Origin of the sequence: Actinomyces sp. oral taxon 448 str. F0400, assembly GCF_000220835.1 — a bacterium.
GTDB lineage: Bacteria > Actinomycetota > Actinomycetes > Actinomycetales > Actinomycetaceae > Actinomyces.
In genome coordinates this window covers 2010001-2066908 of sequence record NZ_GL985606.1, presented here as the reverse complement: position 1 = coordinate 2066908, position 56908 = coordinate 2010001, and the positions used below count along the sequence as shown (strand labels likewise).

Sequence of the window (56908 nt, the reverse complement as noted above, 5' to 3'; positions counted from 1 at the left end):
GCTCGATCACCATTCCCGCCGAGTACGGTCGCGGCCCGTACGGCCTGATTGTCGACGGCGTGCCTCAGGACGACTACACCCCTTACCATGACCTGGGCCCGCGCACCGCCCGTCGGCTTCTGGAGATCCTTCCGCCTGCTCAGCTGGGGGATCGGCAGAACCTCGCGCCGACTACGGGGGCGCTTTTGCGGGCTTGCGTCCGCGCTCAGGGGCGCGTGCGCCTGTCCGGCTACGCCATCGGCCCCCAGCGCCATGACGAGCGGGTGAGTGTCGAAGCCCTGTGGATCGCGGATCCCGACCTGCTCGGGCTCGAAGTCTGCGAGATCCACGACGAGCACTGCCGATGCCTCGCCCTGTGGGAGACGGTCCGCACCCGCTACAGTCTGGACGCCGAGTCCGTGCCCGATGAGATGCGGCCCCTGCGCCGGAATTGGACGCGCGGGCCGCTGGGGACCTGGATGTGGTGGGATTGAGAATCGCCAGACGCACGGCTCCGTAAGATACGCAGCGATCCGCCCGGGACTGCGCAGATGAGTGATCGAGTGATCGGCGGCGCGACCAGCGCTGACCGTACGGCGACTGGCATATGACCGTCACTGTGACCGATGACCGGGTGCTTCCCGCCGTCGCCGCGTCGGGGAGCGTCCCGCACCGATCGTACGATGGCGCGCGTGATCAACGTCCAGGACCTCATCATGCGCATCGGCGCCCGCCAGCTCGTCGCCGGTGCGACCTTCAGGGTGGATAAGGGCATGCGCATCGGGCTGGTCGGACGCAATGGCGCCGGTAAGACCACCATGACCAAGCTTCTGGCCGCCGCTTCCGTCGAGCAGGGCACCGGCCACGCGGTCGCCGATGCCGACGACCGCCATGGCCTGGAGGCCGTCGAGCACGAGGGCACCATCTCCTGCAACGGATCGGTCGGGTACCTCCCTCAGGACACCAGGGTCGGGGACCTCACCGAGGCCGCCCGGGACCGTATTCTCTCCGCCCGCGGCATTGACACCCTTCTGGTCCGCATTCGCGAAGCGGAGGAGCGGATTGCCACCACCGAGGGCGACGCCATGGCCAAGGCCCTGGACCGCTACACGCGTGTGGACCACGAGTTCACCATGGCCGGCGGCTACGCGGCCGCGAGTGAGGCGGCGCGCATCGCCGCCGCTCTCGGGCTGCCCGATCGGGTCCTGGACCAGGAGATCGGCACGCTGTCGGGCGGCCAGCGGCGCCGCGTCGAACTCGCCCGAGTTCTCTTCCAGCGGCCCGACACGCTGCTGCTGGATGAGCCCACCAACCATCTCGACCACGACTCCGTGCTGTGGCTGCGCGACCATCTGCGCGCCTACTCCGGCGGCTTCATCGTCATCAGCCACGACGTCGAGCTCCTGCGCAACACCGTCAACCAGATCATGCACCTGGATGCGGATCGAGGCGTCCTCGACGTCTATCACCTGGGCTGGGACGCCTATCTCAAGCAGCGGGCGGACGATGAGCATCGCCGTCGTCGCGAGCGCGCCAACGCGGAGAAGAAGGCCGCCGCTCTGCGCGCTCAGGGGGAGAAGATGCGCGCCAAGGCGACCAAGGCCGTCGCGGCTCAGCAGATGCTCAAGCGCGCCGACCGCCTCATGGAGGGTCTGGAGGATGAGCGGATCGCCGAGAGGGTCGCCCGTCTGCGCTTCCCCGATCCCGCCCCCTGCGGCAAGACCCCGCTGCGCGCGAGCGGCCTGTCCAAGGCCTACGGCTCCCTGGAGGTCTTCGCAGGCGTGGACCTGGCCATCGATCGCGGTAGCCGCGTCGTCGTCCTGGGCCTCAACGGCGCCGGCAAGACGACCCTGCTGCGCCTGCTCGGCGGGGTGGAGGAGCCCGATTCGGGCGAGGTCATCGTGGGCCACGGCCTCAAGATCGGCTACTACGCCCAGGAGCACGAGACGATCGACACCTCCCGGACCGTCGTGGAGAATCTGCGCAGCGCCGCCCCGGGCCTGGACGACACGCAGGTGCGCAGCGTGCTCGGCTCCTTCCTGTTCTCCGGCGCCGACGCCGACAAGCCCGCCCGAGTCCTGTCCGGCGGCGAGAAAACCCGCTTGGCGCTGGCCCTGCTGGTCGTCTCCAGCGCCAACGTCCTGCTGCTGGACGAACCCACCAACAACCTCGACCCGGCCAGTCGCGAGGAGATTCTCCGGGCGCTGGGGACCTTCGCCGGCGCCGTCGTGCTCGTCACCCACGACGAGGGGGCGGTCGAGGCCCTGGGTCCCGACCGGGTGCTCCTCCTGCCCGACGGCGACGAGGATCTGTGGAGCGAGGACTATCTCGAGTTGGTGGCGCTGGCCTGATCGCGTTCGCGAGCGGAGCGTGCCCCGCTCCCAGTGAGCGTCGTCACGCGGGTAGCAGCGGGTTGACGACGTAGGGTGGTGTCGAACAAGGTGCCCCATCGGGGCGTTGGGACCGTGAGTCCGCGAGTACCCGACCGTTCACGAGGAGAATGACATGGCAGAGACCACCCTGACCGCAGATACGACCGCCGAGGCCCCCGAGCACGAGGTTCTGCTCACCGAGGCCGCCGCCGCCAAGGTCGCCAGTCTCCTGGTGCAGGAGGGGCGCGACGACCTGCGCCTGCGCGTGGCCGTTCAGCCCGGCGGCTGTTCCGGCCTGGTCTACCAGCTCTACTTCGACGAGCGCCTGCTCGACGGCGACGCCGTCCGCTCCTTCTCGACCGGTGGTGCTGAGCTCGAGAGCATCGAGGTCGTCGTGGACCGGATGAGTGTGCCTTACCTGGCCGGCGCCACCATCGATTTCGCCGACTCCATCGAGAAGCAGGGGTTCACGATCGACAATCCGAACGCGGCGGGGACCTGCGCCTGCGGGGAGTCCTTCAACTGATCCCGCCCCCGACTCGAGGAGACTCGGTGGCGCGTCGTCGGCCTCTCGCACTGTCGGCTTCCGCCCTCGCCGTCGCGCTGGCCCTCACCGGCTGCTCGGGCGGCGGCACCGATTCCGAGTCGGTATCGACCGACGCCGCCGGGGCGACACCCACGCCGACGACGTCTCAACCCGTCGACTGCTCGACCCTCACCATCGATTCCGACTCCTCGGCCCTGCCGGGGGTCTCCGCAGACCCAGGCTCCGCACCGAGCCTGACCTGGAGCGGTGAGCTGGCGCCTGACAATCTCACCGTCAAGACCCTGAGCCAGGGGGACGGTCCCGAGGTGGAGGCGTATTCGTTCGTGACGGTGAACTACGCGGGATGGCAGTGGGACTCCGACGCCACCTTCGACTCCTCGTTCGACCGCGGAGAGCCGTCGAGCTTCTCCCTGCGGGGAGTCGTCGACGGCTGGCGTTGCGGCCTGGTGGGGCACCGGGTGGGTGATCGGCTCCTGGTGGGCGTCCCCTCTGATCTCGCTTACGGCGACGATCAGAGTCAGGGCCGACCGACCGGCCCGCTCGTCTTCGTCGTCGACGTCGTGGCCGCACCCTCCACCGCCGGAGCCACCATGGAGGGTGAGGCGGATGCGGCGTCCTGGGGTGTGTCGGTCTCTGGTGACCTCGGTGCCCCCGCAACGGTCTCGGTGGCCGAGGGGGCGACGGAGCCCACCGAGACCAAGGTCATCGTCCTGGCACGCGGTACGGGCGATCCGATCACCGATCAGGACGTCATAGGCGTCAACACGGCCATGACCACGTGGGACGATTCCGCCTCCGAGTCCACCTGGGACACAGGCCTGCCTCAGACGATCACCATGGCCCAGGCTCCGGGGCTGGCGGATCTCATCGGAGTTCCGGTGGGTTCGCGCGTGGTTCTGCTTCAGGCGGCCGGGACCGCCACGAGGAGGGGATCCACCGCACCCGCACCCGCTGCGGCCTACGTCATGGATATCGAGACCAAGCTCTGACCAAGCTCTGGGTCCGCGAGCTCTCAGCGGGCACGGCGGACCCGTTAAGGGTCCTCACGCCGGCCGGAGCCCAGGAGTCGTTGACCTGGGTCCGGCCGGCCCTCTGCGTGTCCGACCCTCAGCGCACGATGAGTGACTCGGTACGAGCGACCGCTGCGGCCAGACGCTCGGACACGTCCTGCCAATTGACGATGTTCCAGATGGCCTTGACGTAGTCGGCCTTGACATTGAGGTAGTCGAGGTAGAAGGCGTGCTCCCACATGTCGACCTGGAAGAGCGGGATAGTGCCGACCGGAACGTTGCCCTGCTGGTCGAAGAGCTGGAAGATGACGAGCCCGCCGGCCACGGAGTCGTAGGCGAGCACCGCCCAGCCCGAGCCCTGGATGCCCAGCGCTGTGGCGGTGAAATGCTTCTTGAACGCCTCGAAGGAGCCGAAGGAGTCCCTGATCGCCTCCGCCAGCTCGCCCTCGGGTTCGCCGCCGCCGTTCGGGGAGAGGTTCTTCCAGAAGATCGAGTGGTTGATGTGACCGCCGAGGTTGAAGGCGAGGTTCTTCTCCCACAGGTTCACCGCGGCGAAGTCATCGGCGGCGCGGGCGGCCCGGAGCTTGTCCAGGGCGGTGTTGGCGCCGGCGACGTAGGCGGCGTGGTGCTTGTCGTGGTGGAGCTCCATGATCCGCCCGGAGATGTGGGGCTCGAGGGCTGCGTAGTCGTAGGGAAGCTCGGGAAGTGTGTACAGGGCCATGGTGCGTGCCTTTCATCGGTGGGTTCGCGGGTCGGATGCGATCGGTTCCATAAGCGGTTCCATAGTTAGGACCCGCCGTATCGGACAGCATTCATGGTATACGCTGATTGGTGAGTCGGACGGGACCGCGTGGGCGATTACACTGACTGCGGAAGAGCCCCGCCCCGTCTTGGAGGACAGCATGACCGACCAGGCCGCGACCGACCGTCTCGAGCTCCTCGTCTTCTCCGACGACGCCTCGGTGCGTCAGGAGGTGATCGAGGGCGTCGGCCGGCGCCCCGCCAGGGGACTGCCGCTGGTGTCCTGGACCAGAGCCGCCACGGCCGAAGGCGTGAGGCTGGCCATCAGGGATCGGGCCAAAGAGGGGAAGGCGCCTTTTGACGTCCTTGTGCTGGACGCCGAGACCAAGAAGTTCGGCGGCATGGGTCTGGCCCACGAGCTGTTCACCGAGCTCGACAGTCGTCCCCCGGTGGTGCTGCTCACTGCCCGTCCGCAGGACGACTGGCTCGCCGCCTGGTCCAAGGCCGAGGCCGTTGTGCCCCGTCCTCTCGACCCGATGGCTCTCCAGGAAGGCGTGACCAAGGCCTTTCGGGCTCGGCGCGGCGCGGTCGTCCCGGCCGGCTGACCGATTCGTTTTCGTCCGGGGCGAGGCCCGGCGCCCCCTCTGGATCGGGGTCGGTTCCGGCCGATCCGGGTGAAGGCGGGGTTCTCGGCGGAATTCCCGCATCCCCGGCGTTTCGTCCCCGCCCGCGCAATTCGACTTTCGTGGGGGACTCGGATTCCGACCGGCTAGGGTCCCGAGTCGAGGACCCGGCGATGGCGCGCAGCGGCTCCGATCGGCCAGCTCAGGACGGCGCAGCCGCTCCCGTCCTCATTCCCGCAGTCCGCGACCTCCACCAGGCGCGCTCCGGCGTCGAGCACCCAGTCCGCCAGCAGCAGGGTCTCGTCAACACCGGCGCCCATTCCCACGCGCTGCGGGCGCTCGACCACCTGCGCCGTCGCCCGCAGGGCATCGACGGCGGGCCGCGGGTCCGCCCCCGCTGGTGTGGTCATGCTTCCTGCCAGCCGCCCCCAGCGTACAGCGACCAGCTCCCAGCCGCCGCCATCGCGTCGCCGCGCCGCGATCAGATGCGGGCACGTCAGGAGCGGCCTGACCCGCTCCGCCCGACTCGCCCCCAGCAGCAGGGAGCGCAGGCGGGCGGTCCACGCTCCGGCCTCCTCGTAACGCTCCCGAGCGGCCAGCTCCTCCACGCGTCTTAGGACGGGGACGGCCACCAGATCCACCTCGCCCGACAGTGCGCGCATCGCGGTGCCGGTATCCGCCGAGGTGCCGCCGGCGATCGGCGACTTCAGCGCCCGCCCGTCCCAGGCTCGCAGCCGCAGCACCGACTCGGCCGCGCGGATCGCCTCCCGGGCCGCCGAACGCGAGGGGAAGGGACCGACGGCGCTGAGCACGTCGTCGCTCGCCAGCGCCGTCGTCGTCACCAGGTGCGGCTCGGGGGCGTCCGCCAGGCGGACCCAGGGCCGGTGCTGCGGTGTCCGGGAGCGTCGGTTCGCCGGAGGGTTGAGCTCGGCGATGAGCCGCAGCTCGCGCACTCGCGCCTCGATCTCGGTGGCCGTCTCGATAACCCGCACCCCGACGGCCGTCTCCAGCATCCGGGCGATCGTCGGCCGCTTCTCCGCAGCGGTGAAGTACGAGCGCACTCGTCGGCGCAGGTTGACCGCCGAGCCGACGTACAGGACCTGCTCGGTTCGGGAGAGGAAACGGTAGACGCCCGGCCCGGTGGGCAGTCCGTCGGCCATGCGGCTCTTGATCCGGCGCCGCGCGGGTACCGGATCGGTAGCCGTGGCAAGATCCTCCAGATGGGTGACGCCCTGCGGAGCCAGGACCTGAAGGGCGGCGTGGAGGACGTCGACGGTGGCCCGCGCGTCGTCCAGGGCACGGTGAGTCGGCCTGGTAGGGGAGCCGACGAAGGAGGCCAGAGTTCCCAGACGGTGGTTGGGCACATCCGAGCGCCCCCAGGTCCGGCGGGCCAGGGCGAGGGTGTCCAGCACTGTCGGCTCCCGCCAGGGCAATGCCAGTTCTCGGGACGCCCGGCGCAGATGACCGACATCGAAGCGCGCGTTGTGCGCCACCAGAACCGTGTCCGCCTCGGACCAGCGAGCCCATTCCAGGAAGGAGACCAGCGCCTCGCCTACCGACGGGGCCCCGGCCACCATCGCATTGGTGATGCCGGTCAGCACCGTGATCTGCGCCGGGATGGCCCTGCCCGGGTCGACCAGTGTGGAGAACTCTTCCTCGACGGTGCCGCCGCGCACCCGCACCGCCCCGATCTCGGTGATGGCGTGGGCGCCCGCCGCTCCGCCCGTGGTCTCCAGGTCGACCACGACGAAGGCCACCTCTCGCAGAGGCGTGCCCATATCCTCGAAAGAGGCCTGCAGGCCGGCGGTGCGGCTGCTGCTCGGGCAGCGGTCCGGGAACTGCGCCCGAGCGTCGACAGGGGCATCGGGTCCCGCGAGTCCTCCGATCGAGGGTCCGACAGGCGCATGATCGACCACAGTGCGAGGCTAGACTTCACCAAGGCGCCGATCCAACCGCGCCCGCGCCCGTCCGTGCGGGCCCACGGACCCGGTGAAGAGCGCCAGTCAGCCGCCGAGCACAGGAGGTCCCGTGGGGTACCGAGGCATCAAGACCGCTGTCGGTCCCGCCCTGGAGATGCTCTATCAACCGTGGATCCGAGGGGAGGAGAGCATCCCGATCGAGGGGGCCGCGATCCTGGCCTCCAACCACCTGGCCGTCATCGACTCCTTCTTCCTGCCGCTGCTGGTGGACCGCGAGGTCGCCTTCATCGGCAAGTCCGACTACTTCACCGGCAGAGGGCTCAAAGGATGGGCCGTCAAGAACTTCATGACAGCCGTCGGCACCATTCCCGTGGACCGTTCGGGCGGCCGGGCCTCGCAGGCGGCCCTGCAGGCTGGCATCGACCGTGTGAGATCCGGTGAGCTCTTCGGCATCTACCCCGAGGGCACACGCAGTCCCGACGGCCGTCTCTACCGGGGGAAGACGGGGGTGGCGCGCATCGCCCTGGCCACGGGGGCCCCTGTGATCCCGGTGGCCATGATCGGCTCGGATCTTGCTCAGCCGATCGGCCAGGCGATCCCCTCGACCCGGCATCGGGTGGGGATCGTCGTCGGTGAGCCGTTGGATTTCTCCCGGTACAAGGGGCTGGAGAACGATCGTTTCGTGCTGCGCTCGATCACTGACGAGATCATGTACTCACTCATGGCGCTGTCCGGTCAGGAATACGTCGACCTGTACGCCGCCGATGTCAAGAAGGCGATGGACGCCGAGAAGATGTCCGCTGACGAGGTCGTCTCCGAGATGCTTCGGGCTCAAGCGCTCAAGCGGCCGGCCGCCGCGCCGGTGTCCGCGCCCGGCGGTCGTCCCGCCCCCGACGTCGAAGTGCCCGAGCCGCCCGATGAGACGGAGGGCGGGGCGTCGCATGCCTCTGACGACGAGCCCCGGGATCCGACCGAGGGCAGACAGTAGCCCGGGGACGGACAGTCGGCGCCTCAGCGACCCCGCGGCGGTTGGCGGCATCGCCGTCGGTCATGGGCGGGCGTGTATCGGGAGCGGGAGTCCCGTCGCTCAATCGCGCTGCTGCAGGATCTTCTTGTCCCTCGGCGCGTCCGCCCCGCTAGGATGGGCCCGTCAAAACCGGTCCCAACGAAAGGCCATCGATGTCGATCCGTCGCGTCGCTCTGCTCACCGCGGGCGGCTTCGCCCCCTGTCTGTCCGCCGCCGTCGGCGACCTCATCGAGCGCTACACCGAGGTTGCCCCCGGCGTCGAGATCATCGCCTACCAGTACGGTTACCACGGCCTGCTCACCGGCAACTACATCGTCGTCGACGCGCAGGGACGCAAGGACGCCGGCGTTCTGCGCGAGTACGGCGGTTCTCCGATCGGCAACTCCCGCGTCAAGCTCACCAACGCCAAGAACCTCGTCGAGCGCGGCCTGGTGGCCGAGGGCATCGACCCGCTGGAGTTCGCCGCGGAGCAGCTGCGCAAGGACGGCGTTGACGTCCTGCACACCATCGGCGGGGACGATACCAACACCACCGCTGCAGATCTGGCCGCCTACCTTCACGAGCACGACTACGAGCTCACTGTCGTCGGCCTGCCCAAGACCATTGATAACGACATCGTTCCGATCCGCCAGTCGCTGGGCGCCTGGTCGGCCGCCGAGGAGGGCGCCGGCTTCGCCTTCAACGTCATCGGGGAGCACCGCTCCAACCCGCGCATGCTCATCATTCACGAGTGCATGGGCCGCAACTGCGGCTACCTGACCGCCGAGACCGCCCGTCGCTACCATGAGCTGCTCAAATCCAGGAAGTGGGCGCCCTCGCTGGGGCTCACCCGCGAGCGCTGGGACGTTCACGCCGTCTTCCTGCCCGAGATGAAGCTCGACCTGGCAGCCGAGGCCAAGCGTCTCAAGGCCCTCATGGATGAGCAGGGCAACGTCAACATCTTCCTGTCCGAGGGCGCCGGCGTCCCTGAGATCATTGCGGAGAAGGAGGCTCGCGGCGAGGAGGTCGAGCGCGATCCCTTCGGCCACGTCAAGCTCGACACCATCAATCCGGGCCAGTGGTTCGCGGGGCAGTTCGCGGGCCTCATCGGTGCCGAGAAGGTCATGGTTCAGAAGTCCGGCTACTATTCGCGCGCCACCAACGCCAAGGCTGAGGATCTCAACCTCATCAAGTCCATGTGCGACGTGGCCGTCGATTGCGCCCAGCGCGGCGAGTCGGGTGTCATCGGCCAGGATGAGGAGAATGACGACGTCCTCGGCGCCATCGCTTTCCCACGCATCGCCGGGGGCAAGCCCTTCGATATCTCCCGGCCCTGGTTCACTTCCCTCATGGGGGATCTCGGCCAGATCGTCGAGCCCGCCGAAGCCGCTTCGGGGCACTGAGCGTTGACGGTGCGCCGTCGGCGGTGCGCCGGTCACCATCGGGCCCGGCATTCTGCTTCATGGAGGGCGCCGGGGCGCACGCAGACGGCCATATGATGCCCGTGTGATGAACGAGCTCAACGCCCCACGCACCGCGGCCGGCTGGCGCGATTGCCCCGCCTCCCAGCAGCCGGCCTACCCTGACGCGGATGCCCTGAAAGCGGTGAGCGACGACCTGCGAAGCCGCCCTCCACTCGTCTTCGCCGGCGAGGTCGACGCCCTGAGCACCCAGATGGCCGCTGCCGGCCGGGGGCGCGCCTTCGTGCTCATGGGGGGCGACTGCGCGGAATCCTTCGCCGACAACACGGCCGATAACATCCGTCTCAAGCTTCAGACCATCCTGCAAATGGCTGCGGTCCTCACCTATGGGGCTTCCACACCGGTGGTCAAGATAGGGCGGATAGCCGGGCAGTACGCCAAGCCCCGCAGTGCCGACACCGAGACGCGCGATGGCGTCACCCTGCCCTCCTACCGGGGCGACTCCGTCAACGATCACGCCTTCACGCTCGCCGCTCGCGTCCCTGATCCGGCTCGCATGCTCAACGCCTACCTGCGTGCCGGCACCACCCTCAACCTCATCCGCTCCTTCACCATGGGAGGGTACGCGGATCTGCGTGAAGTCCATTCCTGGAACCGTGGCTTCACGGCCAACCCCGCTTACGCGCGCTTCGAGTCCTTCGCCGAGGAGATCGACCGCGCCATGCGCTTCATGGAGGCCGCCGGGGTCGACTTCGACGCCCTGAGGCAGGTTGATTTCTACGCCGCTCACGAGGCCCTGCTTCTGGAGTACGAGGACGCCATGATCCGTGAGGACTCCCGATCGGGACGCCTCTACGACACCTCGGCTCATTTCCTGTGGGTCGGTGAGCGCACTCGCGGGGCCGAGCACGCCCACGTCGCCCTTCTGAGAGGAGTCCGCAATCCGGTGGGCGTCAAGGTCGGCCCGACGACCGCGCCCGCCGAGCTCGTCGCCCTCATCGATCGCCTCAACCCTCACGGCGACGCCGGCCGTCTCACGCTCATCACCCGTATGGGCGCCGACCGCATCCGCGAGGCCCTGCCCGCACTCATCGAGGCCGTGCGTGCCGACGGCCGCCCCGTCACCTGGGTCACCGACCCCATGCATGGCAACACCATCACCTCGGACAACGGCTACAAGACCCGTCGCTTCGACACGGTCATGGACGAGGTCCGCGGCTTCTTCGAGGTCCACCGGGCGTTGGGCACCGTGCCCGGCGGCATCCACGTCGAGCTGACCGGAGACGACGTCACCGAGGTCCTCGGCGGGGGCGAGCACATCGAGGAGGCCACCCTCGGCGAGCGCTATGAAACGCTCGTGGACCCGCGTCTGAACCACCAGCAGTCCCTGGAGATGGCTTTCGAGGTCGCCGAGATGCTGCGCGGCTGAGCGTTGGCCGGTCGGGTTCGTCAGTCCGCATCGCGCGCGAGGTGGATGACTCGGCGAGACGAGGACGTGAGACGGCTGGTTCGGGGGTCCCCGGTCTGAGCATTCGGACAGCGTCAGATGATGTGGAGGGTGACCGTCGAGCCCTTCGCGACGTTTGTCCCGGCGACGGGGTCGGTGGATCGGACCTTGCCCAGAAGCCCGCCCCACGACGTGGAAACCGTCGCCTCCAGCCCGACGTCCTTGAGCGCCCTGGTGGCTTCGTCCTCCTTCATGCCCTTGACGTCGGGGACCGTGACCGTCTCCGGCCCCTTCGAGACCTCCACGCCGATCGCGTCCCCGTGGTGGACGCTGGTATCGCCCGCCGCCGGGTCGGTGGAGACCACCAGGTCCGCAGTCACGGAGTCGGAGAAGACCCGGGTTTGCGCGCCCAGCCTGAGACCGGCCGCCTCCAGAGTCGTTGTGGCCTGCTCGATGTTCATTCCGGCCACGTCGGGCACGGTGGCGGGCTGGCGTCCCTTGGAGACGACGATCGCCACCGCCGAGGAATGGTTGACGCTCTGCCCCGCCGCCGGGTCGGTGGAGACCACCAGGCCGGAGGCCACGGAGGTGGAGTAGTCCTGGGTGATCGCGCCCGGGCTCAACCCGGCGTCCGTAATGGCCTTGACGGCCTCGTCCTGGGCCTCGCCCACGACATCGGGAACCTTCTTCTGCTCCACGCCGCGGGAGACGACGGCGGTGACCGCCTGGCCCGGGCGCGCGCCGTCGCCCGGTCCCGGCTCGCAGGAGACCACTGATCCGGCCGGGATCGTATCTGAGTACTCCCGGTTGGGAGCGGCCCAGGTCAGGCCCGCGGTCTCGACCGACTTCTGGGCGTCCTCGGCCGTCTGACCGACGATCTCGGGAACGGGGACGGAGCGTCCCGGACCTTTAAAGGCGTACCAGGCTCCGATGCCGGTGCCTGTTACTGTCAGGAGGGCGGTCGCCGCCGCTCCCAGGACGGCGCGGCGCCGGAGCGTCCGGCGCTGGTCGTTGTGCGGCACCGCGGCCGTATCCTGATCGTCGGCGCGCATAAACTCCTCACGCGCCAGCTGCCGCGTGCGCCCGTCGCCGCCGCCCTGTGCCTGCGGGCCTATCGAGCCGATCGGCAGCGAGACTGTGCGCAGGCCCGCCCCCGGTGTCGTTTGCGAATCCTCCTCATCGACGGTCTCGTCCGGCGACTGCGCGCCCATGGCCGTGCGGGCGATCTCGGCATTGGCTGCGAGGACCTCCTGCGTGCGCACCGAGCCGGGCCCGCCACCGCGCTTGACCGCAAGTTCCGACTCGCTCAGATCGGCGACTGCCTCGCGCAGTCGGGTCAGTGTCTCATCGGCGTCCTGCGGGCGCTGCTCGGGGTCGCGGCGCGTCATGGCGGACACGAGCCCGTCGACTCCGCCGGGTAGGTCCGGGACCGTGGTCGAGGGCAGGGGGATGTCCTCGTGGACGTTGCGGAAGGCGATCTGGATGGGGGAGTCGGCGGTGAAGGGCTGCTCACCGGTGAGCAGCTCGTAGGTGATGACTCCCACGGAGAATACGTCCGCACGGGGGCTGGAACTGCCCGAGGTGATGAGTTCGGGAGCTAAGTAGGCCACGGTGCCCAGCACATTACCGGTGGTTGTCTGCGTCACTTCGGTAACCGCTCGGGCCAGCCCGAAGTCGGCGACTTTGGCGACAGAGCCGTCCGCGGGCAGCAGGACGTTCTCAGGCTTGATGTCGCGGTGGACCAGGCCCGCACGGTGGGCGGCTCCCAGCGGGCGCAGGATCTGGGCCGTCAGGCCCAGGGCCTCTCGTATCGACAGGGGGCCGGCGGCGATGAGGTCGCGCAGGTTCGGGCCCTCGACGTACTCCATGACCAGGTAGGCGACGCCGTCGAGGCTGCCCTGGTCGTAGACCGCCACCACGCCCGGGTTCGACAGGCGCGCCGCAGCGCGCGCCTCCCTGCGGAAACGGGCTACGAAGTCGGGGGAGTCGGCTAAATGGGCGTGCATGAGTTTGAGGCCGACGACGCGGTCGAGCCTGCGGTCGTGCGCCCGGTAGACGGTCGCCATCCCGCCACGCGCCACACGGTCGACGATCTCGTAGCGAGAGTCGACCAGTCGACCGATGAGCGGATCCTTGACCACGGGCAGATTCTAAGGCGCTGACGGGGCCGGATTCGCCTGCGCCGCGCTGACCGGTCCGAGCGCAGGTCCAGGTCAGGAGCTGCGCGAGGTCAGCGCCCGGGCCAGGGACGACAGGTCGGCGCGACCGGCGTCGTCGAGCGCTCCCGAGGGGACATCATCCAGGGCGCGGACACCCGCCCGGGCATGGGCGGCGATCGTCTTCTCGTGCGCCTCCAGGGCGCCGCAGTCGCGAATGAGGTCGGCCGCGGCGGCGATCAGTTCGGAGGAGGCGTCGCGGTCGGTCAGGACTCGGGACAGCAGGAGGCGGCCGGGCCGGTCGGCGCGCTGCCACGCCATGGCCATCAGAGCGGTCCGTTTGCCCTCGCGCAGGTCGTCGCCTGCCGGCTTACCGGTCAGGTCGGGATCCCCGTAGACGCCCAGGACGTCATCGCGCAGCTGGAAAGCGATGCCGATCTCCTCTCCGAAGATCTCCAGCGCCTTGTGCAGAGGGTCGGCCGACGTCACCCCGCCCAGGAGGGCGCCGATGACCAGGGGATGCATGACCGAGTAGCGGGCGGACTTGCGCCTGACCACGGTCAGGGCCGAGGTGAGCATGACCCGCCCCGAGGCGATCGGGTCGTCGTCGGGGGAGGGCGGAAGGACCATTTCACCGCGCACGTCGAGGAACTGACCGACGGCGACCTCGGCTGTCATGACGTCGAAGGCGTCCCGGACCGCCCCGGCCCGCGCTCCGTCGGCGAGCGGTCGGACGGCCCGCCCGATCTCGATTCCGGCGAGCGACAGCAGCAGGTCGCCCAGCAGGATCGCGGCGCCTTCGCCGTAGGCGGCGGCATCCCCGCGCCAGCCCGACGAGACGTGCTGGGCGGCCCATCGGCGGTGGGCCGTGGGGCGGCCACGGCGAGTGGCGGACGCGTCGATGACATCGTCGTGGACCAGGGCACTGGCCTGGTACAGCTCGAGGGCCGACCCGAGACTCGCGGAGGCGGCACCCGTCATGAGACGGGATCGCTGCTCCGGTGCGGCCCCCGGCTCACCCAGGGCGAGGCCGACGGCGCCGAGCAGCGCGCGCATCCGCTTGCCCGAGGACATCAGGTCCGCGGCCGCGTCGAACAGCTCATCGGCGGCGGGCGCCTCGCCGGTGCATCGGGCACGATGAGCGTCCAGGGCCCGGGCGAGTCGGGCCTCGACGGCGGTGCGCACCGCCTGGAGCGTGGGGGAGAGGGCACTCATGCGCATCAGCGTAACGGGCGGCCCGATCGGGCGGTGGACCGGGGCCGCGATCGGAGGTGGTGGGAATAAACGCTGCATCCGGGCGGTTATCCGCTTCGTTGGTCGTGAACGTGTTCGTCCGCGGCGCCCCTCCCACCCCGATCACTCGCTCACGTGAAAGGAACTCCGTGGCTTCTTCCACAGCTACGCGGAAACGCACTCAGCGCGCTGATGACGTCGACAAGGCTCTCGAGGACGAGGTCGTCCTCGACGAATCCGGTGACTCCGGTGACTCCGCCCCCGCCGATCCGGACGGTGAGAACGCCGAAGCCGCCCAGAGCGAGCAGGAGGAGAGCGAGGAGCCCGTTCCCGAGCTACGGGACTACTACCTGGACGTGAGCCTGGAGGCCAACGGCGACGGCTCCAAGCGCAAGCCCTTCAACACGCCGGCCGCTCTCAAAGGGGTCAGGCTCGCCCCCGGGGCGACCCTGTACGTGCGCAGCCGCACCACCGTCGAAGGGCTCGAGCTCACGGGCGACGGCACGCTCGAAGAACCCATTACGCTGGCCCCCTACGGCCATGGACCAGTGCCCCGCTTCGTGATCCCCGAGGAGGAGGACCCCGTCGTCGCCCGCGAGTTCCTGACGAGCAATGGCTTCATCTTCCGCGGTTGGGTCATCAAGGGCATCAAGATGAGCCCGTCGATCGCCGCCCTGACCGGGGAGCTCGACCGCATCCGCCGCGAGCAGGCGGAGAAGGCCGCGGCCAAGAGATCGGGGCGCAAGTCGCGGGAGAGGAACAAGGACGGCTCTTTCACCGTTTCGGATTCCGATGAGGCCGATGAGCCGGCGCAGAAGGTCGTCACCGCCGGCGCCACCGCCGACCCCGTCAAGGACTATCTCAAGCAGATCGGGAAAGTCGCCCTCCTCAACGCCGCTCAGGAGGTCGAGCTCGCCAAACGCATCGAGGCGGGCCTGTACGCCGAGCACCTGCTCGCCACCGAGGGAAATAACCTGGAGGCGAAGTACCGTCGTGAGCTGCACTGGGTTGCTCAGGACGGCCAGCGCGCCAAGAACCACCTCCTGGAGGCGAATCTGCGTCTGGTGGTCTCCCTGGCCAAGCGCTACACCGGCCGCGGCATGCTCTTCCTGGATCTCATCCAGGAGGGCAACCTCGGGCTGATCCGCGCGGTCGAGAAGTTCGACTACACCAAGGGCTACAAGTTCTCCACCTACGCCACCTGGTGGATCCGCCAGGCCATCACCCGTGCCATGGCGGATCAGGCTCGCACCATCCGCATCCCCGTCCACATGGTCGAAGTCATCAACAAGCTGGCCCGCGTCCAGCGTCAGATGCTTCAGGATCTGGGCCGCGAGCCCACCCCCGAGGAACTGGCCGTCGAGTTGGACATGACCCCGGAGAAGGTTGTGGAGGTCCAGAAGTACGGCCGCGAGCCGATCTCCCTGCACACCCCGCTCGGCGAGGACGGTGACAGCGAGTTCGGCGACCTCATCGAGGACTCCGAGGCAGTGGTCCCTGCCGATGCCGTGAGCTTCACCCTTCTGCAGGAGCAGCTCCACGCCGTCCTGGACACCCTCTCGGAGCGCGAGGCCGGCGTGGTCTCCATGCGCTTCGGCCTGACCGACGGACAGCCCAAAACGCTGGACGAGATCGGTAAAGTCTACGGCGTCACGCGCGAGCGCATTCGCCAGATCGAGTCCAAGACCATGTCTAAGTTGCGTCATCCCTCGCGCAGCCAGGTGCTGCGCGATTACCTGGACTGATCGCTGCGCACCCGCTCATCGGCGGCCCGTAGGGCGATGCTCTGCGGGCCGCTGCCGTGCTACCGTCTGGTTCTACCGACACGGGGTGCCGCAAGGCTGAGAACACACCCGTCGAACCTGTTCGGACAATGCTGACGAAGGGATTGTCGCATGCGCAGATGCGCTCGCGCCCATTCCGTCCTTCTGGCCGTCCGCGAGACGACGCCGCTGATATCGTGCATCACCAACTCGGTGGCGGCGGGCTTCACCGCCGACGTGCTGCTCGCCAGCGGGGCCGCGCCCGCCATGGTCGACATCACCGGTGAGGCCGGGACCTTCGCCGCTGCGGCCTCCGGTCTGCTGATCAATCTCGGCACGCCCCAGCCCGAGCAGCGCGCGGCCGCCCGGGAGGCGGCCGCGGCGGCCGGGGAGGCGGGCACGCCCTGGGTCCTGGATCCTGTTGCCGTCGGATCGCTCGTCCACCGCACGGCCCTGGCCCGAGATCTGCTCTCCATGGAACCGGTGGTCGTACGCGGCAACGCTTCGGAGATCATGGCGCTGGCCGGTACGGGCGGTGGGGGCCGCGGCCCGGAGACCGCCGACGACGTCGACTCCGCCCTGGGAGCCGCCCGAGCGATGTCCGAGCGCCACGGCTTCGTGGCGGCGGTCTCGGGGCCCGTCGATGCGATCGTGGACGGGCAGCGGATGACCCGCATCACCGGAGGCTCGCCGATGCTCACCCGCGTCACCGGCGGAGGCTGTGCTCTGGGGGCGCTCATCGCCGCCTTCATCGCCGCCGGACGCGAGCAGGACGTCGATGCCCGTGCGGCGACGGTCGCCTGCCACGAGGTTTACAGTGCTGCGGCGCAGCGTGCTGCCGCTCGCTCGACCGGTCCCGGTTCCTTCCGGCCCGCGTTCCTCGACGCCCTGTACGACCTGGGCGCCGAAGACCTGGAGGCCGTCGCCGTCAGTGAGGAGCAGGCATGAGACCCGCACCGGACCTGTCGGTCTATCTCGTCACCGACGCGGATCAGTGCCGTTCCCGGGGACGCAGCGTTCTGCGGACCGCGGAGGAGGCCGTGGCCGGCGGTGTCACCTGCGTTCAGTTGCGCGCCAAGCGGGCCGACGGCGGCGCCTTCCTGGATGAGGTCCTCGCGGTCGCCGGGGCGATTGGCGGGCGCGTGCCGGTCATCGTCAATGACCGCATCGACGTCTTCCTGGCCGCCCGCCGTTTGTCGGCCGCGGTGGCGGGGGTTCATGTGGGCCAGGCCGACCTGCCGGCCGTCCTCGTGCGCCGGCTCATCGGGGATGACGCCTTCTTGGGCCTGTCAGCCGCGACTCCCGATGAGCTGCGCCTCGCCGACGAGCAGGGCGCCTGCGATCACGTCGGCATCGGCACCATCCGCGACACCCCCACCAAGCCCGACGCTCCGGCGGGCCTGGGTCTCGACGGCGCAGCCCGTCTGGCCGCTCTGACCGACCTCCCTGCCGTGGCCATCGGCGGGGTCACTGTCGCCGACGCCCCGGCGCTTCGCGCGGGCGGGCTGAACGGCATTGCCGTCGTCTCGGCCATCTGCGCGGCCGAGGACCCCCGCGCGGCCGCGGCCGCCCTACACTCGGCCTGGAACGAGGGGGAATCACGATGACCGTCACCGCTTTGACCGTTGCCGGTTCCGATCCCAGCGGCGGCGCCGGCATCCAGGCCGACTTGAAGACCATGAGCGCGCTCGGCGCTTACGGCATGAGTGCGGTCACAGCACTGACGGCGCAGTCGACCCGCGGCGTGACGGGCGTGCACACCGTCCCGGTCGACTTCGTACGTCTTCAGTTGGACACGCTCCTGGAGGACATCGTCCCTGATGCCACCAAGGTCGGCATGCTGGCGACCGCCGGGCTGGCCGAGGCCGTGAGCGGCTACCTGCCGCGGTTGACGTGCACAGTGCTCGATCCGGTCATGGTGGCTACCTCCGGCGACAGGCTCCTGGACGAGGACGCGATCAGTGCCGTGCGCCGCCTGTGCACTCTGGTCGACCTCATCACCCCCAACCTCCACGAGGCGGCCGTCCTGCTGGACGAGGAGCCTGCGAAGGACGTGCGGGCCCTGCACGCTCAAGCGCAGCGCCTTCTGGACGCCGGGGCGCGACGGGTGCTGGTCAAGGGCGGCCACCTCGACGCCGAGGCTACGGACGTCTACGCCGACTCTGACGGCGTCACGCTCCTGCGCGGCCGTCGGGTGAGAACGAGGAACACCCATGGAACGGGCTGCACGCTGTCATCGGCGATCGCCTCCCTGCGACCGCGCCGGGCCGCCTGGCTGCAGACCGTACGCGATGCGAAGGCATACCTCACCGACGCCCTGGAGCACGCCGACTCCCTGGGCGTGGGGCACGGGCACGGTCCCGTTCATCACTTCCACGCTCTTTGGCGAGAGGTGGACGGGGCGCATGAGTGAACGCCGCTCGCCTCGCGCGCGGTGGCGGAACGGGCGGGGCGCCCCCTCGTTTCGTTCGCGCTGGGACGCGAGACGATGCCGTCTCGGGCTCTCTCGTCTCCCCTCAGCCGTCTGCGGTCAGGCGGGAGGTCTCGTCCTGGATGAACAGGGCCTGCTTCTCCAGGGAGGTCATGTTGCGACGGCCGTGGTGGCCGCAGAAGAGCAGTTCGCCGGAGGCCAGGACGACCCGGATGAATGCCTGGGCGCCGCAGGCGTCGCAGCGGTCGGCGGTGGTCAGTTCGCGCGCATCGGGGGGACTCGCCGCGGGGGTGGGTGTGGGAATCGGCGCAGTCACCGGAGCGGTGACGGGGGTGCCTGTCGTGTTCATGGCTCTATGAGATCACGCTCCGGGACTCGCGCCCCTCTCCGGGCTCCGGTTTCCGCCCCGGGCGCACGCGCTTTCGCCCACGGCGCACCAGTGTCATGGCGCACCTCACCGGTGGAGCGACCGATCGGGCGGGTACTGGAGGCGGCGAGATGGTGAGCCGGCGAACAGCGATGTCGACGGACAAGATCGAGGACAGGGAGGAACACGATGTCGGTGCAGGAGTTCCGCGATCACGAGATCGCGCGTCTGGAACGCTCGGGCTGGGCCGCCAATGCGCCGCTTCGTGAGGCGCTGGACGTCGCGGGCCTCAGGCCGCCCGCTCAGGTGGTGGCCGAGTGCCTCGACGAGACCGCGGACAGCGGTGCCGCCGGGGCCGGTGGGGGCGGCGGGAGCACCGGCGGCCGCTGGGAGCGGGCCGAGTGCGCAGTCACCCGCCTGCGCGAGCACTTCGCCTCCTTCCGCTTCGCCGGCGACGTCGACTACGGGCTGCTCGCGGTCCCGGACGCCGCCCGGTTCGACACCCGTGGCGCCGTTGATCCTCGTATCCGTTGCGGCCAGCGTCCCGACCTGGTCGAGGACCTCGTCGACCCCGCTCTAGGAAAGGGCGCCGACCTCAGCGGACTCACGCTGGGACGGGACGGTTGGATGGTGGTGGCTGGTGTCGTCGGACAGTACGGGGTCTCGGCGGGGAGCTATGAGGACATCATCAAAGCCCCCGTCGAGCGCTTCGAGGTCGACGGCGTCGACGCCCGTGCTTTCATGACCCGCCAGGTCTGGGGCGCCCGCCTGCTGCAGTGCCCGCCCGGCGTCGTTCCCGACTCCGACGATGCCGAGCGGTGGACCTTCACCATTTTCCCAGCCGAGGGCCTGGTGGATGGCCGGGCCGTCTCCGGTACGGTGCTCAAGAAACGGGTGCGTTTCCGGCTGGGCAAGGCGAACCGCGGGATCGGCAGTGCCCGCGTGAGCCCGGCACTGCCTCTCATGTGATTTTGAAACGGTCGAGATTTGCGATGCGGAACGACATGTATTGACCATAATTCTTACTATAGAAGTACAGAGGCGAATTTAGTTCTCATATATTTTGACAGGGGCAGCGATAACGCGGTACGAGCGAGAGTCGGGTCGGCGCCATGACCGAGCGTTGACAGCCGCGCCGTCCCAAGCGCGGACCTTGCAACGTTCGGCACAGCGAGGTCGGGTCCCGCCGGCTGGGCCGCTGCCGCCGCCTTGTGCGCGAACCGATCTGGTGCGGCTACCGCCTGCGGAGTCACTGCGAAAATTCGGCGGTGGCATGCGTTCGAGGCGACGAGCAGCGGAACTCGGGCGGCTGCGAGGGGCTGGTCTCGGAGCGGCGGCCCGGGCGCTCGGGCGGGTGATGGTCACACCGTGGCGCGGGAGAACACACGTTCGAGATCCGTCCGCTAGATTGCCTCCGTGCCCCGAGAAGAAGCGACGACCTCCCCCCGCGACTACTCAGCCCGTCACCTCTCCGTCCTGGAGGGGCTCGAGGCGGTGCGCAAGCGTCCCGGCATGTACATCGGCTCCACCGATCAGCGGGGCCTCATGCACTGCGTGTGGGAGATCGTCGACAACGGCGTCGACGAAGCGCTGGAGGGCTACGGGGATCGTATCGACGTCACCGTTCACGACGACGGCTCCGTCGAGGTGCGCGACACCGGCCGCGGGGTGCCCGTGGATGTCGAACCCTCCTCGGGTCTGACCGGAGTCGAGCTCGTCTACACCAAGCTCCATGCCGGCGGGAAGTTCGGCGGCGGCTCCTACGGCGCCGCCGGTGGTCTGCACGGCGTGGGCGCCAGCGTCGTCAACGCTCTGAGCGCCCGCATGGATGTCGAGGTCGACCGGGGCGGGAAGACCTACGCCATGAGCTTCCGCCGCGGCGTGCCTGGCGTCTTCACCGACCCGTCCACCGGTCCGGACCTCGCCTCTCCATTCACCGAGTACACGCATCAAACCCCCGAACTGCGCGTGATCGGCAAGGTCTGCCGGGGCGTGACGGGCACGCGCGTGCGCTACTGGGCCGACCCTCAGATCTTCCCCTCCCCGACCGAGTACGACGCCGCCGCGCTGCGCGCCCGCTTGCGCCAGACCAGTTTCCTGATCCCCGGCCTGACCCTGACCCTGACCGATGAGCGCAGCGCCGAGGAGACCGCCAGGGCCGAGCGCATGCCGTCGTCGGGCTCGAAGGCCACCGACGACCTGGCGCTGCGAGCTGCGGCGAAGAACGCCACTCGGACTGCGGAGGGGCTGCTCGATGCATCCCCGGCGACCGAGATCGGGGAGGCGGACACCGCGGTGTTCCGCGCCGAGGGCGGAACCGCGGATTTCGTCGATTTCCTGGCCACCGACGGCTCGGTGACCGACACCTTCCGTCTGACCGGCCAGGGCGTGTACACCGAGACGGTCCAGCAACTCGATCGGCGCAGCGGACACCTGCGCCCCGTCGAGGTCGAGCGTACCTGCGACGTCGACATCGCCCTGCGCTGGGGTATCGGCTACGACACGATCGAGCGCTCCTTCGTCAACATCATCGCCACTCCCATGGGGGGCACGCACCTGACAGGCTTCGAGCAGGCCGTCGTCAAGGTTCTGCGCAAGCAGATCGGGACGAACGCACGCGCTCTGAAGGTCACCAGCCGTGACGGGCGCATTGAGAAGGACGACATCCTGGCCGGCCTGACCGCGGTCGTCACCGTGCGCGTGCCCGAGCCCCAGTTCGAAGGCCAGACCAAGGAGGTCCTCGGCACCGCCCCCGTACGGCAGATCGTCGCCAAAGTCGTCACCGAGGAGCTCACCGCCCTGCTGACCTCCTCCAAGCGGGACCTCAAGGCCCAGTCCCGCGCTCTGCAGGAGAAGATCGTCGGTGAGATGCGCGCGCGCGTGTCCGCCCGCATGCACAAGGAGATCACCCGTCGCAAGACGGCCCTGGAGACCTCGACCCTGCCGGCCAAGCTGGCCGATTGCCGGTCCGACGACGTGACCGCCTCCGAACTGTTCATCGTCGAGGGCGACTCGGCCCTGGGAACCGCCAAGAACGCCCGCAACTCCGAGTTCCAGGCGCTGCTGCCCATCCGCGGCAAGATTCTCAACGTTCAGAAGGCCTCGCAGGCGGACATGCTGCACAATGCCGAGTGCTCGGCCATCATCCAGGTCGTGGGGGCCGGGTCCGGGCGCACCTTCGATCTGAAAACCGCCCGCTACGGCAAAGTCATCCTCATGACCGACGCCGACGTCGACGGCGCCCACATCCGTACTCTCCTGCTCACCCTCTTCTTCCGTTACATGCGCCCCATGATCGAGGCGGGCCGCGTCTACGCCGCGGTCCCGCCGCTGCATCGCACCGAGGTGCCCGCCCGGGGGCGGCGCAAGAAGGAGATCATCTACACCTATTCCGACGACGAACTGGTGCGCACCCTGCGCAGGCTGGAGAAGCAGGGACGCGCCTTCAAAGAGCCCCAGCGGTACAAGGGCCTGGGGGAGATGGACGCGCATCAGCTCGCCGAGACCACCATGGAGCCCGAGCATCGCACCCTGCGACGCATCACCCTGGGGGACGAGGCCGAGCTGGTGGAGGCGGAGAGCGTCTTCGAGCTCCTCATGGGCTCGAGTGTCGAGCCCCGTCGGGGCTTCATCATCGCCGGCGCCCGCGATGTCGATCGTGAACGCATCGACGCCTGAGAGAAGGCGTATCGGAGTAGGTGAATCCTCTCGTGAGTTCTCTATGAGTCATCTCGGTGTCCGGTAAAGTGCCGGCAGATCCACCGCTGTTCTACTGGGCCCTTCACGGGTCCCTGCAAGGAGGTGCTCATGGCCCCCGTCTACGGCTCCTCGCGTCGAGCCGGTTCCACCGGCCCCTGGTCGATGCTGCGCCCCGGGCCACGCTCGGCTCTGCCGCACGGCCTGTCCTGGACGCCCCTGAGCCCCCTGGACAACCAGGCGCTGGCCGAGCTCATCGCCCGCGCCGAATCAGCCGACGACCCGCCCTACCGGACCACCGCGGAGGAGACGGCCGAATACTTCGTCGACCCGACCTACTCCGGGGTGGCCGGACGCGACGACACGGGCGTCATGCGCGCCTTCGCCCTGGTGCGGTTGCGGCCCGCCGGAGAGATCTACACCTCGATGATCGGGGTAGTCGACCCCGATTTCCGCAGGCGGGGCATCGGCAGGGCGCTCCTGCACTGGCAGACCGAGCGCGCCCGCCACCTCATCGGCTCCGAGCGCGCGGGTGCGGCGCCCGGATCGGCCGCCGCCACCGCCCCCGCCCACGTGGTCACCACTGTCCTGGAGGACGACGAGCGCATGAAGGCGCACCTCGGCGAGCTCGGCTTCGAGCCCCGTCGGTGGTACCGGGAGGTCCGCCGCCCTCTGGTCGAGGAGATACCGGAGGTGGACATCGATGGGTTCCTCACCATCGAGCCGTGGAGCGAGGAGCTGGATGAGGTCGTCCGCATTGCGCACAACCAGATCTTCGACGGCGAGTACGGGGCCAGCCAGATGACGCGCGAGGACTGGAAGGCGGGCAGGACCTACTTCGCCCCGTCATGGAGCTTCGTGGCCGTGGATCACTCGGGGGACCGGGCTCGTGTGGCGGGATATCTGCGTTCGGGCCGCTATGAGCAGGACTGGGCTGCTCTGGGGTGGCGCGAGGGATACACGGACATGCTGGGGGTTCTCGCCGAATACCGGTCCCGGGACGTGGCTCCGGCGCTGCTGACGGCTGCTATGCGCGCCTATCGCCGGGACGGCATGGACTACGCGGCTGCGGGTGTCGACTCGGACAACCCCGCCGGCGCTGTCGACCTGTACCGGGAGCTGGGCTACACGCCCACTCAGGGCACGGTTCTCTACGCTTTGGATGTATGAGGCGCCCTAGCCCGGAGGCCCGTACGCAGCGCCACTACCGGGGCCGGCCCGTTGACGACCGTCTGCAGGTCGAGCCCCTGTGGGCCCGGCCTTGGTCGGCCGCTCCGGCGTCGCCGACCTGTACGGCGCCTCGATCGGCCACACCCTGGCCATCAGCCTGATCATCGCAGTCCCCGCTGGCATTCTTGTCGCGATGATCTGACCCCGCCTGGGCTTCGTGGACTGCAACCCCCGAGATCCCCGCGGGTCTGGTCTCCGAATGCGAGTTCAGCGAGGACGAGCTTCCCGGCATGGGCATCTCACTGGCCGTCGCTCCTCCCCGCCGTCTTCCCACCACCCGCGCCATTCATATCGTATTCGGCACCCCGCGCACCGAACAGAAGGAATATCATGAAGATCGGATTCATCGGCCTCGGAGTCATGGGAAAGCCCATGGCCATCAACCTGCTCGAGGCGGCCCATGAGCTTTACCTGGACGAGGTCCGGAGCGTCGGGGCCCGCGACGATTCGATCGGCATGCGGTTCCTCATCCCCGGCTGGACCTTCGATTCCAAAAGGCTTGCGCTCGTGCGCGGGAGTTCAGGCCGGGGTGCGACCTCATGAAAGTCGTCGTCGCGCCCGACTCCTTCAAGGAATCCATGGCGGCCGCCGAGGCGGCGGCCGCCATGGCCCGGGGCGTGCGTCGCGTCGTCCCGGACGCCGAAGTCGTCGAAGTGCCCATGTCCGACGGGGGTGAGGGCTTCACCGAGGCGGTGGCCGCCTCGCTCGGCGCACGGATCCGTCATGTCGAGACCATCGATGCGCTGGGACGTCCGGTCACGGGGCGCTTGGCCCTGGGCGGGGACTCGGGCGGTACGGCGGTGCTCGAGATGGCTTCGGCCGCGGGGCTCGAGTTGATCGGGCGGGAGATGCGCGACGTGCGCGCCTCGGACACTCGGGGCGTCGGTCGGATGATCCGCGCGGTGCTGGATGCCCGCGCCGATCGCCTGCTTCTGGGCATCGGCGGTTCGGCCACCAACGACGGTGGAGCCGGCATGCTCGCCGAGCTCGGTGTGCGCTTCCTCGATCGCGCGGGCCGGGCCATCGGGACGAGTCCGCGGGAGTTGGAGGCCCTCGCGCGGGTCGACGCCTCCGGCCTCGACCCGCGCCTGAAAGGGCTGAGGATCGATGTCGCCTGCGATGTTGACAACCCGCTGCTGGGCGAACGCGGGGCCAGCGCCGTTTTCGGTCCGCAGAAGGGAGCGAGCGAACAGGACGTCGGCTATCTCGACGCGGTGCTGGCGAGGTGGGCGCGATTGAGCGGCCGCGGGGACCTCGTCGAGCGTGCGGGCGCGGGCGCTGCGGGCGGTCTGGGCTTCGCGCTCATGGCATTCCTCGACGCCCGCCTGGAGCCGGGGATCGAGCTGGTGGTCCGTACGGTCGGCCTGATGCGGGCCGTCACCGGGGCCGATCTGGTGCTCACGGGCGAAGGATCGGTCGACGCTCAGACACTGGCGGGCAAGACTCCCGCAGGGGTGGCCGGCGCGGCCGCCCGTCAGGGCGTTCCTACGGTGGTCGTGGCCGGACGAGTCCGCCCTGATGCGGACGTGCTGCTGGCGGCCGGCTGCGTGGCCGTCATTTCCACCTCCCAGGGCGAAACCGCGAATCTGGCCGAGGTGCTCCGCACAGCTCCGGAGAACGCCGAGCGGGCCGCGGCCACCGTCATGCGTCTGTGGACGCACCGGCCGGGCCCTGCCCGCGACCGCTAGAGCGTCTACCGCCCGCTTTCCGCGAGCGGCGCGACAGCCAGGACGGGCTCAGCCGATCCCGACCACCGGTGCTGGCAGCGGCGAACCGCTCGCGTCACGGCGCTCGTTCACCGCCGGCAGGTCGACGGGTCGCCCGTCGCCGTCGACGGCCCTGGCCGGCCCGACGCCGACCCAGGCGAGGACGAGCTCGTCCTCGCCGCGCAGGAAGCGCTGAGCCCGCACCCCGTTGGTGGCCCGGCCCTTAGCGGGATAGCGGTCCAACGGAGTCACCTTGACCGAGCCCGTTCCAGCGCTCGGCAGTGCCCCCTCGGCGTCGGCGATCGTGACGACGACGGCCTCGGCCAGAAGATCGGCCGGAACGGCGGCGCCCGCGATGACGCACGCCCCTTCATGCAGGCAGATGCCTGCCACACCGCCGGCACCGCGCCCCTGGGGACGCACTCTGGACGCCTCGAAGCGCAGCAGCCGGGCGTCGGAGCTCACCAGCGCGAGGACGTCGGAGTCCGCAGCGGTAGAGGCGAAGACGACACGGTCGCCGTCGGCCAGTGAGATCACCCCCCAGGCCTCTCCGCGGCCCGGCTCGTCGCCCGGCCTGACGCGCTTGACGACGCCCGTGGCGGTGGCCAGCACGATCGGCGGGTTGCTCGCCGAGCCGATCGGCACCAGGCCGACGACCTTTTCGTCGGATCCCAGGTCTACCAGCAGGTGTGCCGGCTGACCGCCGGCGAGCGAGAGCGCGCCGTCCGAACGCGGGACCTCCGGGGTCGCCACGACATCGAGACGCACCAGTCGGCCCGCATCGGTGACCACTCCGATGCGGCCGCGCGCCGTCGCGGCGACCTGGCCGGTGATCGCGTCGTGGTGCCGGCGTGCCCCTGAGCGGGGGACGGGTTCCGATCCGGCTGTGCGCGCCACCAGGCCGGTCGCCGACAGGAGCACCCGGCACGGGTCGTCGGGGATGGTCAACGGAACGTCGGAGGTGCTGGAGACGAGTCCCGCCCCCGCGGTCGCCCTCGTGGCGCCCCGCGCGTCGGCCCCGGTTCCCTCGAGGAGCACGGTGCGCCTGGGCGTCCCGAACTCCTCGACCACCGCCGCCAGCTCGCGGGAGACCACGCCCCGCAGCACCGCCTCGTCAGCCAGGATCGTCTCGAGGTCGGAGATCTCGCGGGCGAGCTCGTCGCGCTCCTTCTCCAGCTCGATGACGGAGAACTTCGTCAGGCGCCGCAGCTGCAGCTCCAGGATGTAGCTCGCCTGCGGCTCGGTGAGATCGAAGACCTGCATGAGACGGGTGCGGGCCGTGGCCGCGTCCTCCGAGGAGCGGACGACCTGGATGACCTCGTCGATGTCGAGGATCGCGATGAGCAGGCCCTCGACCAGGTGCTGGCGCTCCTTGCGCTTGTCCAGACGGAAGCGGGTGCGGCGCTCCACCACCGTCAGACGGTGATGCACGAAGACTTCCAGCAGCTCGCGCAGACCCAGTGTGCGAGGACGACCGTCGACCAGGCACACGTTGTTGATGCCGAAGGAGTCCTCCAACGGCGTGTGCCTGTACAGCTGGGTGAGCACCGCCTCGGGGTTATAGCCGTTCTTGACTCCGATGACCAGACGCGTGCCGTTCTTGCGGTCCGTGAGGTCGGCGACGTCAGTGATGCCCTGGAGTTTCTTGGAGGCGACCGCCTCCTTGATTCGGGTGATGATCTTCTCGGGGCCGACCAGGTAGGGTAGTTCGGTGACGACGATTCCCTTTTTACGGGGCGTCAGGTTCTCGATACGGGCGGTGGCCCGCGTGAGGAACTTGCCGCGACCGGTGCGATAGGCCTCCCGGATCCCGTCCAGTCCCACGATCATGCCGCCGGCGGGTAGATCCGGGCCCGGGACGAAGGCCATGAGATCCTCCAGGTCCGCCTCAGGATGATCGATGAGATGGCGTGCGGCGCCGATGACCTCGACGAGGTTGTGCGGCGGCATATTGGTGGCCATGCCCACCGCGATTCCGGACGCCCCATTGACCAGGAGGTTGGGCAAGGAGGCGGGCAGGACGCCCGGCTCGGTGAGGGTGTAGTCGTAGTTGGCAGAGAAGTCGACGGTGTCCTCGTCGATGTCCGCCGTCAGCGCCAGGGCGCTGGCCGCCAGCCTCGCCTCGGTGTAGCGGGCGGCGGCCGGGCCATCGTCGAGCGACCCGAAGTTCCCGTGACCGTCGACCAGGGGCAGACGCATGGTGAAGGGCTGGGCGAGGCGCACGAGGGCCTCGTAGATGGCGACGTCGCCGTGCGGGTGGAGGCGTCCCATGACGTCGCCGACCACGCGCGAGCACTTCACGTGCGGCCGGTCGGGACGCAGCCCCATGCGATCCATCTGGAACAGGATGCGGCGCTGGACGGGCTTGAGGCCGTCGCGGGCGTCCGGCAGGGCGCGGGCGTAGATGACCGAGTAGGCGTACTCCAGGAAGGAGGTGCGCATTTCCGTGGGAAGGTCCTGATCGACGATGAGACCGTTGACGGGTGGGGGCGTCTGCGTGGCGGACGTGGGCATGTCTCGCATGATGCGCGATGAGGATCCGTAACGGAATAGCGACACCCGAAGGTGACGGGATCGACGGCCCCCGGCCGGGGCGGAGCGTGTCGGGGGCCACCGGTCCGCGTCCCCGGTCGATGGCATGATCGTCCTATGAAGTGGACTGCCCAGGCCCGACCCGCCGACGCCGCCTCAACGCTCCTGGCGCAGGAGGTGCGTCGCGCCGGCTACTACCCCGAGCTCGTGCTGGGCACGCTCGATGTCGCCGTGGCGGGGGAGGAGGTCGTCGTCGATCTCGTCCAGGCCGAGACCACTTTCGACGACGCCGTCCACCGCCATCTGACCGTGCTTGCCCTGACCCCCAGTCGTCTGATCATCGTCCATGCAGATGATTCTCCGCGCGAGGACGGGCGTCCGGGCGCGGTGGCCACGAGCGAAGCGGTGCCCATCTCCCGTATCTCCTCGGTATCGCTGACCCGGGGTGTGTGCGAGCCCGCCGCCGGCGGCGGGCAGCTGACCGAAGTGACGATCGCGATCTGCTGGGGTGCCGTGCGCCGACTGGACCTTGAGCCCGCGACCTGCGACGACCCCACGTGCCAGGCCGATCACGGACTGACCGGAATGACCATGCCGGACGACATCGTGATCCGGGTCGCCGCCGGCGTCGAAGGGGATGCCGCACTGGCTCGCGCGGACCGTTTCGCCCAGATGCTGTCCGAGGCGACTGCCCGGGCCGCGGCGCGCGCATGAGTGAGCCGCACCTACGCCAGGTCCTGGGCGCCGCCGCCATCGGCGCGGGGCTGGTCCTGCGCGATGTCGACCTGCCCGCAGTGCCGTCCGACGTGCAGGCGCGTGCCGACGCGGCTTCCTGGGGGCTGGCGGGCGACATCGCCCCGACCATCGTCGTGCTCGTCGACGGCCTCGGTCTGAAGATGCTGCACGAGCGCCTGGGACACGCGCCCGTTCTGCGCTCCTGGCTGTCGGCGACCCGGACTGGGCCGGGACCCGGACCCGCCGCGGTGACCTGTGTGCCTTCGACGACTGCTGCCGCGCTGACGACTCTCGGCACCGGCGCTCTGCCGGGTGCCACCGGCATGGTGGGGTACTGCGTGCTCAACCCGCTTCTGGGCCGGAACCTGCCCGCGGGCGCAGTCCCCGAACCCGGGCAGAACCTGAGCCTCATCTCCTGGGAGGGACCCGCTCCCGATCCGCGGCGCTGGCAGGATGTGCCCACCATCTTCGAGCGTCTCGAGCCCGGACCTGCTCACGACGCCCGCGAACAGGGCGCGCCTCTGGCGGTGACCGTCGGCCCCGCCCGCTTCGCCGGCTCGGGGCTGACCTGCGCGGGGCTGCGCGGAGCCCCGCACCTGGGCGCCGACCGCCTCGAGGACCGCCCCGCCCTGGCCGTCGGCGCGCTGCGACGCGGTACGCCCTTGGCCTACCTCTACGTCGGCGAACTCGACCATATCGGGCACTCCCACGGCTGGCGCTCAGAGCAGTGGCTCGAACAGCTCGAACGCCTTGACGCCGCGATGGCCGAGCTCGAGCGCCGCGCCCCCGCCGATACGCGCATCATCCTGACTGCCGACCACGGCATGGTCGATACCGCCCCCGACTGCCGCATCGATATCTCGGCCGACCCGGTCCTGGCCCGTGACATCGTCGCCGTGGCCGGGGAGCCCCGCTTCATCCAGCTTCACGTCCCCGGGTCGGATCCCGTTCTCGCCTCCGAGGTCGCCGAGCGGTGGCGCAGCCGCCTGGGTGAACGGGCCCTGTGGATCGGCACCCGGGGCGAGGCGGCGCAGCTCCTGGGGCCGGTCGGTCGACGGGCCGCCGGCGTTCTGGGCGATGTCTTGGTGGCGATGAGCGGGGCGTGGGTGGCGGTCGATCCGCGCATCCACAGCGCGTCCGCCATTGCCATGGTCGGCGTGCACGGTTCCCTCACGCGGGATGAAACGGCGATTCCGCTGCTTCTGGTTCGGGCCGGTTCACGCTGAGGGAACGGTGGCCGGCCCAGTGGTCTACTCCGGCTTGGCGCCGAAGACGATCTCGTCCCAGGAGGGGACCGAGCGTCGTCGACGCCTGGGTCTGGGCGGGGCGGGCGTCTCGCGCCGCGCCTCCTGCCCGGCCGTCTCCTCCACCTGCGCAGTCGGCATAGTCGGGGCGCTGTGGGCGGATGCCGCGGCCTGGGGGGACTGTGGGGATCGTGGGGATGCCGCGGGGGAGGCGACACTGGGCGCCGGTGCGCGGTATCCGGCGCCGGCCGCCCGGCCCGCCCCTTGACCGGTCGTCGTCCTGCGCCGCTGTGACATCGAGACGATCTGAGCCTGGCCGTGCGGGGAGGTGGGGGGCGGGGGCACGGGCTCCTCGTCATCCAGCGGAGGCTCGACCTCGAGCCTGCGTCCGCGGCTGGATGCCAGATCCGCCAGCAGCGCGTCGGTCGAGGAGTCCTCGGTGCCGGTCCGCGCCTCGACGGACGCGGGGGGCTGCGCCCCCTCCGTCCCCGCGGCCGCCGGCGGGGGCGGGGAGGCCGACGCGGCGGCGTGAGCCGGGCTCGCCGCTGTCGGAGCCGAGGACGCCGATGCGCCCGAGACCGGGGAGTCCTGGTCGAAGACCGCCGGGTGGTGGGTGGCCGCGGCGGCCTCCGTGAGCCACCGGGCCTCCTCATCCAGCGCACTGACGGAGCGGGCCGTCACGTCCAGTTCCCAACGAGCGAGCTTGGCCTGCGCCCCCTGGACGAAGGCGAGGGTCACCTGCCACGGGTCGCGTCCCTCGCGCAGCGCATCCCACTGCAGGCTCGTCGGCTCCACCCCGCGCGTGGCCAGTCGGTCCACGACGAGCTCGCCCAGGACGGGAGAATCCTTCTCCCAGCCGATGCGGCACGCCTGCGCCTGGTGAACCGCCCAGGCCCTCTCGGCCAGGACGGGACCCTCGAAACGGCGCACGTGCTCGACATCCATGCCGGTGGTGGTGGCGACTTCCTCGGCGCTGGCGCCCGCGCGCATGAAGGCCTGGAGGTCGCGGGGGCGGATGGTCGAGCCGGGGCCGGGCGCCTCGACGACCTGCGACAGCGCGGCCGGGCGCGCCCTGCGCACGGCCGCGCGCAGGGCGTCGTCGACGACGATGCAGTAGCGCTCGCCCCGACCATCGGTCATCACGACGGTGTCACCGTTAGCACCCAGCAGCTCGAGGTCGATCATGGGTATGGGCCTCCTCGTGTCCGTCATACGGTCTCAGCGTGCCATCCCCGTCGCTCGGGCCGCGGGAGGTCGCCCGGTGTGCCATGGACGGGCGTGTGAACCTGTTCGCCCTGAGCCCATAACGGCGCCCCCTGGCACGGTTCCCGCGACCAGGACGCGGTGCTATGGTGCGCGTGCCCTGCTCGGAGGGACGGCTTATCACTGATCTTGGGTGCAATGGCCCGTCCCGGCGGACCCACGAACCGCCCGAGAGCCCGATCGAGAGCCGTCGACGAGAGAAAGTGATCACGCCATGGCGACTGACTACGACGCCCCGCGCAAGAACGACGACGAGCCCGAATCCGATTCTATCGAAGAGCTCACCGCCCGGCAGAAGGATCAGTCCTCCGAGGCCATCGAGGAGGACGAGAATGAGGTGGCCGAAGGGTTCGAGCTGCCAGGCGCTGACCTGTCCCGCGAGGAGCTGAGCGTCCACGTTGTTCCCCAGCTGGAGGACGAGTTCACCTGCTCCGAGTGCTTCCTAGTCCACCATCGCAGCTCGCTGGCCTACATCGACGACGTCACCGGTCAGCCGGTGTGCACCGACTGCGCGGGCTGACCGCGTCGTCCCGCGGCTCGCCGCCCGGTGCTCCGCGGGCCCGAGCATCCACTCCTCGCGGAGCACCGTACCTGAAAGACTAAGGAGATCCCCATGGGACTGTTCTCCCGCCGCCGGGACGACGGACCGAGCACGCCCAGTACCGACCCCAGCAGCGTCTCCGATAGGGCCGAGTCCACGACGCCCGTCGCGTCCGGCACCGGCCCCTGGGACGTGACCGACGCACCCGAACGGCCCGAGTCCGTTGGTCGAATCGACCTGGGGTCCCTGCGCGTCCCGGCGGTGGACGGGATGCAGATCCGTCTGGAGAACCCCGGAGGGCCGGGACGTGAGATTTCGGCCGCCGTTCTCGTCCTGGCCGGCTCCACCCTCGAGCTGCGTGCCTTCGCGGCTCCCCGCACCGCCGGTATCTGGGACGAGCTGCGCGAGGACATCATCGCCGAGCTCGGCCGGGCTAAGGCGCGTGTCAGGGTCGACGACGGCGAGTACGGCTCCGAAATTCTCGCGCACGTGCCTGTGCGCACTCCCGATGGGCGCGACGGCACGGTGGCAGCCCGTTTCATCGGTGTGGATGGTCCGCGCTGGTTCCTGCGCGGTGTGCTGCAAGGCCCCGCCGCCACTGACGGGGCGGCCGCCCGGGCACTGCGCGAGGTCTTCGCCGACACTGTCGTCGTGCGTGACGGTGCGGCCAGGCCGCCGCGGGAAATCCTTCCGCTCCACGCGCCCGGGACCGGTACCGCTCCCACCGCCGAGGACCTGCCCGGTCTGGAGCCCCTCGAACCGGGGCCGACCATCGCCGAGGTACGATGAATCGCATTCTGCGCGCTCTCAGTCGCCGGCTGATGGGGCTGCGCTCCAGTCGGGAGGACATCGAGGCCCTCGACGAGGCGATCTCCGCCCGCCGCCGAGGGACTCTGCCCGTGGGCGAATTGCGAGCCCGTCACCGCTCGGAGGTCTCGGGCGTCCTGCGCGCCATCACGTTCAGGCCGTCCACGGACAAGCCGGTTCTGGTCGGCCAGCTCTTCGACGGCACCGGCTCGGTCGACCTGGTATGGATCGGACGCCGGTCGATCGCCGGAATCCGCCCTGGCGCGCACCTGCGCGCCGAGGGCATGGTCGTGGCCGGTCGAACTCGGCCGACGATCTACAACCCGAGCTATGAAATTCTTGCACCTGGGGCGTGACCTTGTGAAATCCGACATCCCTCGTTCGGCCTCGGGCCTGGCCGTCATCAATGCCGACCGTTTCGACGCTGCGGCGGCCATCGGCGGCTGGCGCGGCGTACTGGAGTCCGCCGTCCCCACGCTCGTGTTCGTCATTGTTCTGGCGGTGGCACCGACTGCGCTGGTGGCAGCCCTCGTGACCTCCTTGGCGGTGTCCGCTGCAGCTCTTCTGATCCGGCTGGTCCAGCACCAGAGTCTGACCCAGGTGATGGGAGGGGTGCTGGTGGCGGTGGCCAGCGCCGCGTGGGCGTGGCGCAGCGGGCAGGCGTCTGATTTCTACGCCACCGGTTTGGTCATCAACGCCGTCTGGCTCGCTGTGTGCTTGGGGTCGCTACTGGTGCGCTGGCCGGTCGTCGGCGTGCTCATGGGTCTGTGGCGCTCCGCGGCCGCCGCCGGGAGCGAGACGCGTTCCTCTGACTGGCGCGCTTGGCGCACCGGCCCGGATCTAGCGGGCGTTCGACGCCGTTACGACGTCGGCACCGCAGTTCTGACCGCCATGTTCGCCCTGCGCCTGATCGTGGAGGTTCCGCTCTACCTGATGGGCGACGCGGGGGTGGGGTTCCTGGGGGTGGTGCGGATCGGGCTCGGCCTGCCGTTGTTCGCCCTGTGCCTATGGTTCGTGTGGCTTATCGTGCGGCCGGGAGCGCGAGCGGGCCGGGCCGCGCAGGCACTCGAACCGGGCCGCTGAACAGTCCCGCTCACGCCGCTCATGGCCTTGCCTGGAGCCGGCCTCAGCCCAGTACCGGGGCCGGGTCGTTTCCCTGGGCGAGTTCCGAGCTCACGCCCGCTGCGGTGAAGATCGCGGGAATCTCCGACAGTGCCGCCTCCCCTTCGCGCGCGGTGAGGAACAGCAGTTCGTCTCCGCGTTCGAAGCGCTCGTCCCCGTCGGGGTTGATCGGACGGTAGTCTCGCAGGATGGCCGCTAGGACCGTATGGGGCGGCAGCTCCACTTCGCTGACGAGCTCTCCGATCACCGGGGAGTCGTCGGGCAGGGTGAATTCGTGCATGAATGCCCCGGACTGGTGAAAGGTGAACACCGACACGAGGGAGCCGACGCTGACCGCCTCCTCGACGAGGGCCGTCATGATGCGAGGTGTGGAGACGGCCACATCCACACCCCAGGTCTCATCGAAGAGCCACTCGTTCTTCGGGTTGTTGACGCGCGCCACGGTTCGGGGCACGCCGTATTCGGTCTTGGCCAGCAGCGAGGTCACCAGGTTGGCCTTGTCATCTCCGGTGGCTGAGACGATGACGTCGCATTCCCCCGCACCGGCCTCGGCTAGGGCGTCGACATCGCAGGCGTCAGCCAGCTGCCAGTCGGCATCGGGTACCGAGGCGATGCGCATGGCGTCCGGGGAGCGGTCCATGAGGGCGACCTCGTGACCGTGGCTGATCAGCTCACGGGCGATGGACCGACCCACGGAGCCCGCGCCGGTGATGACGATTTTCATTGCTCAAACCTCCTCGACGGGCGGACGGGACAGCGCGCGCTGCACTGCGACGAGTTCCTCCGTGGCGACCGCGAGGTGGAGACGGTCGTGCTCCTGGAGGATCGTCGTCGAGTGCGGCACGAGTGCGCTCGTGCCGCGGGAGATCCAGGCGACGCGCACATCGAGACGCTCTTCGATCGCGCCGACGCTCGTGCCGACCCACGCGTTGGAGATATCGGGCTGGATCAGGCCCACGGCTCCGGAGACGTCGATGACCTCCCGGGCCGTGCTACCCGGCAGGATCCGACGCATCATCTGCTCGGCCGTCTGCCGCACGGTCGCGACGGTGGGGATGCCCAGGCGCTCGTAGACATCGGCGCGCCGGGCGTCGTAGATACGAGCGACGACGTGTTCGACGCCGTACAACTCCCGCGCCACCCGGGCGGCCACGATGTTGGAGTTGTCTCCGTTGGACACGGCGGCGAAGGCGTAGGCCTCGTCGATGCCCGCCTGCTCCAGGGCGTCGCGGTCGAAGCCCACGCCCTTAACTTTGCGGCCGTCGAACTCCGGGGGGAGACGTCGGAAGGCGTCGGAGAGCTGGTCGATGACGGTCACCGAATGACCCATGCGGTCCAACTGGGTGGCCATGGAGGCCCCCACGCGTCCGCAGCCCATGATGACGAAGTGCACGGTCGAACCGTACCCCTGACCTTGGACGTTGTGGGAGGCGGACGTACGATTCGGTGTCGTGCGTGATTTCGCAGACCGCGTCAAACGGCTCCTCGTCGGACGCCCGGTACCCAGTCAGGCGCTCGGCGAGACCCTCCTGCCCAAGCGGATCGCCCTGCCGGTCTTCGCCTCCGACGCCCTGTCCTCGGTGGGGTATGCGCCCGACGAGGTGCTGGTCACCCTCGCCGTAGCGGGGGTTGGCGCCACGGCGATCTCACCGTGGGTCGCGCTGGCGGTCGTCGGCGTGCTCGTGGTGGTGGTCGCCTCTTATCGGCAGACCGTGCACGCCTACCCCTCCGGAGGCGGCGACTACGAGGTCGTCTCGACCAACCTGGGACCGCATGCGGGCCTGCTCGTCGCCTCCGCGCTGCTGAGCGATTATGTCCTGACCGTCGCCGTGTCCGTGTCCTCGGGCACTTCCTATCTGGCGGCGGCCGTGCCCTGGGCGGAGGACTACAAGGTTGAGATCGCCGTCGGCATCGCCACCGTCCTGGCAGTGCTCAACCTGCGCGGCTCGCGGGAGTCGGGCGGTGCTTTCGCCATCCCGACCTATCTGTACATGGCGGCCATCGGTATTCTCGCCGTCGTCGGTTTCGTCCAGGAGACCACCGGGACCCTCGGCCGGGCCGAGAGCGCGTCTTACGAGGTCGTCGCGCAGAGCGGGTGGGATCAGGGGCTGACCGGTCTGGCCGGCGCCTTCCTCGTCCTGCGGGCTTTCTCCTCGGGCTGCGCGGCGCTGACCGGGGTCGAGGCGATCTCCAACGGCGTGCCCAGCTTCCAGCGCCCCAAATCCCGCAATGCCGCCACTACGCTGCTCATGCTGGGCATGATCGCCGCACTCATGCTCATGAGCATTATTCACCTGGCCGGTGCCGTAGGCGTTCATATGGTCGAGAACCCTGCCACCGGACTGCTCAGCGACGGCCGGCCGCTGGGTGCGGGCTACCATCAGGATCCGGTCATCGGCCAGATCGCCGCGACCGTCTTCGCCGGGTTCAAGCCGATGTTCTACCTCATCACCGCCGTAACCGGGCTGATCCTCGTGCTGGCGGCCAACACCGCTTTCAACGGCTTCCCGGTGCTGGCCAGTGTGCTGGGACGCGACGAATTCCTGCCCCGGCAGCTCTCCCAGCGCGGCGACCGCCTGGCCTACTCCAACGGCATCATCGTTCTGTGGCTGGGCGCGGTCGCCTTCATCATCGGATTCGGCGCCAGCACCAATAGGCTCATTCAGCTTTACATCGTGGGCGTGTTCATCTCCTTCACGCTCTCCCAGATCGGCATGGTCCGTCACTGGACACGCGAGTTGACCACCGCCACCGACCCCAGGGCGCGCAGACGCATGCACCGCTCCCGCGTCATCAACGCGATCGGCGTGGCGGGCACCGGCATGGTTCTGATCATCGTGCTACTGACGAAGTTCACTCGCGGCGCCTGGATCACTTTGACCATCATGGCGCTCCTCTACCTCGTGATGAACCGGATCCGACGCCACTATCGGCGAGTGAGCGACGAGCTGGCGATCTCCGACCTGCACGATGCGCGCGTGCTGCCCGCCCATGTCCACGCCATCGTTCTGGCCTCGCGCCTTCACCGGCCCACTCTGCGGGCCCTGACGTACGCCCAGTCCACCAATCCCACATCCATCGAGGCCGTCACCGTGGATACCGGAGACGGCGGTGCTGACCGGCTCTTGGACGCCTGGGACGAGGCGGAGCTGCCGGTGCCCTTGACCGTCCTGGACTCCCCCTTCCGCGATATCACCCGGCCGATCGTCAGCTATGTGCGCAGCGTGCGCCGCGAGTCCCCGCGCGATCTGGTCGTCGTCTTCCTGCCCGAGTACCTCGTGCGGCATTGGTGGGAGCAGATCCTCCACAACCAGACCGCGTTGCGCCTCAAGACGGCCTTGCTGTTCACCCCCGGGGTCGTTATGGCGTCCGTGCCCTGGCAGCTCGGCTTCCCCGGCGAGACCCACATTCATCACGGCCTGCGCGCCCGCACTGCCAAGGGCATCGCGGATGCCGATACGGCCGTTCGTCGTGAGGATCGGCACCGTCGGCAGCCCGCTGCTGCGCCCGGCCCGGAGGCGGCCTCGTGAGATCTGCCGGTTCCCGAGATTCCCGGGTCACCGGCTCCGAGCGGTGGCCGACGCGGGGGAGGGCCGCGGGGGGCGAACGGGATCGACGGGAGGAGATCGTTCTGCGGGTGGGCGCGCCCGCGCACGGCGGGCATTGTGTGGCCCGCCCCGTCGACGGGGCGGGCGGCCGCGTCGTGTTCGTGCGTCACGCCCTGCCCGGCGAAACGGTGCGGGCGGTTCTGACCGACAGGAGCGCCAGAGCCTGGCGCGCCGAGACCATAGAGGTCCTGTCCGCCTCTCCGGACCGCGTCCGCTCCGTGTGGCCCGAGGCCGGTTCCGGAGGGGTGGGCGGCGGGGAGCTCGGCCATGTCGCCCTGCCCGCCCAGCGCACGTGGAAGCAGTGGGTGCTAGCCGACTGCTTGCGACGCATCGGCGGGCAGGAGGTCGCGGCGGCGGTGGCCGCCCTGCCCGAGGCCGCCGCTACGGGGACGGTTCCGGTCGAGGCCATGCCGAGTGAGAGGGCGGCGGAGGCGAGCGGGGATTCGCGCACGCGGCGGAGGGCCGGCACGGGCGCGCGCACCAGGGTCGCTCTGACCGTTACTGACGATGGGCGGGCCGGCATGCACTGCTTCCGCTCGGGGCGGGTCCTGCCGGTGACGCATCTGCCGCTGGCCGTCTCCGAGATCCGGGCCCTCGGGTTGACTGAGCGCGCCGTGTGGCGCAGGCGCTACAGCCCGGGTGCGCGCGTGCGGGCCGTGGCGCCCGGTGTCGGCGAGCCGGTGGTCATCATCTCGAACGGGAGTCGCGACCGGATCCTGACCGCGTCGGGACACACCACTGGGCGCCGGCGCGTGACTGAGGTCGTCGATGCTGCCGGTCTGGGTCTGGGCGAGCTGCGCTACAGTCTTCACGCCGAGGGTTTCTGGCAGGTGCACCGCGATGCTCCCGCCGTCCTGGTGGATCGCGTCGTGCGCGCCGTTATTTCCGCCGGGCCGACGGCGGCGGGCACACGGGTCGGTGACGGCCCTGCGGACCGCGATGCCCTGGCTGGCGTGCGGGTGGTCGAGCTGTACGCCGGCGCCGGCCTGCTCACGGCTCCCCTGGCAGTGCTGGGGGCGAGGGTGCGTTCACTGGAAGGCAGTGAGCAGGCTGTGCGTGATGCGCGCCGGACCCTCCACGACCGTGCGGGAGTTGACCTGCTCGCCGGCGAGGTCACTCCCGCTTCCGTGGAGGAGCTGGGTCGTTTCGATCCCGACGGCGTACCGGGAGCCGACGTCGTCATTCTCGATCCGCCGCGTCGGGGCGCGGGTCGGGCGGTCGTAGAAGCCGTTGCGGCCCTGGGAGCGGGGCGCGTGGTCATGGTGTCCTGCGATCCGGCGGCCGGCGCCCGGGACCTGGGGATCTTCATGGGGTTCGGCTACCGGCCGGTGGCGGTGAGCGCTCTGGACATGTTTCCCCACACCCATCACGTGGAAGTGGTCTGCGTTCTGGAACGGGGCTGAGACCGCCTCCTGCGGGATCCGCGGACGGTTTGGCCGCTTCGACGTCCGGCCAATGCATGCGGACGATCTTGCGTAAAACGGGCGTCTGCGGTGCCGTGCAGCGCAGTATTGACGCGAGATAACGCGGCGGCGGATACCGTGTGCGCCGAGCCGTCGCACGCCCGGGGGATCCGGGGAGATTCGGGGCGACGCAGTCAGCAGAACAGGAGTGACGCCTTGGCCAGCATCGACACCTTCCACTCGCGCGCCACCCTCGACGTGGACGGCCGTTCCTACGAGATCTACCGTCTCAACGTCGTCGACGGTCTGGAGAGACTGCCTTACTCGCTGAAGGTCCTGGCTGAGAACATGCTCCGCACCGAGGATGGGGCCAATGTCACCGCCGATCACGTGCGCGCCCTCGCCGCCTGGGATCCGATGGCCGAGCCCGATACGGAGATCCAGTTCACCCCCGCCCGCGTCATCATGCAGGACTTCACGGGCGTGCCCTGCATCGTGGACCTGGCCACCATGCGCGAGGCCGTGGCCGACCTGGGGGGAGACCCCGAGGTCATCAACCCTCTGGCGCCTGCGGAGATGGTCATCGACCACTCCGTGCAGATCGACTCCTTCGGCCTGCCCTCCTCCTTGGAGCGCAACAAGGAGCGCGAGTACGAGCGCAACGCCGAGCGCTACCAATTCCTACGCTGGGGTCAGGGAGCCCTGTCGAACTTCCGGGTGGTGCCCCCCGGCACCGGTATTGTTCACCAGGTCAACATCGAGTATTTGGCGCGCACCGTGTTCACTCGGGAGACGACCGGCGCCGATGGAAGGGCCATCACCCAGGCCTACCCGGACACGTGCGTGGGCACCGACTCCCACACCACCATGGTCAACGGCCTGGGCGTGCTGGGGTGGGGCGTGGGCGGCATCGAGGCCGAGGCGGCCATGCTCGGCCAGAGCGTGTCCATGCTCATCCCGCGCGTTGTGGGCTTCAGGCTCACCGGTTCCATCCCCGCCGGCGCCACCGCCACCGACGTTGTTCTCACGATCACCCAGATGCTGCGCGAGCACGGCGTGGTGGGCAAGTTCGTCGAGTTCTACGGCGAGGGGGTGGCGGAGGTTCCGCTGGCCAACCGGGCGACCATCGGCAACATGAGTCCCGAGTTCGGCTCCACCGCCGCCATCTTCCCCATCGACGAGGTGACCCTGGATTATCTGCGGCTCACCGGCCGCAGTGAGGAGCGCATCCGGCTAATCGAGGAGTACACCAAGGCGCAGGGCATGTGGCACGACCCGTCGCGCCAGCCGGTGTTCTCCGAATACCTTGAGCTCGACCTGTCCACCGTGGTGCCATCCATCGCCGGCCCCAAGCGCCCCCAGGACCGTATCGAGTTGTCCCGCTCCAAGGAATCCTTTGAGCGGACCCTGCCGGCCTACGCCGCTCAGGCCCACAAGCCCACCCCGGTGACCATGGCGGACGGCACGCTCACCGAGCTCGACCACGGGCACGTGGCCATCGCCTCGATCACCTCGTGCACCAACACCTCCAACCCGAGTGTCATGGTCGCCGCCGGCCTGCTGGCCCGCAACGCGGTGGCCCGCGGCCTGCGGAGCAAGCCGTGGGTCAAGACCTCCACGGCGCCCGGATCCCAGGTGGTCACCGACTACTACGCCAAGGCGGGGCTGTGGCCGGCCCTCAACGAGCTGGGCTTCAACGTCGTGGGATACGGCTGCGCCACCTGCATCGGCAACTCCGGGCCGCTGCCTGAAGAGGTCTCGGCCGTCGTGAATGACGCGGACCTGGCGGTCGTCTCGGTGCTGAGCGGCAATCGCAACTTCGAGGGTCGTATCAACCCCGACGTCAAAATGAACTACCTGGCCTCCCCGCCGCTGGTCATCGCCTACGCCCTGGCCGGCACCATGGACTTCGATTTTGCCACCGAGCCCCTCGGGCGGGATGCGCGGGGTCAGGACGTGTACCTGGCTGACATCTGGCCCGACCCCGCGGAGGTCCAGGCGACGATCGACGCCACCGTCGACCGGGAGATGTACACCCGAGACTATGCCGACGTCTTCTCCGGCGACGAGCGCTGGCGCAGCCTGGACACTCCCGAGGGGGAGACTTTCGCCTGGGACGAGGGCTCCACCTATGTGCGCAAGGCTCCTTTCTTCGAGGGGCTCACCATGGAGCTCACCCCGGTCGCCGACATCACCGGCGCCCGGGTGCTGGCCCTGCTGGGGGATTCGGTGACCACCGATCACATCTCCCCGGCCGGCGCCATCAAGGCCGACTCCCCGGCCGGCCGCTACCTGGCCGAGCACGGCGTGGCGCGCCGCGATTTCAACTCCTACGGCTCGCGCCGCGGCAACCACGAGGTCATGATCCGCGGCACTTTCGCCAATATCCGACTGCGCAACCGGCTGCTCGACGACGTCGAGGGCGGTTACACCCGCAACTTCCTCACCGGTGAGCAGGAGTCGATCTTCGATGCCTCCCAGGCCTACCAGGCCGCGGGCATCCCGCTGGTGGTCCTGGGCGGCAAGGAGTACGGCTCAGGCTCCTCACGAGACTGGGCAGCCAAGGGCACGGCCCTGCTGGGCGTCAAGGCTGTCATCGCCGAGTCCTTCGAGCGCATCCACCGCTCCAACCTCATCGGCATGGGCGTGGTGCCCCTTCAGTTCCCGGCGGGGCAGAGCGCTGAGTCGCTCGGTCTGGACGGCACCGAGACCTTCTTCATCACGGGCCTGACGACGCTCAACGAGGGCGTCACCCCGCGTACCGTGGCGGTCAGGGCGCAGAGAGCTGACGACTCGGTCGTCTCCTTCGACGCGACCGTGCGCATTGACACCCCCGGCGAGGCCGACTACTTCCGCAACGGCGGCATCCTCCAGTACGTGCTGCGCCAGCTCGCCAGCTCCTGAGGGCTGGCACGTGATGGTGCGGGGTGATCGTGGATCGGCGATCGCCCCGCACTTCGGTCTGTGGGCACTATGGCAAGAGCTACCTCGTTCGTCTGCGAGCAGGTCTGGAAGGAGGCTGCTTGCCTCAAGAAGTTATTCTAAGTAACTTACCGGCTATGAATATTAGCCAACTTGAGGTGCCGGACGGAACTATTGCCTACGAGGTGCACGAGCCTGCCGCTGCACGTGCTCGAATGGCCGCAGCGGACTGGCCGCTCATCATCTGCTCGCCCGCCATGGGGGACGTGCGGGATGCTTATGTGCTGCTGGCCCAGTCCCTGGCCGAGGAGGGCTTCCGTGTCGTGGTTGCGGACCTGCGCGGTCACGGGGACAGCTCGGCAACCTTCAGCCACTACGGCGACGAGGCCACGGCCTCCGATCTCATCGCCCTCGTCGAGGCTCTCGATGCCAGCTCGGCCATCCTCGTGGGAGCCTCGATGTCCGCGGCGGCTGCGGTGATCGCCGCTGGTCGCCGGCCCGACCTGGTTCGCGGGCTCGTCCTCGTCTGTCCCTTCCTGCGGGGGCCGGCGAGTCGGCTCAAGACTTTCATGCAGCGCACCATGCTCGGGCTCGCGCTGCTGCGTCCCTGGGGTCCGGCCGTGTGGCGCAGCCACTCGGCCCGTCTGTGGCCCGGCTTGCCGGACGCCCGGCAACGGGCCGCCCACCTAGTCAGTCTGCTGCGTCGTCCGCGGCGCTGGCAGGCCTTCTGGGCCACGACTCGCACCGACCATCGTGTGGTCGCCCCATGGCTGGAGAAGGTTGGCTGCCCGTCCCTCGTGGTCATGGGGCAGGCGGATCCCGACTGGAAGGATCCGGCGGCTGAGGCCGCCTGGGTGGCTCGTGCCGTCGGCGAAGGCTTGGGAGAGATCGTGATGGTTTCCGGCGCAGGGCATGCCCCGATGCTGGAGTGTCCCGACGTCGTCAGGCCGCGCGTGGTCGACTTCGCCCGGCGTATCGTCGCCGGCAATGCTGCGCCGAGGTCGGCAGGGGAGAGTGAAGGAGAACAAGATGCCACGAGTGGGGCTAAGTGCTGAACGCGTGGTGGAGCGTGCAGCGCAGATCGTCGACGCCGATGGGCTCGAGGCGCTGTCCTTGAGCCGGTTGGCCGCAGATCTCGGAGTCGCGCCCCCGAGCCTGTACAAGCACGTTGCAGGTATGGGCGACCTGGTTCAGCAGATCTCCGTGCGGGCAGTGGGGGAGCTCGCCGACCACCTGGCCGCCTCCGTTATGGGGAGAGCTGGACGTGACGCGCTGCGGGCCCTGGCCGAGGCCTACCGGACTTTCGCCCATGAGCACCCCGGGCTCTACCCGATGACTCAGGTCCCCGTGGAGACGCCCGAAGGAGAATCGGACCCGATGCGCTCGATGGCGGCTCGACGTACAGTTGACATCGTCACCGCGGCGCTGGCCGGCTATCGCATCCCGGATGAGCGAATGGTTGACGCGGTGCGAATGACCAGGGCGTCACTTCACGGCTTCGTGGATATCGAGGTCCACGGGGGCTTTGCCATGGACGCTCCCACTGATATGAGTTTCGCCATACTCGTTGACTCTCTGGATGTGGCTCTGACCGCTCTGGGAGAACAGTAGAGCGATGCAGTTTATTGGTGAGAATCAAAGAATAAGTCGACTCAATGACCGGTTGGGAGGAACGGTGACCGTGTGGGGATTCCTCACGTGTGAGCGGTGATCCGCTCAGAGATCCCGCAGTCGCCCCGGAATAGCAGGCTTTCGGCACCCGTTGCTCTGGCGTCCAGACCGCGCCGATCGGCGACCGCCGAAGGAGATACGTATCCATGTCCCAGTCCACCGTCACCAGCGATTCGTTCAGCCAGGCTGATGTCCCGGTCGAGGAGGTCGATCTGCTCGTCGTCGGCGGGGGCAAGGCGGGCAAATCCCTGGCCATGCTGCGCGCCAAGGCCGGGGACAGGGTCGTCATGGTCGAACGCGACAAGGTGGGCGGCACCTGCATCAATGTCGCCTGCATCCCCACCAAGACTCTCATCTCCGCCGCCCGGGTCCTCTGCGAGGTCCAGGGCTCCCGGACCTACGGCGTCACCCTGCCCGAGCAGGACGGCGGCGCCGACGCCCTGACCCGGGCCCGCATCGACCTGGCCGCCTTCCGCGCCCGCAAGGAGGCGGTCGTCTCAGGCATGGTGGCCGCACACGAGACGATGTTCCCCGCCTCCGGTATGGACTTCGTCAAGGGCACCGCCCGCTTCGTGGGGGAGCGCACCGTCGAGATCACCCTGAACGACGGCGGACTGCGTCGTGTGCGTGGCGCCAAGGTCCTCATCAACACTGGCACCACGCCGTCGCTCCCTCCGATCGAGGGACTGGCTGACGTGCGCTACTGGACCAGCGAGGACCTGCTCACCCTGCCCGAGTTGCCCGCCGGCCTCGTCATCCTGGGTGGCGGCGTCATCGGCGTCGAGATGGCCTCCCTCATGGGGCTCCTCGGCGTCCCGGTCACCATCGTCCACGCTGGCCAGCACATCCTGGACCGCGAGGATGACGACGTCGCCGCTGAGGTGACGGCCGGCCTGGAGGCCCTGGGTGTCACGGTCCTCACCGGTGCGCGTGCCTCGAAGGTTGCCGCTGCCCCCGACGGGCGAGGCGTCGTCGTCACCACCGCCGACGGGCGCGAGGTGAGCGGCTCCCACCTGCTTCTCGCCCTGGGGCGTACCCCCGTCACCGCCGGACTCGGCCTGGAGACCGCGGGTGTGGAGCTGACCGAGCGCGGCTTCGTGCGTGTCGACGACCACCTGCGCACCACCGCCGAGGGCGTCTACGCCGCGGGCGATGTGGCCGGCACTCCCCAGTTCACCCACGCCTCCTGGAACGACTTCCGCGTCCTGCGCGACCTCTTCGCCGGTAAGGAGGCCTCCACCTCAGGGCGCCTCATCCCGTGGGCCGTCTTCACCACGCCTGAGCTCGGGCACGTGGGCCTGACCGAGGCCGAGGCCCGCCAGGCCGGCTACGAGGTGCGCGTCGCCAAGACCCCGACGGCGGCCGTCCCCCGAGCCAAGACCCTGGGGCGCACGGAGGGCTTCTTCAAGATCATCATCGACGCCCGCACCGACCTCATCCTGGGCGCCGCCATCATCGGCGCCGAGGCCAGCGAGGTCGTCACCAGCATCCAGATGGCGATGCTGGGCGGCCTCACGTGGCAGCAGGTGCGCGACGCCGTCATCACCCACCCCACCATGGGCGAGGGACTCAACATCGTCCTGGACTCCCTGGGCTGAGGCTCGGGCGGCCGGCTGCCGCCCTTCTCCGGGACTTCCTCGGAGCCACCGGCTACGATTGGAGCTGCTGGTCCGAAACGGCTGGCGACACCGGGGCGGAAGAGGTGGGCGCGGTGGCCAGAGTCACCCTGCGCGACATCGCGCAAGCGCTGGGGGTGTCGACCTCGACGGTCTCCCTGGCTCTACGGGGCTCGGACCGTATCTCCGCGCCCGTCCGGGAGAAGGTCGTCCAGGAGGCCTCCGCGCAGGGGTATCGCACGGACCTGGCGGGTGCCCTACTGCGGACCGCCAGACCGAGGATCATCGGCCTGGTCTGCGACATCGGGCAGGAGCTCCACGTCGAGTACAGCCGGGAGGTCGTCTCCGCCGCGGAGGAGCGGGGGTGGAGCGTCATGATCGAGGACACCGCGCTCGGCGGAGCCGCCGCCGCGGTGTCCCGCGTCATGCAACTGCGCTCCCGCAGTCTCGTCATCGTCGACCCCGGCTCGATCGCCCCCGAAGCGCTCAAAGGGATCGACGTCCCCCTGATCTCGATCGGACAGATCTCCGCGGCTCCCGACGCCGATCTCATCATGTCCAACAATCTGAGCGGCATGCGGCAGCTGGCAGAACTGCTCTCCGGCGAGGAACGGGTCCTGTGCCTCGACGGCGGCAGGTCCGTGTCGGCAGAGCGGCGCCGGGAGGCGTTCCTCCGGGTCATGCGTCCACTGGGGACCCGGGTGAGGGTCGTCTCCAGTGGATCGACGATGGACGCGGGGTGGAGCTCGATGCATGAGGCGCTCGCGAAGGAGGGGCTGAAGAGCGGCGCCGTGGTCTGCTACAACGATCAGTGCGCGCTGGGGGCGATGGCGGCGCTGTGGCAGAAGCACCTGCTCGTTCCCGACGACGTACGCCTCGTCGGTTTCGATAACTCGCGCATCGCGAGATCGCAGGCTTTCGAACTGACGTCCATCGACAAGAACCCACGCGAGGTCGCACGACTCGCCGTCGAACGGGCTGTTCTGCGGGCGGAGGGCGACGTGTCGGCCCCCGTCTTCGTTGAAGTGGATACGCGGCTGGTGCGCCGGCGCACTGCCTGAATCTCGCGTCGGCGCACCAGCCGCGCCGTCAGGAGGGATCCGGGCGGTTCGCCCGCCACGCCGCGTTGATGATGCCCGAGTCGATGAAGTCGAAGATGAGCACACCCCGGCCCCGGCGACCCCCCTCCAGTATCCGCAGGACAGCCGGGTTCATGCGCTCGGCATAGGCCGCTGGCGTGCCCGGGCCGCCGTTGGTCGCGCTGACGTGATTGAGCACCAGACGGTTCTCGTCCCCGCGGTGCCGGTGAAGATCGACGACCTGGGAGAGTTTGGAGGACTCTTCGGGACCGTCCCAGTCGTCCTGCAGGAGGATACCGGGATTGTCGTGCCAGGGGACGGCCCACCGCCCGTCCGGGAGAATCGTCAGGCCGTAGCGCGCCGGCGCGCACTCGAAGGCCACAACCTTCCCCCGGATCTCGCCGAGGGATGGCCACACCGTGCCCTGCGGCGTGTGCCGCGGGGTCCAGAACAGGTCCCGGTTGTCCCGAGTGAGGGCCAGGAGGGCCCGCCCGTACTCCTCGAAGTCGTCCTTCGCCTCGTTGGCATTCTGGATCCTGATGAGAACGAAGTCTCGGGGGTGCTCGGCCAGGTGCCGGCGGAGGGTCAGCAGGATTGACTCCGCTGTGATCGTGCTGGTCCATTCGCGGTGAGCGGCGACCATCGTGCGCCTCAGGCGCAGATCGAGGAAGCGGACACCGAGCCCCAACTGCTCGGTCAGGTCCAGATCCTGGGTCCGGTAGTACGGGTGCGTGCAGGTGCTCGTCATCGTGTCATGGGTGCCGGGGATGACGAGCGAGCACAGGGGGGGGTGCTGTCGGGCAGGGCGGCGATGATGTCGCTGGCCGTCTCATTGCCCATGGTTTCCTCCTTCGCGGGTGTCGAGAAGGTCCGCGTAGAAGCGGGCCAGGTAGTTGTCAATATCAGTCCTTTCGCAGACCAGGGGACCGGCCGTCTCCATCTTGAGGGACACCGTTGCGCAGGCGGTGAGCAGCGCCTGGTCGACGCCGCGGCGGACGCGCTCGGTGATGTAGGCGGAGAAGACGGTGTCCCCGCGCCCGGTCCGCCCCGCCAGGCTTCTGGGCCGCAAAGGGCAGACGTGGGCTCCCTCATCGTCGACGACGAGGATCTCCCGGGCGTTGGAGACCATGACCTCTCGCGCCCCGCGGTCCTGGAGCGCACGGGCCATGTCGTACCGGTCCGTGCACCCGGTGAGGTGCTCGCCCTCCGCAGTGTCGACCTTGAGGAAACGGATGCGCCTGTAGAACTTCCTCCCCGCATCGAATCGGCGCAGATCCAGGAGCCCGGAGTCCGGGTCCGGCTCTCTGAGGAAGCCCTGCATGTCGACGGCGAGGTCGCCCCGGGACGAGAGCTCCTCGACGATTCCCGGCGCGTAGTCGCCGACCATGAGGCCGGCCAGGTGCTGGACCGGAGCGGCGGAGGCCGGGATGTCGGTGGGATCGATCGGGTCCGCCCGAGACAGCGCCGAGGAGGTTCTCCGTTCCCGATCGGAGGTGGTGTAGACGTTGCGGATCGACGACGTCCGCATCGACGGGACCGGGACTACGCGTTCCACGGCGTCCGGGAAGTGGGACAGTAGACTCTGGTCCCGGTCGGCCACGCTCGCCACGGCTTCGACGCGACGCCCCAGAGCCGCGGCCGCGGCCGCGGCGCAGATGACCGCTCCGCCGACCACCCGTGAGACGGCTCCCTCTGCATCGACGTTGACATCGACGCAGACGGGTCCGATCACCTGGGAGTCGGGCCGTGTCAACGCTGAGGCGTCAGTCGTGTACTTGTTCATACTGAGGCCTCAGCCTGCTCGAGACGATCCTGGCGAGTCTTGAGCCGGATCAACGTGGAGGAGAGGACGAAGGCGAGGGCGGAGAGGGCGGCGAGCCCCAGGAATGCGGCTCCCAGGGTGCTGGTGGGCGTGAGCATTTCGGTGACCACCGTGCCCGACTCGTCTTTGACTGACGGCACGATGAGCTTGCCGAAGACGATCGGACCCAGCAGGGCAGGGATGTAGCCGAGGGTGATGGCGAAGGACATCGCCGCGGAGGACTGCTTGGCGGGGACGTTGAATTCTCCGATCGGCGCGTAGTAAACGCCGCGGATCATGAAGCAGCACCCGGAGGCCATGAGCATGAGGACGATGAGGGTGATCATGACGCCGGAGGAGACGATGTTCTCGGGTGCCTGTCCCCTGGGGAAGTTGGTGACGGCCGCGGGGTGGGTGAAGAGGACGACGGCGATGCTGAGCAGCAGGACGACGAGGATCGCCGACATGAATCTCATGAAGTGCGAGGTGGATCTGAAGACCTTCTCGACGAGGACGGAGGAGACCAGGGGGAGCATGCGCAGACCGATGACGACGGTGGAGAACAGCGCCGCCACTAGCGCCGAGGACCCGTAACCGGCCTGGAGGAAGCGGGCGAAGTAGGTTCCCGCAGCGACGAAGGTCCCGTAGACGCAGAACACGTTGAGCCCGGAGACCCACACGACGGGGAGTCCGGCGACCTTCCAGATCCCCTTGATGGCCTCGAGCGTCGAGGTGGTGATCGTGTTGTCGTCGGCGACGTGCGTGTTCTTCGGCGCAGCCCAGAAGACCATGAGCGCGGTGACCAGGACAATCGCCGATCCGGTCAGCATGATGCCCCGCGGGCCGATGCCGGCGGCGATGAGGGCGGTCCACAGGAGAGAGACGAGGAAGGCGAGAAGACCGCGACCGAACTCGAAGAAGCCGAATGCGGCGCCCTGGTGCTCCTCGGAGGTCGAGGTCCGCACCGCCTTGAAGTTGGCCGGTTTGAACAGGACCTCGCTGAGCAGGAGCATGAGGAAGAAGCAGACGAGAAGGATGGGGAAGGAGAGGTTGGGGGACAGGACCGAGATGAACAGGGAGATCGCCCCGACCCCGAGCGTGGTGAGCACCATGATGGTGCGAACGCTGAAGCGGTCTCCGACCCACCCCAGGAGGATGGTCCCGAGGATGATGACCAGGCCCTGCATGGAGTAGAGGCGTCCCGCCTGGGCGTCAGTGACCCCCATGGCGATCGGGAAGTCCTTGGGCAGGGTGTTGCGGATGTCCCAGAAGGCGTACAGCAGCTGGGCGTTGACGGTGATGAACAGCAGTTGGATGAACGTCCTCGGGGCGAATCCGAAGGAATTCAGCAGCTTCCTCATTGAAGCTCCTCCTTGTGCACGGGATGGGTGGGGATCGTCGCAGCGCCCGGCACCACATCGGCGTGGTGCTCCACGGTGGCGGAGCGGATGACCGTGAGGCGAAGAGTAGCAGTAATTCAATCGTTTGAACAAGAGAGACCGAGGATGCGCGTTGGTGGACGCGGCGTCCGGTGCGTCGACAGGGTGCGCGCAGTGGCGTGGCAGGATGACCCGCGTGCTGCATGTGATCTTCTTCGAGCCTCGCATCCCCGGGAACTCCGGGGCCGCCATACGCTTGAGCGCCAACACCGGCGCGATGCTTCACCTGATCGATCCGCTGTTCGACATGGACGACGTCAAGCTGCGCCGTGCCGGTCTGGATTACCACGACCTGGCCCTCACACGCGTCCATGCTCTGTGGGAGGAGTGCCTGGAGCAGGTTCCCGGGAGGATCTTCGCCTTCACCGCCCGCACGTCCCACCGCTACACCGAAGTCGGCTGGCAGGGGGACGACGCCCTCCTGTTCGGACCCGAGCCCACCGGCCTGCCCGAGAGGATCATGGCCCATCCGCGCGTCACCGAGCGGGTCCGTATTCCGATGGTCGAGGGCAGTCGCTCCCTGAACCTGGCCAACTCCGCCGCCGTCGGCCTATACGAGGCTTGGCGGTCTCTCGGCTTCCCCGGCGCCGGCTGAGGGGCAGAAGACGCGGAGGATTCGCGAGGAGTGTCAGAGCATGTCCGCGGGTCTGACCGACAAGTCTTCGACGACCGCGTCCACGGGCATGTCCACCGCCAGGCGGACCGTGGAGGCCACCGACGTCGTCGTCATGTGGTCCGCCGCCCGGTAGTGACGGGCTTTCGACCCCTCGGCGTGCAGTCGACGGCTTCGTTCCCGATGCGCACGCCTCTGCATGGGTGTATCCACCCGACCCGGATAAACGGTCGTCACTCGCACCCGGCCGCGCTCCTCCTCGCGCAGTACGTCGGTCAGCGCCCTGAGCCCGGCCTTCGCAGCGCAGTACAGGGCCTGCCCTGGTCGGGCCCGCAGCCCCGCGCCGGAGTTGATCATGACGACGAGCCCGCGCGCCTGGCGCAGTGCAGGCAGCAGCAGCCCGGTCAAGTGGGCGACGGACACCAGATCCAGGTCCAGCACGTCGCGCCATCTAGTGGGGGAGAGCTCCTCCACGGGACCGGAGGATTCGACTCCCGCGGAGTTGACCAGCACGTCGAGGTCGGCCAGGTCGAGCTCGCCTATGGCGGTGGCCAGCGCCTCGTCGTCGGTCAGGTCCACGGCGCAGGTGCGCACTCCCGCGCCCGAGTCCTCGCCCAGGACCGAGGCGAGCTCGTCCAGGTCCGTCGCTGTGCGCGCCAGAAGGATGAGATCATGGTCAGTCGCGAGGTCGCGCGTCACGGCCAACCCGATGCCCGAGGTCGCCCCCGTCACCAGAGCCGTGGGACGGCGCTGGTGACGACCAGACTCGCTGTAGGCGGTCCTCACCAGGACCCCTGAAGGAAGGCGGGGGCGCCCGTCTTACCGGGACGCGAGAAGGTCGCGGTGAGCGTGGCACGGGCGATGGCGTGGGTCGAGCAGCTGAAGGCGACCACCGCCGCAGTGGCCTCGTCGTCCAGGTCCAGGGTGTCCACGTCCAAGGCGTGGACCGCGAAGACGTAGCGGTGCTCTCCGTCGCCCTCGGGCGGATAGGGGCCGGACCATGCGTGCGCGCCCGAGTCGTTGGCGGCGTGGAAGGCGGCGCCCTCGAGCCGGAGGTCGGACTCTCCGGCGCCCTGGGGCAGACGGGTCACCGAGACGTCGAGGTCCTGCACGGTCCAGTGCCACCAGCCCGAGGGGGTGGGGGCGTCGGGGTCGAAGCAGGAGACGACGAAGGAGCGCGTGGCCCGCGGGAACCCCGACCAGTGCAACTCGGGGGAGATGTTCTCAGCCAGTGCGGTGAAGCGGTCCGCGATCCGCTCGCCTTCGGCGAAGTCGTCAGAGCCCAGCGTGAAGGACGGCAGGGGCGGCAGCAGGTCGTAGGGGAAGGGGGGACGCGGGCGTGTCAGATCAGTGGTCACGAGAGCCTCCGGTGTTCGTACGTGGTCGCGGTCGAGCAGTACCACTGTAGACGCCGCGGCCGACGGGTTCCGTCAGCGACCGAACCACTTGTTGACGCAGGAGACGATGGCCTTGTCGAAGGCGTCATCGGAGTGATGATCGGCGATCCAGGAGGAGAAGGATCCTCCTGCGGCCTCATCCATCTGACGACGACAGGCCTCCGGCTCCCTCAGCGCACGGGTGAGCATCGTCGTCGCCTCCGTCAGGTCCCGGTAGATGAACGGATAGGAGGGCGGGACGAGGGCGCGGGCCCATTCACGATCGGGCATGACGCCGATAACTCCGGCCCCCAGCGCCTCGACGTAGAGCAGGCCGTAGGACACCTCCTCCGCGGTGGCCAGGAAGGCCGTCGTCCGTGCGAGAGCCTCCCAGTAGGACTGCCTGGTAGCGGTCAGCGGTCCCATCCAGACCCAGTCCTTCTGAGATATGTTCATGGCCGCCTCCGAGACGAGGCTGTCCTCCTGCAGACGCATCTCGACTTTGAGTGGGACCGCTCGGCGGACCTGTTCGAGCACCCGGAAGAACTCCTCGGGGTGCTTCCCCCGAGTGAGGTAGATCGACGGGTACAGAACGATCGGTACCTCCGAGTAAGTGCGGGGCTGGATGTGATCGAGCCGGAAACCGAGATTGACCCATGACAGCCTGGAGTTCTGATACAAATGCTGCGCGGTCCACTTCGCGACGAGTTCTCGTACCTCATTGGCGGTGCGCTGTGAATCCGCGAAAGTGGGGAAGAGGGCGCATGAGAGCGCGAGCGTGGCCGTATGGACCCTGGGAGCGCTGGAGGGCACCGGGCGCCAGACGAAGTTCATGATCTGCGGCTGCGGCGCCGCGCCCGGCGCCGATCCCGACCCGCGGGAGAGGACCTGCCAGATGTGGGGGGAGTCGGCCGCGTCCATATTGATGACCACGAGCTCTGTCGGATCGAGCATCTCCAGGGGGACGACGTCGAGGTCTTCGCTGTGCCGGGGGACGGGGGCGATCATGGTCGACCCGGGGAAGATTCTCAGCAGCCTTCGCACCAGCGTGTCGCCGGCCTCGTGGCCCGCGACCCGACCCGACGGCGAGATGTCCAGGCCCTCGTACTTGATGGCGATCCTCATGACTGTACCTCCCGCGCCTGAGTGGTGTCTTCGCTCTCCGTTCGGCCCGTGGCATCATCGGCGCCGTCGTCGACCACGCGCGCGGGAATCCTCATACCGTAGAACGAGCGGTGGATGAAGAAGAGCGCTACGAGGAAGAAGACCCCCGCGAGAACGTGCACCAGCACTCCCCGCCCCTGAGCGGAGAGACTGACCGCGAGCTCGACGGCGAGCAGCCCGAAGAGAGTCGTGAACTTGATGATGGGATTGAGCGCCACCGACGAGGTGTCCTTGAACGGGTCGCCGACGGTATCGCCGACGATCGAGGAGTCATGCAGGGCGGTGCCTTTCATGTGCAGGTCGACTTCGACGACCTTCTTCGCGTTGTCCCACGCACCTCCGGCATTCGCCATGTAAATGGCCTGATACAGACCGAACACCGCGATCGACACCAAGTAGCCGATGAAGAAGAAGGGCTCGATGAAGGCCAGAGCCAGTGTGGCGAAGAAGACCGCGAGGAAGATCGTGAGCATTCCCTGCTGGGCGTACTGGGTGCAGATGTCGACGACTCGCTTGGAGTCCTCTTCCGAGGCGCGCTCGGCCCCTGTGTCCAGGTGGATCGACTCCTTGATGAAGGTGACCGCCCTATTGGCTCCCGTGGTCACCGCCTGGATGGAAGCACCGGAGAACCAGAAGACGACGGCCCCCCCGGTGATGAGTCCCAGGAGGAAGGGGGCGTGCATGAGGGAGAGGTTGTCGATGCCCTCGGTCAAATGGTTCGTCAGTCCGATGATGATCGAGAAGATCATCGTGGTAGCTCCCACGACCGCCGTTCCGATGAGGACGGGCTTGGCGGTCGCCTTGAAGGTGTTGCCGGCCCCGTCGTTGTCCTCGAGCAGGTACTTGGCCCTTTCCCAGCGCGGGGAGATGCCGAAATCACGGCGCAGCTCGTCGTCGATGCTTCTCAGATCCTCGATGCGTGAGAGCTCGTAGACGCTCTGAGCGTTGTCGGTGACCGGACCGTAGGAGTCGACGGCAATGGTCACCGGTCCCATGCCCAGGAAACCGAATGCCACCAGACCGAAGGCGAAGACTGCGGGGGCCACCATGACCTCCGCCAGCTGGGATCCCGACAGGAGGAAGGCGCCGCCCATGAGACCCACCACGGTGATGCCGAGCCAGAAGGCGGAGAAATCACCCGCCACGACTCCCGAGAGGATGTTGAGGCTGGCGCCGCCCTGACGAGAGGACTTGACGGTCTCGCGCACGTGTTGGGAGCCGGTGGAGGTGAAGACCTTGACCAGCTCGGGGATGAGCGCCCCCGCCAGAGTCCCGCAGGTGATGATCGTCGCCAGGCGCACCCATAGTCCGGCGCCGAGCCCTCCCAGGACGATCCAGGTCGCCGCATAGGTCAAGGTGATGCACAGGACGCTGGTGAGCCACACCAGGGTTGTCAGCGGAGTTTCGAAGTTCATCCGCTCCGCGTCCCCGAAGCGCGCCCGGCACCAGGCGGCGTTGATTCCGTAGGCGGCCCAGGCGGCGATGATCATTGCAGCGCGTACCGTGAAAATCCACACGAGCAGCCTCGCCTGGAGTCCCGCCTCCGGGACAGCCAGTAGAACGAAGGTGACCAGAGCGACTCCGGTCACCCCGTAGGTCTCGAAGCCGTCGGCGCTGGGTCCCACCGAGTCGCCGGCGTTGTCGCCCGTGCAATCCGCGATGACTCCGGGATTACGGGGGTCGTCCTCGTCGATTTTGAAGACGATTTTCATGAGGTCGGCGCCAATATCGGCGATCTTGGTGAAGATGCCGCCCGCGATGCGCAGCGCCGAAGCCCCCAGCGATTCTCCGATGGCGAAGCCGATGAAACAGGCGCCGGCCACGTCGGCGGGCAGGACGAGAAGGATGACGAGCATCATGATCAGCTCCAGGCTGATGAGCACCATGCCGATGCTCATGCCCGACCGGAGCGGGATCCTGTGCACGTCGTGGGGCTTGCCGCGCAGGGAGGCGAAGGCGGTCCGGGCATTCGCGAAGGTGTTGACCCGGATGCCGAACCACGCCACGCAGTACGAGCCGCCCATCCCGAGCAGGGAGAAGAGCACGACGATGCCGACTCTGGCCCAGCCGAAGCCGACCAGGGCCTTGTAGTAGACGACGATGACGGCGGTGATGAAGGCCCACAGGAGGATGAGGAAGCGGCCCTGCCTGCGCAGATACGCCTGGCAGGTGGAGTAGATGAGCTCGGCGACCTCCAGCATCGACGGGTGCACGGGGGCCTGACGCAGGCGCAGGAAGGTGACCGTGCCGAACCCGAGGCCGAGCAGGCACACGACGATGCCGGCCAGGAGCAGGGCCCGGCCGTCCAGGCCCCAGGCGACGGACACGCCCGTCAGGTCGGGGAGTACGAGGTTGGCCTCTCCGCCGCCGTCATCGGTGGTGGGAAGTCCGGCTGCGAGGGTGGGAAGGCAGCACGATAGGAGCATGAGTGATTCTCGGTTCGTCCATTGTGAGAGAGGCGTCACTGACCGGGGAGAGTCTAGCGACTTCGGGAAGGGCCGGCCAAGGGCCAGGGCGTCAGAATGCTCCGGGGATGCGGCCGGAGGTCGTGGGCTTCAGTCCTCGTCGCCGAGTCCCACGATGGCGCCAGCGGCGGTGCGTACGACGTCGTCGAGCCAGCGGGGGATCTCGGTGCCCTCCGCCAGGTGGGGGCGGACCAGTCCGTAGGGCATGGTCTGACACGCGGTCAACGTCAACTCCATCCGGTGGGCCGTGGCCCGTCCGTACCGTCTGACGACCAGCTCGCGGAGAGCGGCGTGGTAGTCGTCGTTGATGTGGCGAGCCTCCTCTCGGATGGATCGCGGCCCCCTCGCGGCCAGCACGGGCTGCCGCCACAATGTCATGGCGAGCGCCTCCTCGCGATGATGCCGGCAGTAGCGCACGACGTGGACGGCGCTGTCGATCAGGGCGAGACCGGCGTCCTCCTGCTCCGCCAGCTCGAACAGTCCCGCCTGGAACCGTCTGACCGAGCGAAGCCACAGTCGGGCGAAGAGCTCGTCGCGAGAACCGAACCGATGGTAGACGGAGCCCGTCGTCACACCGATGGCGCTGGAGACGTCGGCGACGGACGTCTGCGGGCCATGCAGTGCGACGGCGTTCAGGGCGCCGTCGAGGATGTCATCCGCCGTGTACTTCGAGGGTCTTGCCACCCAGTGACCGTATGCCTACTGTGGACCCGTGCGAAATAGAGAGGCCCTTCTAAAACGTGGAGTCGGTCTGTCCGAGATCCTCCCGGTCGCGCAGTTCGGTGAGTGGCACTCCAGAGCCGTGCCCGTCCGCCCTCAGGAGGCGTGGCGCAGGCTCCTGGCGCTGCGCTGGGCGGATCTGCGCCTGACCCGCCCGTTCCTCCTGGCACGGGGCTTCGCCGTGGCGCGGCTGCTCGACCAGCGCTGGCACGAGGTCTTCCGACGTACGGCGGTCTTCGAGGAGCATGAGCCTTGCTCCCTCAGGTTCGTCATGGTGGGGCGTCCGTGGTCTGCGGTGCCCGCCGTCCACCGTGTCTCATCCCTGGAGGAGGCGAGTGCCTTCACCGAGGCCGGCTGGCTCAAATACGGCATGGACTTCCACCTCACCGCCCTGCCGGGCGGTTGGACATTCGTGGAGACCAGCACTCTGTGCGAGGCCACCGACGCCGGCGCGCGCCGCCGGTTCCGCGCCTATTGGACGGCGATCCGCCCCTTCAGCGGGCTTGTGCGTCGGGACGTCCTTACGGTTCTGGGTCGGTCACCCGAATAGATCGGCGCATCCGGCCGGGCATCGGACTGAGGCGGCGTAGCGGCGCTGCGCGAGCCGCCCGGACTCGCTCCGCCACCGGCCGGTGGTCTTCTTCATCCGGCCCGAGCGCGGACCCGTGCGGTTTCAGCCCAATGCGCCGACGAAGGCGCTGAGCCGCTCCATGCCCGCGGTGAGTTCAGGGCGCGAGGCCGCATAGGACAGGCGCACGTGCGTGCTGGCCATGGCGGGGCCGAAATCGGTCCCGGGGGTGAGGGCCACATGCGCCTCCTCCAGAGCCCGGGAGCAGAACGTGCTCGAGTCCAATCCTGTCCGCGAAATATCGAAGTAAACGTAGAAGGCTCCGTCGGGTTCGACCGGCACCGGTAGTTCGATTCGCTTTAAACCGTCCAGGGCGATTCTCCTGCGCGCCACCAACTCGACGCGCCTGGCCTCGCAGGAGGCGAGCGCCTCGGGGGTGAAGCAGGCGAGCGCCGCCATTTGCGTGGGCGCGGAGGCGCACAGGAAGAAGTTGACCGCCAGGTTGTCCGCCGCAGCGAGCAGCTCGTCAGGCAGCACCAACCATCCCAGGCGCCAACCGGTCATGCCGAAGT

51 protein-coding genes and 1 riboswitch (2 of these 52 running past the window's edge) are annotated in these 56908 nt (G+C 68.8%); of the genes, 33 read left to right on the top strand and 18 right to left on the bottom strand.

Annotated features, from left to right (window positions below):
• The 4 genes from HMPREF9062_RS08780 to HMPREF9062_RS08765 all read left to right on the top strand — a co-directional run.
• Positions 1-473, top strand: partial view of a hypothetical protein gene (locus HMPREF9062_RS08780; RefSeq protein ID WP_009749758.1) — the 3' portion only. It extends 241 nt beyond the left edge of the window; only the last 473 of its 714 coding nucleotides appear in the window; its start codon lies beyond the left edge, outside the window; its stop codon occupies positions 471-473.
• Between the two features lie 189 nt (positions 474-662).
• A complete protein-coding gene (locus HMPREF9062_RS08775; protein WP_009749757.1) occupies positions 663-2330 on the top strand; it encodes an ABC-F family ATP-binding cassette domain-containing protein in 1668 nt (555 codons plus the stop codon).
• A 154-nt stretch (positions 2331-2484) separates the two neighbouring features.
• A complete protein-coding gene (locus HMPREF9062_RS08770; RefSeq protein WP_009749756.1) occupies positions 2485-2877 on the top strand; it encodes a HesB/IscA family protein in 393 nt (130 codons plus the stop codon).
• A gap of 26 nt (positions 2878-2903) precedes the next feature.
• Complete coding sequence (locus tag HMPREF9062_RS08765; protein ID WP_009749755.1) at positions 2904-3887, top strand: FKBP-type peptidyl-prolyl cis-trans isomerase; 984 nt, start codon at positions 2904-2906, stop codon at positions 3885-3887.
• 118 nt (positions 3888-4005) lie between these two features.
• Here HMPREF9062_RS08765 and HMPREF9062_RS08760 read toward each other — a convergent pair whose 3' ends face one another.
• Entirely contained in the window at positions 4006-4629 is a 624-nt protein-coding gene (locus HMPREF9062_RS08760; RefSeq protein WP_009749754.1) for a superoxide dismutase, read from the bottom strand.
• Between the two features lie 181 nt (positions 4630-4810).
• Here HMPREF9062_RS08760 and HMPREF9062_RS08755 point away from each other — a divergent pair, with 181 nt between their 5' ends.
• Positions 4811-5254 carry a hypothetical protein gene (locus tag HMPREF9062_RS08755; protein ID WP_034254069.1) on the top strand — a complete coding sequence of 148 codons (444 nt, stop codon included), beginning with the start codon at positions 4811-4813 and terminating at the stop codon, positions 5252-5254.
• A gap of 164 nt (positions 5255-5418) precedes the next feature.
• On the opposite strand, the gene HMPREF9062_RS08750 is transcribed toward HMPREF9062_RS08755, so the two are convergent.
• Positions 5419-7071: a DEDD exonuclease domain-containing protein gene (locus HMPREF9062_RS08750; protein ID WP_034254900.1), complete on the bottom strand. Its 1653-nt coding sequence runs from the start codon at positions 7069-7071 to the stop codon at positions 5419-5421.
• 229 nt (positions 7072-7300) lie between these two features.
• Here HMPREF9062_RS08750 and HMPREF9062_RS08745 point away from each other — a divergent pair, with 229 nt between their 5' ends.
• The 3 genes from HMPREF9062_RS08745 to HMPREF9062_RS08735 all read left to right on the top strand — a co-directional run bounded on the left by HMPREF9062_RS08745 (position 7301) and on the right by HMPREF9062_RS08735 (position 11047).
• Entirely contained in the window at positions 7301-8179 is an 879-nt protein-coding gene (locus HMPREF9062_RS08745) for a lysophospholipid acyltransferase family protein (RefSeq protein WP_009749751.1), read from the top strand.
• A gap of 191 nt (positions 8180-8370) precedes the next feature.
• On the top strand, positions 8371-9600 hold the full coding sequence (locus HMPREF9062_RS08740) for a pyrophosphate--fructose-6-phosphate 1-phosphotransferase (RefSeq protein ID WP_009749750.1): 1230 nt from the start codon (positions 8371-8373) through the stop codon (positions 9598-9600).
• Positions 9601-9706: 106 nt separating this feature from the next.
• On the top strand, positions 9707-11047 hold the full coding sequence (locus HMPREF9062_RS08735) for a class II 3-deoxy-7-phosphoheptulonate synthase (RefSeq protein WP_009749749.1): 1341 nt from the start codon (positions 9707-9709) through the stop codon (positions 11045-11047).
• 113 nt (positions 11048-11160) lie between these two features.
• Here HMPREF9062_RS08735 and pknB read toward each other — a convergent pair whose 3' ends face one another.
• Entirely contained in the window at positions 11161-13206 is a 2046-nt protein-coding gene (pknB, locus tag HMPREF9062_RS08730) for a Stk1 family PASTA domain-containing Ser/Thr kinase (protein WP_009749748.1), read from the bottom strand.
• A gap of 72 nt (positions 13207-13278) precedes the next feature.
• Positions 13279-14436, bottom strand: a complete 1158-nt coding sequence (locus tag HMPREF9062_RS08725; RefSeq protein ID WP_034254066.1) for a polyprenyl synthetase family protein — start codon at positions 14434-14436, stop codon at positions 13279-13281.
• Between the two features lie 167 nt (positions 14437-14603).
• Between HMPREF9062_RS08725 and HMPREF9062_RS08720 the strand changes: the two genes are divergently transcribed.
• The 4 genes from HMPREF9062_RS08720 (at position 14604) to thiD (ending at position 18630) form a co-directional block, all read left to right on the top strand.
• Positions 14604-16199, top strand: a complete 1596-nt coding sequence (locus tag HMPREF9062_RS08720) for an RNA polymerase sigma factor (RefSeq protein ID WP_009749745.1) — start codon at positions 14604-14606, stop codon at positions 16197-16199.
• 71 nt (positions 16200-16270) lie between these two features.
• Positions 16271-16360: riboswitch (TPP riboswitch) on the top strand.
• Positions 16350-17165 carry a hydroxyethylthiazole kinase gene (gene thiM, locus HMPREF9062_RS08715; RefSeq protein WP_009749744.1) on the top strand — a complete coding sequence of 272 codons (816 nt, stop codon included), beginning with the start codon at positions 16350-16352 and terminating at the stop codon, positions 17163-17165. It overlaps the preceding riboswitch by 11 nt.
• Positions 17162-17824, top strand: coding sequence for a thiamine phosphate synthase (thiE, locus tag HMPREF9062_RS08710; RefSeq protein ID WP_009749743.1), 663 nt, complete (start codon positions 17162-17164; stop codon positions 17822-17824). Before thiM ends, thiE begins: the two co-directional genes overlap by 4 nt.
• Entirely contained in the window at positions 17821-18630 is an 810-nt protein-coding gene (gene thiD / locus HMPREF9062_RS08705; protein ID WP_009749742.1) for a bifunctional hydroxymethylpyrimidine kinase/phosphomethylpyrimidine kinase, read from the top strand. The genes thiE and thiD overlap by 4 nt, the downstream gene beginning before the upstream one ends.
• Before the next feature lie 103 nt (positions 18631-18733).
• Here the strand turns inward: thiD and HMPREF9062_RS08700 are convergent, their stop codons facing one another.
• Positions 18734-18997 carry a DUF7455 domain-containing protein gene (locus tag HMPREF9062_RS08700; protein ID WP_009749741.1) on the bottom strand — a complete coding sequence of 88 codons (264 nt, stop codon included), beginning with the start codon at positions 18995-18997 and terminating at the stop codon, positions 18734-18736.
• A gap of 207 nt (positions 18998-19204) precedes the next feature.
• On the opposite strand from HMPREF9062_RS08700, the gene HMPREF9062_RS08695 reads away from it, so the two are divergent.
• The 6 genes from HMPREF9062_RS08695 (at position 19205) to HMPREF9062_RS08675 (ending at position 25629) form a co-directional block, all read left to right on the top strand.
• Complete coding sequence (locus HMPREF9062_RS08695; protein ID WP_009749740.1) at positions 19205-19984, top strand: hypothetical protein; 780 nt, start codon at positions 19205-19207, stop codon at positions 19982-19984.
• Positions 19985-20431: 447 nt separating this feature from the next.
• Positions 20432-22693 carry a DNA gyrase/topoisomerase IV subunit B gene (locus HMPREF9062_RS08690; protein WP_009749739.1) on the top strand — a complete coding sequence of 754 codons (2262 nt, stop codon included), beginning with the start codon at positions 20432-20434 and terminating at the stop codon, positions 22691-22693.
• A gap of 129 nt (positions 22694-22822) precedes the next feature.
• Complete coding sequence (locus tag HMPREF9062_RS08685; protein ID WP_034254058.1) at positions 22823-23881, top strand: GNAT family N-acetyltransferase; 1059 nt, start codon at positions 22823-22825, stop codon at positions 23879-23881.
• Positions 23882-23960: 79 nt separating this feature from the next.
• Complete coding sequence (locus tag HMPREF9062_RS13780) at positions 23961-24083, top strand: hypothetical protein (protein ID WP_009749737.1); 123 nt, start codon at positions 23961-23963, stop codon at positions 24081-24083.
• Between the two features lie 188 nt (positions 24084-24271).
• Positions 24272-24484 carry an NAD(P)-binding domain-containing protein gene (locus tag HMPREF9062_RS13895; protein ID WP_009749736.1) on the top strand — a complete coding sequence of 71 codons (213 nt, stop codon included), beginning with the start codon at positions 24272-24274 and terminating at the stop codon, positions 24482-24484.
• Positions 24481-25629 (top strand): glycerate kinase, encoded by a 1149-nt coding sequence (locus tag HMPREF9062_RS08675; RefSeq protein ID WP_009749735.1) that lies wholly within the window; start codon positions 24481-24483, stop codon positions 25627-25629. Before HMPREF9062_RS13895 ends, HMPREF9062_RS08675 begins: the two co-directional genes overlap by 4 nt.
• Positions 25630-25677: 48 nt before the next feature.
• Here the strand turns inward: HMPREF9062_RS08675 and HMPREF9062_RS08670 are convergent, their stop codons facing one another.
• Positions 25678-28161: a DNA gyrase/topoisomerase IV subunit A gene (locus tag HMPREF9062_RS08670; protein WP_009749734.1), complete on the bottom strand. Its 2484-nt coding sequence runs from the start codon at positions 28159-28161 to the stop codon at positions 25678-25680.
• 135 nt (positions 28162-28296) lie between these two features.
• On the opposite strand from HMPREF9062_RS08670, the gene HMPREF9062_RS08665 reads away from it, so the two are divergent.
• Both HMPREF9062_RS08665 and HMPREF9062_RS08660 read left to right on the top strand, forming a co-directional pair.
• Entirely contained in the window at positions 28297-28893 is a 597-nt protein-coding gene (locus HMPREF9062_RS08665; RefSeq protein ID WP_009749733.1) for a DUF5998 family protein, read from the top strand.
• Positions 28890-30140 carry an alkaline phosphatase family protein gene (locus HMPREF9062_RS08660; protein ID WP_009749732.1) on the top strand — a complete coding sequence of 417 codons (1251 nt, stop codon included), beginning with the start codon at positions 28890-28892 and terminating at the stop codon, positions 30138-30140. The genes HMPREF9062_RS08665 and HMPREF9062_RS08660 overlap by 4 nt, the downstream gene beginning before the upstream one ends.
• 24 nt (positions 30141-30164) lie before the next feature.
• Here HMPREF9062_RS08660 and sepH read toward each other — a convergent pair whose 3' ends face one another.
• Complete coding sequence (sepH, locus tag HMPREF9062_RS08655) at positions 30165-31343, bottom strand: septation protein SepH (RefSeq protein ID WP_034254054.1); 1179 nt, start codon at positions 31341-31343, stop codon at positions 30165-30167.
• 292 nt (positions 31344-31635) lie between these two features.
• On the opposite strand from sepH, the gene HMPREF9062_RS08650 reads away from it, so the two are divergent.
• From HMPREF9062_RS08650 to HMPREF9062_RS08635, 4 genes are all read left to right on the top strand, one after another.
• Positions 31636-31941, top strand: coding sequence for a DUF4193 domain-containing protein (locus HMPREF9062_RS08650; protein WP_009749730.1), 306 nt, complete (start codon positions 31636-31638; stop codon positions 31939-31941).
• 93 nt (positions 31942-32034) lie between these two features.
• Positions 32035-32751 carry a DUF3710 domain-containing protein gene (locus HMPREF9062_RS08645; RefSeq protein WP_009749729.1) on the top strand — a complete coding sequence of 239 codons (717 nt, stop codon included), beginning with the start codon at positions 32035-32037 and terminating at the stop codon, positions 32749-32751.
• Positions 32748-33125 carry an OB-fold nucleic acid binding domain-containing protein gene (locus HMPREF9062_RS08640; protein ID WP_009749728.1) on the top strand — a complete coding sequence of 126 codons (378 nt, stop codon included), beginning with the start codon at positions 32748-32750 and terminating at the stop codon, positions 33123-33125. Before HMPREF9062_RS08645 ends, HMPREF9062_RS08640 begins: the two co-directional genes overlap by 4 nt.
• Positions 33100-33852 carry a DUF3159 domain-containing protein gene (locus HMPREF9062_RS08635; RefSeq protein ID WP_050795276.1) on the top strand — a complete coding sequence of 251 codons (753 nt, stop codon included), beginning with the start codon at positions 33100-33102 and terminating at the stop codon, positions 33850-33852. Before HMPREF9062_RS08640 ends, HMPREF9062_RS08635 begins: the two co-directional genes overlap by 26 nt.
• A gap of 43 nt (positions 33853-33895) precedes the next feature.
• Here HMPREF9062_RS08635 and HMPREF9062_RS08630 read toward each other — a convergent pair whose 3' ends face one another.
• Positions 33896-34615, bottom strand: coding sequence for a potassium channel family protein (locus HMPREF9062_RS08630; RefSeq protein WP_009749726.1), 720 nt, complete (start codon positions 34613-34615; stop codon positions 33896-33898).
• 3 nt (positions 34616-34618) lie between these two features.
• Positions 34619-35284 carry a potassium channel family protein gene (locus HMPREF9062_RS08625; RefSeq protein ID WP_009749725.1) on the bottom strand — a complete coding sequence of 222 codons (666 nt, stop codon included), beginning with the start codon at positions 35282-35284 and terminating at the stop codon, positions 34619-34621.
• Between the two features lie 58 nt (positions 35285-35342).
• On the opposite strand from HMPREF9062_RS08625, the gene HMPREF9062_RS08620 reads away from it, so the two are divergent.
• The 7 genes from HMPREF9062_RS08620 (at position 35343) to HMPREF9062_RS08590 (ending at position 46172) form a co-directional block, all read left to right on the top strand.
• Entirely contained in the window at positions 35343-37421 is a 2079-nt protein-coding gene (locus HMPREF9062_RS08620; RefSeq protein WP_034254050.1) for an APC family permease, read from the top strand.
• A gap of 137 nt (positions 37422-37558) precedes the next feature.
• The gene (locus HMPREF9062_RS08615; protein ID WP_253270689.1) at positions 37559-38902 is read left to right on the top strand and encodes a class I SAM-dependent RNA methyltransferase; all 1344 of its coding nucleotides are present in this window, start codon (positions 37559-37561) and stop codon (positions 38900-38902) included.
• 216 nt (positions 38903-39118) lie between these two features.
• Positions 39119-41806 (top strand): aconitate hydratase AcnA, encoded by a 2688-nt coding sequence (acnA, locus tag HMPREF9062_RS08610; protein WP_009749722.1) that lies wholly within the window; start codon positions 39119-39121, stop codon positions 41804-41806.
• A 155-nt stretch (positions 41807-41961) separates the two neighbouring features.
• Positions 41962-42879 carry an alpha/beta fold hydrolase gene (locus HMPREF9062_RS08605; protein WP_156790009.1) on the top strand — a complete coding sequence of 306 codons (918 nt, stop codon included), beginning with the start codon at positions 41962-41964 and terminating at the stop codon, positions 42877-42879.
• Positions 42854-43435, top strand: coding sequence for a TetR/AcrR family transcriptional regulator (locus tag HMPREF9062_RS08600; RefSeq protein ID WP_034254048.1), 582 nt, complete (start codon positions 42854-42856; stop codon positions 43433-43435). The genes HMPREF9062_RS08605 and HMPREF9062_RS08600 overlap by 26 nt, the downstream gene beginning before the upstream one ends.
• Before the next feature lie 206 nt (positions 43436-43641).
• Positions 43642-45093, top strand: a complete 1452-nt coding sequence (locus HMPREF9062_RS08595; protein ID WP_009749719.1) for a dihydrolipoyl dehydrogenase family protein — start codon at positions 43642-43644, stop codon at positions 45091-45093.
• A gap of 113 nt (positions 45094-45206) precedes the next feature.
• Positions 45207-46172: a LacI family DNA-binding transcriptional regulator gene (locus HMPREF9062_RS08590; protein ID WP_156790008.1), complete on the top strand. Its 966-nt coding sequence runs from the start codon at positions 45207-45209 to the stop codon at positions 46170-46172.
• 28 nt (positions 46173-46200) lie between these two features.
• On the opposite strand, the gene HMPREF9062_RS08585 is transcribed toward HMPREF9062_RS08590, so the two are convergent.
• The 3 genes from HMPREF9062_RS08585 to HMPREF9062_RS08575 form a co-directional block, all read right to left on the bottom strand.
• Positions 46201-46938: a hypothetical protein gene (locus HMPREF9062_RS08585; RefSeq protein WP_009749717.1), complete on the bottom strand. Its 738-nt coding sequence runs from the start codon at positions 46936-46938 to the stop codon at positions 46201-46203.
• Positions 46939-47019: 81 nt separating this feature from the next.
• Entirely contained in the window at positions 47020-47973 is a 954-nt protein-coding gene (locus HMPREF9062_RS08580) for a PfkB family carbohydrate kinase (protein WP_009749716.1), read from the bottom strand.
• Positions 47970-49352 carry an MFS transporter gene (locus HMPREF9062_RS08575; RefSeq protein WP_009749715.1) on the bottom strand — a complete coding sequence of 461 codons (1383 nt, stop codon included), beginning with the start codon at positions 49350-49352 and terminating at the stop codon, positions 47970-47972. Before HMPREF9062_RS08575 ends, HMPREF9062_RS08580 begins: the two co-directional genes overlap by 4 nt.
• A 214-nt stretch (positions 49353-49566) precedes the next feature.
• On the opposite strand from HMPREF9062_RS08575, the gene HMPREF9062_RS08570 reads away from it, so the two are divergent.
• Positions 49567-50025: a tRNA (cytidine(34)-2'-O)-methyltransferase gene (locus HMPREF9062_RS08570; protein ID WP_034254044.1), complete on the top strand. Its 459-nt coding sequence runs from the start codon at positions 49567-49569 to the stop codon at positions 50023-50025.
• Between the two features lie 33 nt (positions 50026-50058).
• Here HMPREF9062_RS08570 and HMPREF9062_RS08565 read toward each other — a convergent pair whose 3' ends face one another.
• The 5 genes from HMPREF9062_RS08565 to HMPREF9062_RS08545 form a co-directional block, all read right to left on the bottom strand.
• Positions 50059-50829, bottom strand: coding sequence for an SDR family oxidoreductase (locus HMPREF9062_RS08565; protein ID WP_034254041.1), 771 nt, complete (start codon positions 50827-50829; stop codon positions 50059-50061).
• Positions 50826-51401 (bottom strand): YbhB/YbcL family Raf kinase inhibitor-like protein, encoded by a 576-nt coding sequence (locus HMPREF9062_RS08560; protein ID WP_009749712.1) that lies wholly within the window; start codon positions 51399-51401, stop codon positions 50826-50828. Before HMPREF9062_RS08560 ends, HMPREF9062_RS08565 begins: the two co-directional genes overlap by 4 nt.
• A 72-nt stretch (positions 51402-51473) precedes the next feature.
• Complete coding sequence (locus tag HMPREF9062_RS08555) at positions 51474-52544, bottom strand: glycosyltransferase (RefSeq protein ID WP_009749711.1); 1071 nt, start codon at positions 52542-52544, stop codon at positions 51474-51476.
• Positions 52541-55009 (bottom strand): sodium-translocating pyrophosphatase, encoded by a 2469-nt coding sequence (locus HMPREF9062_RS08550; RefSeq protein WP_050795275.1) that lies wholly within the window; start codon positions 55007-55009, stop codon positions 52541-52543. Before HMPREF9062_RS08550 ends, HMPREF9062_RS08555 begins: the two co-directional genes overlap by 4 nt.
• A 129-nt stretch (positions 55010-55138) precedes the next feature.
• Positions 55139-55732 carry a TetR/AcrR family transcriptional regulator gene (locus HMPREF9062_RS08545; protein ID WP_009749709.1) on the bottom strand — a complete coding sequence of 198 codons (594 nt, stop codon included), beginning with the start codon at positions 55730-55732 and terminating at the stop codon, positions 55139-55141.
• A gap of 28 nt (positions 55733-55760) precedes the next feature.
• On the opposite strand from HMPREF9062_RS08545, the gene HMPREF9062_RS12180 reads away from it, so the two are divergent.
• Positions 55761-56318 carry a hypothetical protein gene (locus HMPREF9062_RS12180; protein WP_156790007.1) on the top strand — a complete coding sequence of 186 codons (558 nt, stop codon included), beginning with the start codon at positions 55761-55763 and terminating at the stop codon, positions 56316-56318.
• A gap of 123 nt (positions 56319-56441) precedes the next feature.
• On the opposite strand, the gene HMPREF9062_RS08535 is transcribed toward HMPREF9062_RS12180, so the two are convergent.
• Positions 56442-56908 carry the 3' end of an aminotransferase class I/II-fold pyridoxal phosphate-dependent enzyme gene (locus HMPREF9062_RS08535; RefSeq protein WP_009749707.1) on the bottom strand. 709 nt of this gene lie beyond the right edge of the window, so only the last 467 of its 1176 coding nucleotides appear in the window; its start codon lies off the right edge, out of view; it ends in the stop codon at positions 56442-56444.

Coding starts and splice junctions, on each gene's coding strand:
- HMPREF9062_RS08575 (WP_009749715.1), bottom strand. CDS start 49,352: ATGAGGAAGCTGCTGAATTCCTTCGGATTCGCCCCGAGGACGTTCATC.
- HMPREF9062_RS08645 (WP_009749729.1), top strand. CDS start 32,035: ATGGGACTGTTCTCCCGCCGCCGGGACGACGGACCGAGCACGCCCAGT.
- HMPREF9062_RS08550 (WP_050795275.1), bottom strand. CDS start 55,009: ATGCTCCTATCGTGCTGCCTTCCCACCCTCGCAGCCGGACTTCCCACC.
- HMPREF9062_RS08725 (WP_034254066.1), bottom strand. CDS start 14,436: ATGAGTGCCCTCTCCCCCACGCTCCAGGCGGTGCGCACCGCCGTCGAG.
- HMPREF9062_RS08740 (WP_009749750.1), top strand. CDS start 8,371: ATGTCGATCCGTCGCGTCGCTCTGCTCACCGCGGGCGGCTTCGCCCCC.
- HMPREF9062_RS08555 (WP_009749711.1), bottom strand. CDS start 52,544: ATGAGGATCGCCATCAAGTACGAGGGCCTGGACATCTCGCCGTCGGGT.
- thiM (WP_009749744.1), top strand. CDS start 16,350: ATGCGCAGATGCGCTCGCGCCCATTCCGTCCTTCTGGCCGTCCGCGAG.
- HMPREF9062_RS08650 (WP_009749730.1), top strand. CDS start 31,636: ATGGCGACTGACTACGACGCCCCGCGCAAGAACGACGACGAGCCCGAA.
- HMPREF9062_RS08665 (WP_009749733.1), top strand. CDS start 28,297: ATGAAGTGGACTGCCCAGGCCCGACCCGCCGACGCCGCCTCAACGCTC.
- HMPREF9062_RS08695 (WP_009749740.1), top strand. CDS start 19,205: ATGTCGGTGCAGGAGTTCCGCGATCACGAGATCGCGCGTCTGGAACGC.
- HMPREF9062_RS08760 (WP_009749754.1), bottom strand. CDS start 4,629: ATGGCCCTGTACACACTTCCCGAGCTTCCCTACGACTACGCAGCCCTC.
- HMPREF9062_RS13895 (WP_009749736.1), top strand. CDS start 24,272: ATGAAGATCGGATTCATCGGCCTCGGAGTCATGGGAAAGCCCATGGCC.
- HMPREF9062_RS08770 (WP_009749756.1), top strand. CDS start 2,485: ATGGCAGAGACCACCCTGACCGCAGATACGACCGCCGAGGCCCCCGAG.
- HMPREF9062_RS08605 (WP_156790009.1), top strand. CDS start 41,962: ATGAATATTAGCCAACTTGAGGTGCCGGACGGAACTATTGCCTACGAG.
- HMPREF9062_RS08755 (WP_034254069.1), top strand. CDS start 4,811: ATGACCGACCAGGCCGCGACCGACCGTCTCGAGCTCCTCGTCTTCTCC.
- HMPREF9062_RS08595 (WP_009749719.1), top strand. CDS start 43,642: ATGTCCCAGTCCACCGTCACCAGCGATTCGTTCAGCCAGGCTGATGTC.
- HMPREF9062_RS08660 (WP_009749732.1), top strand. CDS start 28,890: ATGAGTGAGCCGCACCTACGCCAGGTCCTGGGCGCCGCCGCCATCGGC.
- HMPREF9062_RS08600 (WP_034254048.1), top strand. CDS start 42,854: ATGCCACGAGTGGGGCTAAGTGCTGAACGCGTGGTGGAGCGTGCAGCG.
- HMPREF9062_RS08630 (WP_009749726.1), bottom strand. CDS start 34,615: ATGAAAATCGTCATCACCGGCGCGGGCTCCGTGGGTCGGTCCATCGCC.
- HMPREF9062_RS08585 (WP_009749717.1), bottom strand. CDS start 46,938: ATGACGAGCACCTGCACGCACCCGTACTACCGGACCCAGGATCTGGAC.
- HMPREF9062_RS08640 (WP_009749728.1), top strand. CDS start 32,748: ATGAATCGCATTCTGCGCGCTCTCAGTCGCCGGCTGATGGGGCTGCGC.
- HMPREF9062_RS08580 (WP_009749716.1), bottom strand. CDS start 47,973: ATGAACAAGTACACGACTGACGCCTCAGCGTTGACACGGCCCGACTCC.
- thiE (WP_009749743.1), top strand. CDS start 17,162: ATGAGACCCGCACCGGACCTGTCGGTCTATCTCGTCACCGACGCGGAT.
- HMPREF9062_RS08635 (WP_050795276.1), top strand. CDS start 33,100: ATGAAATTCTTGCACCTGGGGCGTGACCTTGTGAAATCCGACATCCCT.
- sepH (WP_034254054.1), bottom strand. CDS start 31,343: ATGATCGACCTCGAGCTGCTGGGTGCTAACGGTGACACCGTCGTGATG.
- HMPREF9062_RS08735 (WP_009749749.1), top strand. CDS start 9,707: ATGAACGAGCTCAACGCCCCACGCACCGCGGCCGGCTGGCGCGATTGC.
- thiD (WP_009749742.1), top strand. CDS start 17,821: ATGACCGTCACCGCTTTGACCGTTGCCGGTTCCGATCCCAGCGGCGGC.
- HMPREF9062_RS08685 (WP_034254058.1), top strand. CDS start 22,823: ATGGCCCCCGTCTACGGCTCCTCGCGTCGAGCCGGTTCCACCGGCCCC.
- HMPREF9062_RS08700 (WP_009749741.1), bottom strand. CDS start 18,997: ATGAACACGACAGGCACCCCCGTCACCGCTCCGGTGACTGCGCCGATT.
- HMPREF9062_RS08775 (WP_009749757.1), top strand. CDS start 663: ATGGCGCGCGTGATCAACGTCCAGGACCTCATCATGCGCATCGGCGCC.
- HMPREF9062_RS08675 (WP_009749735.1), top strand. CDS start 24,481: ATGAAAGTCGTCGTCGCGCCCGACTCCTTCAAGGAATCCATGGCGGCC.
- HMPREF9062_RS08670 (WP_009749734.1), bottom strand. CDS start 28,161: ATGCCCACGTCCGCCACGCAGACGCCCCCACCCGTCAACGGTCTCATC.